Here is a 55523-nt window from a genome sequence, read left to right as displayed (position 1 = left end):
CGGACAGCGACAGACGCAGATCGCCGCCATTCCAGCCGGTGCTCTGGCTGGCATAGAAGTCGTTGATGCCGCGCTGGCCGCGTGTCAGCTTCAGCCGCGTGCCGTGGCTGTCCGCCGGGTTGCGGGTGATGATGTTGACCACCGCCATCAGCGCATTGGCGCCGTAGCTGACGGTGTTCGGGCCGCGAAAGACTTCGATCCGCTCGATGTCTTCCATGGCCACCGGAATGTCGCTCCAGTCCACGGTCGCGAGTCCGGCGCGGTACACCGAGCGGCCGTCGATCAGCACCTGCATGCGGCGGGCTTCAGTGGCGTTGGTTCCGTGATAATTCACCACGGCCTGATTGCCGCTGATGCTGCCGACCATCATCCCCGGCACCAGGCGCAGCAGTTCGCTGATGTCCCGGGCGCCGCTGGCGCTGATCAGTTCGCTGTCGAGCACCGTCATGCTGCCCGGGACTTCCGCCGGCGACTGCTTCAGGCGGGTGGCGGTCAGGATCTGTGGCAAGGCCTCACTGTCGACAAACAGGTCATCCGCCAACAGCACCGGGCTGAACAGCAGCGCCAGCAGCAGGGACGAACGCGGTGAAGGGGGGCCAGAAAACACGACGCAGCCTTGATAGCAGAGAATTGGCGCGCATGTTAACCGAGGGCGACGACTTTTCCAGTCACGTTGCAGGCATTTTCCTCGGTTTTATTGGTCTTCTTCCTATAAGTGCGGGTAATTGACGCCGGGGCTGTCCGAGAGGGGGACGCTCCGTATAATGCCGGCATCGCCACTGGTATGGATTAACGGATTACATATGACTGAACAGCGCCCGATTGCGGTCCTGGGAGGCGGAAGTTTCGGTACCGCCGTGGCCAATCTGTTGGCCGAGAACGGCCATCAAGTCCGGCAGTGGATGCGTGACCCCGAGCAGGCCGAGGCCATCCGGGTCAATCGCGAGAACCCGCGTTACCTCAAAGGCATCAAGATTCTGCCCGGCGTGACCCCGGTCACCGACCTGCAGGAAACCCTCGACGCCTGCGATTTGTGTTTCGTGGCATTGCCGTCCAGCGCGCTGCGCACAGTGTTGGCGCCGCATGCCGAACGCCTGAGCGGCAAGATGCTGGTCAGCCTGACCAAAGGCATTGAAGCCCACACCTTCAAACTGATGAGCCAGATTCTCGAAGAGATCGCCCCGAAGGCGCGCATCGGCGTGCTGTCCGGGCCGAACCTGGCACGGGAAATCGCCGAGCACGCGCTGACCGCCACTGTGGTCGCCAGTGAAGACGAAGAACTGTGCAAAGCCGTGCAGGCCGCGTTGCATGGCCGTACTTTCCGCGTCTACGCCAGCGCCGACCGATTCGGCGTGGAACTGGGCGGGGCACTGAAAAACGTCTACGCGATCATCGCCGGCATGGCGGTGGCGCTGCAGATGGGCGAGAACACCAAGAGCATGCTGATCACCCGCGCCCTGGCCGAGATGACCCGGTTTGCAGTGAATCAAGGCGCCAACCCGATGACCTTCCTCGGTCTGGCCGGGGTCGGCGATCTGATCGTCACTTGCTCGTCGCCGAAAAGCCGCAACTATCAGGTCGGTTTCGCTCTCGGTCAGGGCTTGAGCCTCGACGAAGCGGTGTCGCGTCTCGGTGAAGTGGCCGAAGGGGTCAACACCCTGAAAGTGCTCAAGGCCAAGGCCCAGGAGGTTGGCGTGTACATGCCGCTGGTCGCCGGACTGCATGCAATCCTGTTCGAAGGGCGCACGCTTGAGCAGGTGATCGGTCTTCTGATGCGAGGCGAGCCGAAAACCGACGTCGACTTTATTTCCACCAGTGGTTTCAACTGATTCAGCAGGGAGCAGGGCATGAACGATCCGAAAACCGAAGCCAAATATGAATCCATCCTCCTGCGGGCGTTGTGGATGATCATCTACGTGCTGGTCTGGCAGGTAGCGCAGTTCATCCTCGGCGCGGTGGTGCTGGTGCAGTTGATCTATCGTTTGATCTATGGCGCCCCGAGCGCCAGCCTGATGAATTTCGGCGACAGCCTGAGCCAGTTTCTGGCGCAGATCGGTCGTTTCGGCAGCTTCCACAGCGACCAGAAACCCTGGCCGTTCGCCGACTGGCCGGCGCCGCGTACTCCGGAAGGTGAGGCGCCACACGTTGTCGCGCCGGCACCGCATCCGGCCCGGGATGAGGAACCCAAGCTATGAAACTCTGGGTATTGCGTCACGGTGAGGCCGAGCCCTACGGCTCACGCCCCGACTCCGAGCGGGAACTGACCGCCCACGGTCGCAAGGAAGTGTTGAGCAGCGCAGCCCGCTTGATGGGCCAGCCGCTGACCGCCATCTATGCCAGCCCGTACCTGCGGGCACAGCAGACGGCGCAACTGGTGCGCGAAGCCCTGGGCTTTGAGCCGGAGATCCGCACCGTCGAGTGGTTGACCCCGGAAGTTGACCCGGACCGCGTGGCCGAGCAACTGGTTTCGGTGAGCAACGTTTTGTTGGTCAGCCACAATCCGCTGGTGGGAAATCTGCTCAGCTACCTGCAACACGGTGCCGGCTATCCGCCGGAAAAAGTCAGCACCGCCGGGCTGGCCGAGCTCGAACACAGCGAGTTGCTGATCGGTTCGATGAAGCTGAACAGTCTTAAACATCCCTGAAATTTTTTGTACGAAATAGTCAACCAAGCACTTGCTTGGTTGACTACGCTTGCTCCAGACCAAAAAACAGGAGCGAGTCGAATGTCTTCTGCCTTCCGTTTGCCGCTGGACGTGTTTTATGAACGCGAGGCCCGGCACCCGCGTCAGCGTTTTCTGGTGCAGCCGATCGGCGGCGGGCAGGTCGAAACCCTGACCTGGGCCGACGTTGGCCATCAGGCCCGCTGCGCCGCGCACTGGTTGCGATCCCGGGAGTTGCCGCCAGGCAGCCATATCGCCCTGATCTCGAAAAACTGCGCGCACTGGATCATCGCCGACCTGGCGATCTGGATGGCCGGGCATGTCTCGGTACCGCTCTATCCGAACCTCACCGCCGAATCCGTGAATCAGGTGCTCACCCACTCGGAAAGCGTGCTTGCGTTCATCGGCAAGCTTGATGACTGGCCGGGCATGTCAGCGGGTGTACCGGCCGGTCTGACAACAGTCAGCCTGCCGCTGCATCCGCCGGGCACGTTCGATTTCAACTGGGACGATGTGCAGCGCAGCTCGCCGATCCAAGACGATCCGCGTCCCGCCGCCGAGCAATTGGCGACGATCATTTACACCTCCGGCACCACCGGCCTGCCCAAGGGTGTGATGCACAGCTTTGCCAACCTCGGGTTCGCGACGACGCGCGGCACGCAGCTGTTCGGTCTCAATGAGAACGACCGGCTGCTGTCGTATCTGCCGCTGTGTCATGTTGCCGAGCGGATGTTCGTCGAACTGGCGTCGATCTATACCGGGCAGACGGTGTTTTTCGCCGAGAGCCTCGATACCTTCCTCGCCGATCTCAAGCGGGCGCGGCCGACGGCGATGTTCGGTGTGCCGCGGATCTGGACCAAATTCCAGATGGGCGTCTACAGCAAGATCCCGGCGAAACGCCTGGACTTCCTGCTCGACCTGCCCTTGATCGGCAAGCGGGTCGGCCACAAGGTGTTGGCGGGGTTGGGGCTGGATGCGTTGCGCGTGGCGTTGTCCGGTGCGGCGCCGGTGCCGCTGACCTTGTTGCGCTGGTATCAGAAACTCGGGCTCGACGTGCTGGAGGTCTACGGTATGACCGAAAGCTGCGGTTATTCGCACATCTGCCTGCCGGGGCAATACAAGGAAGGCTGGATCGGTCGGCCGTGTCCTGACGTGGAAGTGCGTATCGATGAGTCCGGCGAAGTGCAGGTGCGCAGCCAGGCGAACATGCTCGGCTATTTCAGGGAGCCGCAGAAAACCGCCGAAACCCTCACCGAAGGCGGTTTCCTGCGCACCGGCGACAAAGGCGAACAGGACGCCGAAGGGCGTTTGCGCCTGACCGGGCGGCTCAAGGAAATCTTCAAGACCAGCAAGGGCAAATACGTCGCTCCGGCGCCGATCGAAAATCGGCTGGCGGTGCATTCGCGGATCGAACAGGTCTGCGTGGTCGGCGATGGCCTGAGTGCGCCGCTGGGGTTGTGCGTACTCTCGGCCGTGGGCCGGCAAGAGCCCCGCGCACCGCTGCATTCGAGCCTGGAAAAACTGCTGGAGGAAGTCAACGCCGTACTCGACAAGCACGAGCGCCTGCGCCGGCTGGTGGTGGTCAAGGACAGTTGGGCGGTGGAGAACGGCTTTCTCACGCCGACCCTGAAAATCAAACGCAACATCATCGAAGACACCTACGGAGCACGTTTCGAAGAATGGAGCGAGCGCAGTGAGACGGTGCTGTGGCAGGATTGAGCGTCGATCAAAACAACAAAGGAAGCCTGCGATGACCTTGTGGCGCACCACTCCGAACATCGAGCAGTTGAACGCAATCCAGAAAAACACCATCGGCGAAGTGCTGGACATTCGCTTCGAGTCCTTCGACGAGGAGTCGCTGACGGCCAGCATGGTCATCGACCATCGCACCCATCAGCCTTACGGCCTGCTGCACGGTGGCGCCTCGGTGGTGCTGGCCGAGACCGTCGGCTCGATGGCCAGCTACCTGTGCATCGATGCCAGCAAGTTCTATTGCGTGGGGCTGGAAATCAACGCCAACCACTTGCGTGGCCTGCGCAGCGGTCGGGTGACGGCGGTGGCCAGACCGATTCACATTGGCCGCACCACCCATGTCTGGGACATCCGCCTGACCAGCGATGAAGGCAAGGCCAGTTGTGTGTCGCGTCTGACCATGGCGGTGGTGCCGCTGGGAGAACAACCGCCGGCGCGTTGATGGCTCAAGCGTCATAGCCCTGACCGGACTGTCATCATTCCTGGCAGTTACGGTCATTGCTGTAGGACGTGGTCTTACGGACAATCAACGCCTGTTTTCCGCTCATGGATTTGCCGGTATGTCGCAACCGATCTTCTTCGCCCACGCCAACGGTTTCCCTTCGGGTACCTACGGCAAACTGTTCGCGGCGCTGGCGCCCGAGTACCGGGTCGCGCATCTGGAACAACACGCCCATGACCCGCGTTTCCCGGCGGGTGACAACTGGTACCACCTGGTCGACGAACTCATCCATCATCTTCAACAGCAAGATGAACCGGTGTGGGGCGTGGGCCATTCCTTCGGCGGCATGCTGCATTTGCACGCCGCACTGCGTTGCCCGGAACTGTATCGGGGTGTGGTGATGCTCGACTCGCCGGTGCTGACCCGCACCGATCAATGGGTGATCCGCGCCGCCAAACGCTTTGGTTTCATCGACAAACTGACCCCGGCCGGCCGCACGTTGGGGCGCCGCGAAGAGTTTGCCGATCTGGACAGCGCCCGTGGTTATTTCGCCGGCAAGACCTTGTTCCGCAGCTTTGATCCGGAATGCTTCGATGCTTATCTGCAGCACGGTCTGCACAAGGTCGGCGACAAGCTGCGCCTGCGCTTCGATCCTGCGACCGAGATCAGCATTTATCGCGGCGTGCCGCACACCAGTCCTGCTCATACCCGGCAATTGAAGGTGCCGCTGGCAGTGGTGCGTGGACACAAGAGCCGGGTGGTGATGAACCATCACACCCGGTTTGTCGGGCGTCTGCCTCAGGGCGAGGCGCTGACCGTGCCCGGTGGGCACATGTTTCCCCTTGAACGCCCGCAGGATACGGCGTTGCTGCTGAAAAGCCTGTTCACCCGATGGGAAGGTCGCCAGCAAAAGGATTGCGCATGAACCCCGCCGTCGAAGAAGTGCGCCTGAGCCTGCCGCATATCGAACTGGCGGCGCACCTGTTCGGCCCGGAAGACGGGTTGCCGGTGATCGCCCTGCACGGCTGGCTGGACAACGCCAACAGCTTCGCGCGCCTGGCGCCCAAGCTTAAAGGCCTGCGCATCGTGGCACTGGACATGGCCGGTCACGGGCACTCCGGGCATCGCCCGATTGGTGCCGGTTACGCACTTTGGGATTACGCCCATGACGTGCTGCAGGTGGCCGAGCAACTGGGCTGGAAACGTTTCGGCCTGCTCGGGCATTCCATGGGCGCGATCGTTTCGCTGGTGCTGGCCGGCTCGTTGCCCGAACGCATCACCCATCTGGCGCTGATCGACGGGGTGATTCCTCCTACCGACAAAGGCGAAAATGCCGCCGAGCGCATGGGCATGGCCTTACAGGCACAGCTCGATCTTCGGGAAAAGCGCAAACCGGTCTACAACACCCTCGACCGGGCCATCGAAGCACGGATGAAAGGGCTGGTGGCGGTCAGTCGCGAAGCCGCCGAACTGCTGGCGCAACGCGGCCTGATGCCGGTGCCCGGCGGTTACACCTGGCGCACCGACAACCGCCTGACCTTGCCGTCGCCGTTGCGTCTGACCCAGGAACAGGCGATGGCGTTCGTGCAGCGCATTGCCTGTCCCGCGCAATTGGTGGTCGCCGCCGACGGCATGCTGGCCCGACATCCGGAGCTGCTGGAGCGTCTACCCTTTGACCGGGAGCAGCTGCCGGGCGGGCATCACCTGCACCTGAACGATGAGGCCGGGGCCGAGCTTGTCGCAGACTGTTTCAATCGGTTCTTCGCCATTCCTTGACTTGCTCCCGGCAACTGTCGAGGCTGGGCGGGTTGAAATGGGAGACAACCAAGATGGATTTCTACACCGCTGCGACTTCGAACTGCCCTCAAGGCACCCAGGCCATGTCCCTGCGATGAGCCTGTCCATGCGATCTATCAGTCTGCTGGCGCTGTGCTGTTTCAGTCCCTTTCCATTCGCTGCCGACCTGCCGGGCAGTCAGGATCTGCCGATCGTGCCGCGTGTGGCCGATGCGCAGATCGTCGACTATCGCCCTGCCGCAGAGCTGGAGCGGATCTACCCGCTCGGCTCGATCCGCAAGATCAGCGGCCAGTTGCGTTTCGACGGTCAGGTCAGCGCCCGGGGGCAAACCACCTCGGTGACCTACGAGTTGCCGCCGGAACATTCCGCCACCGAAGCTTTCACTCTCGCTCGCGAAGCCCTGCAAAAGCAGGATGCCCAACTGTTGTTCTGGTGCCAGGCCCGGGATTGCGGCGAGAGCAGCCTGTGGGCCAACGAGGTGTTCGGCAACGCCAAACTGTACGGTGCCGACGAGCAGCAGGCCTATCTGCTGCTGAGGCTCGCGGCGCCGCGCGACAACACGCTGGTGGCGCTTTACAGCATCACTCGCGGCAATCGCAAAGCCTATCTGCACGTTGAACAGTTCCAGGCGCTGGCACCGCTCGGTGACCTGCTGCCGACCTCGGCCACGCTGCTGCGGGAGTTGAAAAGCACTGGCGAACTGGATTTTCCGAAGCTGGTTGGCGATCCGGATGATACCTGGCTGCGTTTGCTGTCCCGTGGTCTGAACCTCGACACCACCTTGCGGGTCACGGTGTCCGGGCCGAAAGCCGAGGCCTGGCGGCAGGCGTTGATCGGGCAGGGCGTGCGTGCCGCGCGAATGGAAACCGGCAGTGTCGATGGCGAAGGTCTGCGCATCGATCTGTTGCGGTAGGTGTATCGGGCGGGCACGCGCCGCGTGTTCGCCTACTCTTTGGATGAATGTTTTTTTCGAGACCTCGCATGCTCAATAACGATCGCCTGTTGGTGCAGATCCTGTTGCTGGTGCTGTTCGGCGCCAGCCTGTGGGTGATGGCGCCGTTCTGGTCGGCGCTGTTCTGGGGCGCGGTGCTGGCGTTTGCCAGTTGGCCGCTGATGCGTCTGCTGACCCGCTGGCTCAGTGGCCGGGAATCCCTCGCGGCCCTGTTGCTGACCATGGGCTGGATGTTGCTGGTGGCGGGGCCGCTGGTGTGGCTCGGCTTTAACCTGGCCGATCACGTGCGTGATGCCACGGCGTTCATCAAGGATGTGCAGGTCGATGGATTGCCCGAGGCACCGAGCTGGCTGGGCGGCGTGCCGCTGGTGGGTGAACGGCTGGTGGGAATCTGGAACAGCATCGATCAGCAGGGCGCGGCCCTGATGGTGACGGTCAAACCTTATCTGGGGCAGGTCGGCAACTGGTTGCTGGCGCGCAGTGCGCAGATCGGCAGCGGAATTCTCGAGCTGACCCTGAGCATTGTTTTCGTGTTCTTTTTCTACCGTGACGGACCGCGATTGGCGGCGTTCGTGCACAGTCTGCTGCAGCGCCTTATCGGTGATCGGGCCGGTTACTACATCGATCTGGTGGCCGGTACGGTGCAGCGGGTGGTCAACGGGGTGATCGGTACGGCGGCGGCACAAGCGATACTGGCGCTGATCGGGTTCCTGATTGCCGGGGTGCCGGGGGCGCTGGTGCTGGGGATCGTGACGTTCCTGCTCAGTCTGATTCCGATGGGGCCGCCGCTGGTATGGATTCCGGCCACGGCGTGGCTGGCCTGGAAGGGTGAGTACGGAATGGCGGTGTTTCTCGGGATCTGGGGGACGTTCGTCATCAGTGGCGTGGATAACGTGCTCAAACCGTATCTGATCAGCCGTGGCGGGAATCTGCCGTTGGTGATTGTGTTGCTTGGGGTGTTTGGCGGGTTGATTGCATTTGGCTTTATCGGCTTGTTTATCGGGCCTACGCTTTTGGCGGTCGCTTATAGTTTGTTGACGGATTGGAGCAAGAGTCAGGCTCGGGTCGACGATCGGCGTTGATGGTGAGCCTTGGCGGCCGTTCACTCGCCCCGGCGTTCGGCCCTCGCTGGCTCGGGTTCCTTCGCTCCGACGTCCCTCCGGGGGGCATCGACGTTGTCGATGAGTCCGGCTTCGCCAAACGGCACTGCGTGCCAATCCCCGGATGAACACCTCCACTCAGCCTTCCGAAGGGGCGGGCGGATCAAGATCAAGAGCGCTGTCGAGCTGACGCTCATCCTGTTTTTTGGATTACCTCACGTCGCCACATTCAAATACTTGCCCACCGATGCGGTGTTTTCGAGCGAGTACTGCTTGCTCAGGTTGGCGATCATGCGGTTCAGCGCTTCGGTAGTGGTTTGGTTACTGCTGGCGGTTTCTTCGTCGCTTGGGTGTTCGCGAGCTGCATGCAGTGCAGCTTTCAGTTCGTCGCTGCTGACGCCACCGCTGCTGTCGCTGTCCAGCACCTTGAGCAGGGCGGCAGCGGTGTCGGTGTTGTTCGAGGCGGTGCTGTCGCTGACCTGCAACGCGCTGTTCAGTTCGGTGGCGGTCACCGTGCCGTCGCCGTCAGCATCGAGTTGGCTGAACAGTTCGTCGCTGGAGGCTTGAGGGGGCGGTGGTGGCGGTGGGGCCATGGCGGTCATTTCTTCGGCGCTGAGGCTGCCGCTGGCGTCGCTGTCCAGATCGCCGAATTGTTGGTTCAGGCTGACCAGCAGGCCGTCGTTGGACTGTTGCGACAGGGCGCTGCCCAGTTCGTCCTGATCCACCGCGCCGTCGCCGTTGCTGTCGAGTTTGGCGAACAGTTCCTTTTGCAGTTGCTGGCTGCGGGCGTTTTGCGTGGAGGTGCTGCTGGTGCTGGTATAGCTCGTGTAGTTGCTGACGCTACCGATCATCGGGCTCACTCCTTGGACTGGAAAACCGGTGGGTGTACCGGCTTATGCAGCCTCCAGTCGCAACGTGTCGTGGGTATGTGAGGTTTGTACCGGTCGGTACACAGTCAGGCGCAGTGGCGAGGCAGTTGGATCACGGCGGTCAGGCCGCCGCCGGGTGTTTCTGCCAGGGTCAGTTGTCCGCCCTGGCGCTGCGCCGCTTCCCGGGCGATGGTCATGCCCAGGCCGACGCCGCCGGAGTTGCGGTTGCGTGAGCCTTCGAGGCGGAAGAACGGTTCGAATACGGCTTCACGCTTGTCCGCCGCGATGCCCGGGCCATGGTCGATGACGTGGATCAGCAATTGTTCGCGCTGGTCTTGCAGTTCGATGAGCGCGTGGCCGGCATAGCGCAGGGCGTTGTCCATCAGGTTGTTGATGCATGAGCGCAGTGCCATCGGCTGCACCTGCAAGGGTGCGCAATGGCCGCTGACCTGCACGTCCGCGCCTTGATCCTGGGCGTTTTCGCAGAGGGATTCGACCAGCGCCTGCACGTCCATCAGTTGCAAGGCTTCGCTGGTGCGCTGTTCGTGCAGGTAGGTGAGGGTGGCGTCGAGCATGCCGATCATGTCGTCCAGGTCCTGGCGCATCTGGCCTTGCAGTTTGTCGTCGTTGATGTTTTCCAGGCGCAGTTTCAGCCGCGACAGCGGGGTGCGCAGGTCGTGAGAGACGGCGCCGAGCATCCGCGCCCGCTGCTGCACCTGTTCGCGGATGCGCTGCTGCATCAAGTTGAACGTGTGCGCAGCCTGCCGTGCTTCCCGGGGGCCGGTTTCGTCCAGCGGCGGGCTGTCGAGGTCTTCACTCAGGCGTTCGGCTGCATCGCTCAGGCGCTGGATAGGCCGGGTCAGCAGTTTGGCGCCGTACCAGGCGGCGATGATCAGCGAGATGAACTGAAAAGTCAGCGGCACGATCGGCCCGCCGAACCAGGGGCGCGGCGGGCGGGGCGGGTAGCGCGGATCCTGTGGCGGCTGTTTGCTGTCGAGGCTTTCCGAGAACTCCGGCGGCGGTGGCGGTGGTGGCGGGCCGTAGAGGCGGAACCAGGCGAAGGCCAGCAAATGCGCCAGGACGATCGCCACCAACAGCACGCCGAACAGGCGGCCGAACAGCGTGTCGAAGCGCGCCCGCATCAGCCGATGTCTCGTGCGTCGAACAGGTAGCCTTCACCGCGTACGGTCTTGATCAGTTGCGGGGCTTTGGGGTCATCGCCGAGTTTTTGCCGCAGACGCGAGACCAGCAGGTCGATACTGCGGTCGAAGGCTTCGATCGAGCGACCTCGGGCAGCGTCCAGCAACTGTTCGCGGCTGAGGACCCGGCGCGGACGTTCGATGAACACCCAGAGCAGGCGGAATTCGGCGTTGGACAGCGGCACCACCAGACCATCGTCAGCGATGAGCTGGCGCAGGACGCTGTTCAGGCGCCAGTTGTCGAAGCGGATGTTCGCACGCTGTTCGGTGCGGTCGTCGCGTACCCGACGCAGAATCGTCTGGATCCGCGCCACCAGTTCCCGAGGTTCGAACGGCTTGGCCATGTAGTCATCGGCACCCAGTTCCAGGCCGATGATCCGGTCGGTGGGTTCGCAGCGGGCGGTGAGCATCAGGATCGGGATGTCCGACTCCGCGCGCAGCCAGCGGCACAGCGACAAACCGTCTTCGCCGGGCAGCATCAGGTCGAGCACCACCACGTCGAAGTGTTCGGCCTGCATCGCCTGGCGCATCGCCGCTCCGTCGGTGACGCCGCTGGCGTGAATGTTGAAGCGGGCCAGGTAGTCGATCATCAGTTCGCGGATCGGCACGTCATCGTCGACGATCAGGGCACGAATGTTCCAGCGCTTGTCGTCTTTCTGCTCGTCGTTAACGGAGACTTGGGAGTTGTGCATGAGGCTGTTCATCTGCCAGTAGGCCGCCAACCACAAAGATAGGCTGCGAGGTTGTGGTTTCAGCATAGGCGTCCGGCCGTGAGGCGGGAAGGGCTGCTGTAAGGACTTGTTGCGGCTGGCGAGGCTAGCGCGGGCGCATGTTGCCGGCGTGTCGGTTGTGTATCGGCTTCGACACAATATCCTGCAGGGCTATGCTGATCACGGTTGGCGCGACGATTTACCGATCATCGGGTGCCGCGCCGTCGCCGGTTCCGCTACAATGCGCGCCGATTTCGACTTGCCTGAGAGCCCACCCATGTCCGCCTGCCAGACTCCTATCATCGTCGCCCTGGATTTCCCCACCCGTGACGCCGCACTGAAGCTGGCCGACCAGTTGGACCCGAAGCTGTGCCGGGTCAAAGTGGGCAAGGAATTGTTCACCAGTTGCGCGGCGGAAATCGTCGGCACCCTGCGTGACAAGGGTTTTGAAGTATTCCTGGACCTGAAATTCCACGACATTCCCAACACCACGGCGATGGCGGTCAAGGCCGCTGCCGAGATGGGCGTGTGGATGGTCAACGTTCACTGCTCCGGTGGCCTGCGCATGATGGCGGCCTGCCGTGAAGAGCTGGACAAGCGCAGCGGCCCGCAGCCATTGCTGATCGGCGTGACCGTGCTGACCAGCATGGAACGTGAGGATCTGGCCGGTATCGGTCTGGACATCGAGCCGCAGGAGCAGGTGCTGCGTCTGGCGGCACTGGCCGAGAAGGCCGGGATGGACGGTCTGGTGTGCTCGGCGCTGGAAGCCACTGCGCTGAAAACCGCGCACCCGTCGCTGCAACTGGTGACCCCGGGGATTCGCCCGGCGGGCAGCGCCCAGGACGATCAGCGTCGCATCCTGACTCCACGTCAGGCCCTGGATGCGGGTTCCGACTATCTGGTTATCGGCCGTCCGATCAGCCAGGCGGCAGATCCGGCCAAGGCACTGGCCTCGGTGGTTGCGCAACTGGCCTGAGCGAACAGCTGAAGCATCAAGAAGGGAGCCCAATGGCTCCCTTCCTTGTTTTCAGACCTTCAACACCAGCTTGCCGAAGTTCTCACCGCTGAACAGTTTGCCCAGGGTTTCCGGGAAGGTTTCCAGGCCTTCGACAATGTCTTCCTTGCTCTTGAGCTGACCCTTGGCCATCCAGCCGGCCATCTCCTGGGCGGCGCTGGCGTATTGTGCGGCGTAGTCCATCACCACGAAGCCTTCCATCCGCGCGCGATTGACCAGCAGCGACAGGTAGTTGGCCGGGCCTTTGACCGCTTCCTTGTTGTTGTACTGGCTGATGGCGCCGCAGATCACCACGCGTGCTTTCAGGTTGATACGGCTGAGCACGGCGTCGAGGATGTCGCCGCCGACATTGTCGAAATACACGTCCACGCCTTTCGGGCATTCGCGTTTAAGGCCGGCCAACACGTCTTCGCTCTTGTAGTCGATGGCGCCGTCGAAGCCCAGTTCATCGACCAGAAACTTGCACTTGTCGGCGCCGCCGGCAATCCCGACCACCCGGCAACCCTTGATCTTGGCAATCTGCCCGGCAATGCTGCCGACCGCGCCCGCTGCGCCGGACAACACCACGGTGTCGCCGGCCTTCGGTGCGCCGACATCGAGCAGGGCGAAGTAGGCGGTCATGCCGGTCATGCCCAATGCGGACAGGTAAACCGGCAGCGGTGCCAGTTTCGGATCGACCTTGTAGAAACCTCTTGGCTCGCCGAGGAAATAATCCTGCACGCCAATGGCACCGTTGACGTAGTCGCCAACGGCAAACCCCGGATTGTTTGACGCGATGACTTTGCCTACGCCCAAGGCGCGCATGACTTCGCCCAGACCCACCGGCGGAATGTAGGACTTGCCTTCATTCATCCAGCCGCGCATGGCCGGGTCGAGGGACAGGTATTCGTTCTTGACCAGAATCTGCCCCGCCGCCGGTTCGCCGACCGGTACTTCCTGATAGGTGAAGGTCTCGCGGGTGGCGGCGCCCACCGGGCGTTTGGCGAGCAGGAACTGGCGATTGGTCTGGTTGGTCATGACAGGCACTCGAAATGAATGAAGCCTTGTTGATAGACCTTCATGCGCGATGTCGCAAGGTTGGCTCACGGGGCGAATGCAGGCCGATCCAGTACGGTGATAGTCCCCGGCGGGGTTTCATCACTGCGATTCATGCAAGCCTAACCGGCCTTTTGATAGTGCTGACGTCACTCAGGCCCCTGTGGCTATGCTGCCTTCATCAATCCCCCGCATTCGAGGACATAACAATGAGCATGACGTTTTCCGGTCAGGTAGCCGTGGTCACCGGCGCGGCCAACGGCATCGGCCGCGCGACGGCCCAGGCATTCGCCGCCGAAGGTCTGAAAGTGGTGGTGGCCGATCTGGATGCGGCCGGGGGCGAGGGCACCGTGGCGCTGATTCGTACAGCCGGCGGCGAAGCGACTTTCGTGCGCTGCAACGTGACCGTCGAAAGCGAAGTGAAAAATCTGATGGACGAGGTGATCAATACCTACGGCCGTCTCGACTATGCCTTCAACAACGCCGGGATCGAGATCGAGAAGGGCAAACTGGCCGAAGGCTCGATGGATGAGTTCGATGCGATCATGGGCGTCAACGTCAAGGGCGTCTGGCTGTGCATGAAGTATCAGCTGCCGTTGCTGCTGGCCCAGGGCGGCGGGGCGATCGTTAACACTGCGTCGGTGGCTGGGCTGGGCGCTGCGCCGAAGATGAGCATCTACGCGGCTTCCAAGCATGCGGTGATCGGCCTGACCAAGTCCGCCGCCATCGAGTACGCCAAGAAGAAAATCCGCGTCAACGCCGTTTGCCCGGCGGTGATCGATACCGACATGTTCCGCCGCGCCTATGAGGCAGATCCGAAGAAAGGCGAATTCGCCAACGCGATGCACCCGGTCGGGCGCATCGGCAAGGTCGAGGAAATTGCCAGCGCCGTGCTGTACCTGTGCAGCGATGGTGCGGCCTTTACCACCGGCCATTCGCTGGCCGTGGATGGCGGCGTGACCGCCTTCTAAGGCGACATTGACTGATGCTTGAAAGAATCCGCCCTTCGGCGGATTTTTTTTACTTGGGGAGCGGTTCCGTGAATCCGCTAAACAATGTGTATCAAATGGTGAGAACGGAGGCTTTTGGCGGTTTTGTCGCACAGCCTGAAGGGCGCGGCTGTGATTAACTGCCGCCAGCAAAATGGACAGGAGTTTGCGTGCTCATGGAATTGAGAATTGACCGACTGGCAATGGTGCCGGTCGTACAGCAGATTGTTGACGGATTGATCGAGTGGATCATGCAGGGGCAGCTGCCGCCGATGACGCGTCTGCCCTCCGTGCGAGAGATCGCGCGGTGCAATCTGCTCAGCCAGTCCTGTGTCATGGAGGCTTGCGAGCGGCTGGTGGCGCAAGGGGTTCTGGCCTCGCGTCAGGGCTCGGGTTTCATGGTGGCGGCTTCGTTGCCCGGTTGCTGCAAGGCAATCGATGGCTCAGGGTGCGAGAGGGAGCGCAACGGGGGCGATCCGGCCTCCGGCTGGCGCAGCGGTTTGACGCTGGGAAGTGGCGTGCTGCCGGAGAGTTGGCGCGAGCCCGACGATCTCGGTTATGCGATCCGCGAGGTAACACGGGCCGACATGGCCAGCCTGTTCAACTACAGCACGCCACTGGGCCTGCCGGCGTTGCGCGAGCAGATCGTCAAGCGCCTGGGATTGCTGAGTATCGAGGCTGTCGAGGGGCAGGTGATGACCACCGCTGGCGCCAGCCACGGGCTGGATCTGATCGTGCGCACGTTGTTCAAGGCCGGCGATTGTGTCGTGGTCGAAACTCCCGGTTATGCGCCACTGTTCGATCTCCTGCGCTTGCATGGCGTGCGCATGCTGGAGGTTCGCCGCACGCCGGTCGGTCCGGATGTCGAGGCGCTCGAGGCGTTGCTGCGGCAGTTTCGGCCCACCGCGATGTTCATCAACAGTCATCACCACAATCCTACGGGCAGTTGCCTGTTGCCGGCGGTCGCTCGACGCATCCTCGAATTGAGCAGAATCCATGACCTGCGGCTGATAGAAGATGATGTCTACGCCGACCTGCACAATGGCAGTGGCACTCGCCTGGCTGCGCTGGATGACGAGGGGCGAGTGATTTACCTCGGCAGCTTTTCCAAGACCCTGAGCAGCTCGCTGCGAGTGGGTTTCGTGCTGGCCGATGGTGAGCTGATCGAGCGGATGGCGCGGGTCAAGATGATCAGTTGCATGGGCACCTCGAGGTTCTCTGAGGCGGTGCTGGCCGGGATGCTGGCCAGCGGCGCCTATCGCAAACTGGTGCAGCGCCAGCGTCAGCGCCTCAATACCGATCGTGTGGCGGCCTTGCAGGCCCTGGAAGATGCTGACTGGGAAGTGTTCGGCAAACCCTCGGGCGGGCTGTTCATCTGGGCGCGCGCGCCACGGGCTGGTGAGCAGCATTTGCGCAGGCAAGCGTCGCGCTGCGGGGTGCAGTTGTCTTGTGCAACCTCGTTCAGCCCCAGTGGCGAAGCCTGCGACTGGCAGCGCATCAATGTGGCTTACGCCTGTGATCCACGGGCGCGACAGTTTTTTCGAAGCACGACCGTGGATCGACCTCAAGCGTTCTGAAAACGACGCGTGCGTAGCTTTTTGCCATTATTCCGACGCCAGAGACTTGTGCTGCTTCAAGGCCGTTGCGAATCTTCGGTAACAGACTATGGCAGGGGACTACGCGCAATGATTTCGGCCGTGCAAGGACGTTTTGCCAACCTCGGTATGGCGAAAAAACTGGGTATCGGGTTTGTGCTGGTGTTGTTGCTGACTGCTCTGGTGGCGGCCATTGGCGTCTGGTCACTGCAAACCATCAGTCATCGCTTCGACGGGCTCAAGCAGATGTCATCGCTCAACAGTGGCCTGCTCAAGGTGCGGCTGCTGGAGCAGGATTACGCCTTGCACGGCAATCCGAAAACCGTCGATGCCTTGCACGAGGGTGTCGATGGCCTGATCGCCATGGCCGACCAACTCAAGATTTTGTCGCCGGGCAACGAGTCGGTCATGAGCGACGTTCAACAGTCATTGGGCGCATACCGCAAGGCGTTCGATGAATTCGTCTCGTTGTCCCAGGCCAAGGACCTGGCGCTGGAAATGGCCAGTTGGTCGGTGTCCAGCGTCGCCAACAATCTTGATGTGTTGCAGGCCGGTCTGGCCGACGACGGTGCGTACACGCTGAAAGACAGCGAGGGCAAGGACGGGGCGCAGTTCATCGAGCAGGCTGGGCAGGTCAGCCAGGTCTCACGCTTGATGTTGCAGGCGATGAACGAAGCGCGGGTACGCCTGGATCAAAGCCGCAAGGGTGATGACAGTGCCGGCCAGGGCAATATCGAACAGGCCGCGCAGGCTCAGGCCCAGGCTGAACAGCTCAAAACCACGGTCAAGGACGAAGGCTATCTGACGGTGCTCAATGAGGTCTCCGGACACATTGCCGGTTTCAGTGAAAAGCTTGCCGAGTACACCGGGTTGCTGGCCCAGGAAAAGACCGTCTATCAGCAGTTGCATCAGCGGGCCGACGAAGTCGTGGCGCGGGTCGATCAGGCGTATGTCGCGCAAGACAGCGCGATGCAGGGCGAACTGAAAAAGAATTCGGTGCTGATCATTGGCTCATCGGCGCTGGCGTTGCTGGTCGGGCTGATCGCGGCGTGGGTGATCACCCGCCTGATCGTGGCGCCGTTGCGCAGCGTGATTCACGTGGCGCAACAGATTGCTGCCGGTGATCTGAGTGCAACGATCGAGGTCTCCCGCCGCGACGAAATCGGCCAGTTGATGCTGGCCATGCAGCAGATGGGCGCGGGTTTGAGCACGATTGTCAGCGGATTGCAGGCGGGGATCGAGCAACTGGCCAGTTCGGCACAATCGCTGTCTGCGGTGACCGAACAGACCAACCTTGAGGTCAGCAGCCAGAAAGAGGAAACCGAACAGGTCGCCACGGCGATGAATCAGATGACCGCCACCGTACACGATGTGGCGCGCAATGCAGAAGAGGCGGCGCTTGCGGCGCAGACTGCTGACGGCAAGGTCGAAAGTGGCCAGCAGGTGGTGCGCCAGAGCATGGCGCGGATTGAGCAGTTGGCGGATTCGGCGACGTCGGCCAGTTCGAGCATCGAAAGCCTCAGTGCGGAAATCCAGAATATCGGCACGGTGCTTGAGGTGATCAAGAGTGTTGCCGAGCAGACTAACCTGCTGGCGCTCAACGCGGCGATCGAGGCAGCGCGGGCGGGTGAGCAGGGCAGGGGCTTTGCGGTGGTCGCCGATGAAGTGCGGGCGCTGGCTCGGCGCACTCAGCAGTCGACCGAGGAGATCGAGCGGCTGGTCAGTGCCTTGCGTTCGGCGGCGCATTCATCGGTGCAGCAGATTCAGAGCAGCGGCGAGCTGGTGAAGCTGGCGGTGAGTGATGCGTTGCAGACCGAGAGTGCGTTGGGGAGTATTGCGGCGGCGGTTTCGTTGATTCAGCAGATGAACCAGCAGATTGCGGCGGCGGCCGAGGAGCAGAGTTCGGTGGCGGAGGAGATCAATCGCAGTGTGACGAGTATTCGGGCGAGTGCGGATCAGTCTTCGATTGCCATGCGGGGGAATGCGGCTTCGAGTGTTGAGCTGGCGCAGTTGGGGAGTGAGCTCAAGGGGATGGTGGGGCATTTTCGGCTTTGACCTTGGCGGCCTTCGGGCCGACCAGGTTCCCGTTTTATTGCGTTTATATCCGTTTCTGCGGGTGCTGCTGCTGGCGGTTTCGCCCTTACGGCGAGTCACTTTTTTCAAACGCCAAAAAAGTAACCAAAAACGCTGGGCCCCGGCGTTCGGCACCTCGCTTTGGCTCGGTGTTCCTTCGTTACGGGATTCATCCGGGGGCATCGCCTACGGTTTGCTTCGCTGCACCTCCTCTCGATGCATGCGGCTTCGCCGCACGGTCGCTGCGCTCCCACCCCCGGATAAATCCCTCCACTCAGCCGGCCGATGGGGCCGGTACGTCAAAAGCCTTACTCGAGCTAACGCTCATCGTGGTGAGGAGTGGGTGCGGCTGCTTTTGCTTTCTGTGGGAATGAGCTTGCTCGCGAATGCTGTTTGCCAGTCGGCTGAGGGCTTTCTGGTTTACTCCTGAACTTAAGCCAACAAAAAAGCCACCTCTCGGTGGCTTCTCTCTTTGACTGGACTCAGTCGTAGATCACTTTCTTCTTCCAGTCCGCGTCAGCCTCGACATCTTTGAGGCCGGCGGTCAGTTGGTTTTCTTCGCCTTCGACCGGGGCGATTTTGTCCATGACCTGGGCGTTGGCGCGGGCCAGGAGTTTTTCCAGGTATTGGAGTTGTTCGGCGTAGATTTGCGGGTCCTGCTGTTTGCGCAGGTATTGCACGCCGCGTTCGAAGGCGAGGCGGGCCTGGCCTGGCTGGTTTTGCTGGAGGGCGTGCTGGCCGAGGTTGTTGAAGAACTCGATGTGCAGCAGGACGAGGATGTGGCGTACTTCGCGGATCCAGTGTTTGGCTTCGTTCGGTGGCAGGAAGCCGTCCTGGGCGGCGCGGGTGATCTGACCGTGGAGGGCTTCGAGGAGGAAGCGAACGTCTTTGGCCTTGGCTTCGGTCTGGATCGGGGCCGGCGGGTTGTTGACCGGGATCGATTCGCCCTGGGCGACGAGGGCGCTCAGTTCGGTGATGCGGGCCTTGGTGGTGGCGCTGGTTTTTTCCAGGTTCAGCAGGCGCTGGCAGACATTCAGCTCAAGGCGGGTCAGCAGCAGCTTGAGGGCCGGGGTCATGAACTGGCCGGGGAAGGTTTCGGTCAGTTCGCCGCAGCGGCGCAGGCGGTCGTTGAGTTCGACCTTGGTGCGGGCCTTCTCCAGTTTGGTGTTTTCCACCACATGGTTCATGTAGCCAATGGCGATCAAGATTGCGATCCCGGCTATGACTAGCAGGGTGATCATGAGTGGTGTCACCGGTAAGACCTCTTTATAGGGTTCGCGTGCGAGTGTAGTGGCTTGGCATGGAGGAGCCTAGCGCCGCTCGACGGGTTTGGATCGGCGAAGCTGTTATCTGTATCGGCCAGGGAGCCGCTTATATAAATGCTGGCCCTTGGGGTGCAGATTGCCATCACCTTTGCGGTGGACTATAACGCCTTGGCGAGTGTCGGAATATAGGCGTCAATCGTCGGGCGACGCAAAAGCCGGAAACGGCCGGTAAAGCAGGTCGAAGTCATTGATTTAAATAAATTTATATCTGGGGGTTGACGACCTTTCAATCCATCCATAGAATGCGCGCCACTTGCAGCGTAAAGCACACAGCGAAACGCAGCAGGGAGTGAATGTTGTAGTGTGTCCCCTTCGTCTAGTGGCCTAGGACACCGCCCTTTCACGGCGGTAACAGGGGTTCGAGTCCCCTAGGGGACGCCAATGCGGGAATAGCTCAGTTGGTAGAGCACGACCTTGCCAAGGTCGGGGTCGCGAGTTCGAGTCTCGTTTCCCGCTCCAATTTTAAACAGCGACGCTTAACGGCGGTGCTGAGTGAAACCAGAACCCAATCTTCGGAGGCGGATCTGGACACCGAAACACACACCATGTGTTCCGGGTAGCGTGTCCCCTTCGTCTAGTGGCCTAGGACACCGCCCTTTCACGGCGGTAACAGGGGTTCGAGTCCCCTAGGGGACGCCATTTGCGGGAATAGCTCAGTTGGTAGAGCACGACCTTGCCAAGGTCGGGGTCGCGAGTTCGAGTCTCGTTTCCCGCTCCAAATTCAAAAAGCGCCGCTTTGCAAAGAGCGGCGTTTTTATTAGTGAAAGTTGTAGCCTGTCCCCTTCGTCTAGTGGCCTAGGACACCGCCCTTTCACGGCGGTAACAGGGGTTCGAGTCCCCTAGGGGACGCCATTGCGGGAATAGCTCAGTTGGTAGAGCACGACCTTGCCAAGGTCGGGGTCGCGAGTTCGAGTCTCGTTTCCCGCTCCAAATTCACAAAAACGCCGCTCAGTGATGAGCGGCGTTTTTGTTTGTGCGTTTTTTGTCACGCAGTAAAAAAGACCGCGAGGTCTTTTTGTGGGCCTGCCAACGGGGCAGGCCCGAAACGCCATCAGAGCTTCGGCAGTTGCCCGATACGCCCCATCATCTCCGTGACGATCTGCAGGTCCAGCAAGAACTGGTCAACGGTCTTGAATTCGCCATCGGTGTGACCGGTGTACTTGACCTCCGGTCGTGCCAGGCCGAATTGCACGCCGTTCGGCAGTTCATGCACCGAGGTGGCGCCGGCCGAGGTGCCGAACTCGTGTTTCATGCCCAGGTTTTCGGTGGCCACGGCCAACAGTGCCTTGACCCACTCGCCTTCAGGGTTGCGGTACATCGGTTCGGCGATCGAATAGTCGAAGTTCACCGCGACATGGTTTTTCTTGCTCCAGGCTGCCAGTTTGTCGGCGATTTCGGTCTTGAGCACTTCCGGCGACTTGCCCTTCGGCACGCGCAGGTTGACCGCGAGTTTGAAGGTTTTGTCGTCCATGCCGACGTAGGTCAGCGACGTGGTCAACGGGCCCATGAAGTCATCGGCGAAACCGACGCCCAACTTGCCACCCTTGTAATCCAGACCCCAATTGTCAGCGGCGTAGTGCGCAGCGTCGGTGATGTGGTTGTGCTTGAACGCAATCTTGCCGTCCACGCTGTGAATGAAGTCGAGCATACGGGCAACCGGGTTGACCCCGGATTCCGGTTCGGATGAGTGCGCGGAAACACCGGTGACGGTGAGTTTGACGTCTTTGCCATCGACCTTGGCGTTCACTTCGAAATCGCCGCCATTTTGCTTGGCATATTCAGTGCCGGCCTTTTGCAGGCTGGCCGCCAGTTCGGCGGGTTTGTCGGTCACCAGCGTGACGGCGGAAACAGACGGAATCTGGTTGGTTGCCATGCCTCCGGTCATCGAGACCAGCTCCGCGCCTTTGCCCTCGGCTTTGCGCTTGGCGAACTTGGCCATGACCGTGCCGTAACCTTTCTCGGCAATCACCACCGGGTAGCCACCGTCCAGTGCCAGGTTGTACTCCGGCGTCGGGTTGCGTTCGAAGTAGTAGGGAATCGCGTCGCCGGTGGTTTCTTCGGTGGTGTCCACCAGCAGTTTGAAATTGCGCGCCAGCGGCAGCTTTTCTTCCTTGATCACCTTCATGGCATACAGCGTCACGACGATGCCGTTTTTATCGTCCTCGGTGCCACGGCCGTACATGCGGTCGCCGATCAGCGTGACCTTGAACGGATCAAGTTTGGTGCCGTCCTTAAGCACCCAGTTCTCCGGTGTTACCGGCACCACGTCGGCGTGCGCATGAATGCCCACGACTTCCTTGCCGCTGCCGTCGAGGGAGATTTCGTAAACGCGGTTGTCGATGTTGCGATAGTTCAGGCCGAAAGACTCCGCCAGATCCTTGATCTTGCCGGCGATCTTGATGAATTCGGGGTTGTCGTGCTGATCGACACCGTCCTTGCGGAAGGTCGGGATTTCCACCAGTTCGCGCAGGGTTTCCAGAGCGGCTTTGCCGTACTTTACGCGGGTGTAGAGGCCGAGCAGGCGATGGATCTCATTCTGTTGTTCGGCGGTCAGCGTCTTGTTGTCGAGGAAGGCGCTGATGGCGGGACGCAGATCGTCGGTCTTGCTCAGGTCGTTCTTGGCCAGATCGCCGAGAAACGCTCTGAAATCACTGACTTTTGCCTCATTGAATGTCTTGAGGATGGTCGCGCTCTGCTGCTCGGTCAGGTTGGCGTGGGCTGGCAGTGTGACGGACGAAAGGCTGGCCAGAATCAGCGTCGAGGCGGCCAGTTGCTTGAGTGAAAAGTCCATTGCTAAGGGCATTCCTTTGCAGGCGGTGAGTAGGAAGTGTCTGATCGATGCGTCAGACGGTTTCGCAAACTAACACCACCCGCGAGTGATAGGGGAGCCCCCGAAGTGGGACGCGTCGCACAGAAATGCAAAAGCGGCGCAGAATCGAAAAAGCCCGCCCAATCTGTCTGGGTCGGGCTTCTCCGATCAATGTGCTTACATCGACAGCACCAGACGCCCGGCAAACAGGATCAGAATCACCCCCATGCTGCGCTCGAACCAGTGGCCCATGCGCATGAACAGCACGCGCACTTTGCTGCTGGAAAAGAACAGCGCGACGATCACGAACCACAACGCATTCACCCCGCACATCCACAACCCGTACAGGGCCTGGATTTGCAGCGGCGTGCTGGCGCTGATGATCGTGGTGAAGATCGCCAGGAAAAACAGCGTGGCCTTGGGGTTGGTGGCGTTGGTCAGGAAACCGGTGGAGAACGCCTTGAACAGCGATTGCTCGACCAGCGGTTCGTCGCTGGCTTTTTCGCCTTCCATTGTCGTCTTGGGTTTGCTGCGGATCAGGCTGATGCCCAAGTAAAGAATGTAAGCGCCGCCGACCACTTTGGCGACGGTCAGCAGCCAGGGCGTGGTGTGCATCAAGGCGCCGACGCCCAGCAGGGTGTACAGAACGTGCACGGAAATTCCCGCGCCGATGCCCAATGCCGTGCAGATGCCGACCAGTCGGCCGAAACGCACACTCTGGCGGATGGTCACGGCGAAGTCCGGGCCGGGAGCGACCACGGCCAGAAAGTGGATGGTGGCCAGTGCCAGAAACTCGCCCAGGTAATTCGATGTCATTTCAGCTCCAGAAAGTCAGGGGTGATGCATTGCCGCGATAGCCGACAAAAAACGATAGGCTCAGGCGCGGATCGTCTACGCCCGGCGTCACCGAGTGCATGCGACGCGAATTGAACATGATGAAATCCCCCGGTTCCGGGCGTACTTCGAGGGCGGGCGGGCCGAGCAGCGCAGGGTCGATGCCGTAGCTGTCGCCGCGCATTTCGTCGAAACGGTCTGGCGAGATGTCGTCTTCCCACATCTGCAATGCGCCGCCTTCAGTCGGCATGTTGAGGTAGACGTTGCAGGCGAACTGCGCCTCCAGACTGCGAGCCTGGAAACTCTCCGGCGCATCCTTGGCGAATATGTCGTGGTGGGCGAGGAAGCACACGCCCGGTTTCACTACCCGGGACAGGCCAACGTACATCTTGCGCCCATAGAGGTTCTCCAGATGGGCGCCTGCGGGCCAGGATTCATCGAGCATGCAGCGCAGGGTGTCGACCGGCGACGAGTAGGGCGCGCAACGGTTACGCAGTTCGGCGATGTTGCTGGTGGCGCGCTCGAAATAATCTTCGATCAGCAGCGGCTGGTTTTCCGCCTCGTAGAACGCCATGCCGATCCGGCCGATGCTGGGCGCGTTGATGTAACCCTCGAAGCCAGGGGCGAGGATCTTGTCACCAATCTGGATCGCCTGCGCGTGGGGCAGAAAGCCTTTGACGCGGATGGCGAGGACTTCTTCGTTGGCCAGTTTTTTTATGCACGTCTCATCGAGACGCTCGACGTCAAGCATCATGGTTTCAGGTCCATCTATCGAATAGTCAACGGAACCGGCGAACGCGGTTCCCCCGGCGCCGGACGCTGCATCTGGCAGCGCCCGAAATCCTCAATCCACGCTGTAGTGGACGGACAACGTGCCTTTCTTCTGCGAAAGGGACGCGATCGTGACTGTGCCCAGATCCTTCAGGCTGCGTACATGGGTGCCGCCGCAGCCATAGGCTGGCAGTTCACCGAAACCGATTTCCCGCGCGCCTTCGCGCAGGGATGTCAGGCGTGGCAGATCGTGTTCGATCCACTGGCCGATGCCGAACTGAACAATTTGTGCATCGACTTCCTGGGCCGAATCTCCAGGTTTGAATTGCACCCGGCCCTCGTCCGGCCAGTGGTGGGCCTTGACCGGCATCCAGCCCAGGGCCTGGACAAAGTGGCCGATCAGATGCCCGGCAGAGTGCATGCGGGTATTAAAGCGGCGGCGTTCTTCGTCGACACGAATCTGGGTCATGCCCAGCGGCACCGGTTGATTGATGAAATGAATGATTCGGTCCGCTTCCTGGACGACCCGCAGCACTTGGCTGTCGCCAATCCAGCCGGTATCACAGGGTTGGCCACCACCCTGAGGATGAAAAAGCGTGGCGCGCAACACAACGGCGAATTCGTTCTCGTGGGGCGTGCAGTCGAGGACTTCCACATTGGCCTTGAGGTCATCACTATGGAAAAAGAGGCGAAGCGTCATATTCCATGCCCTTATTAAAGTTTCTTTTTTAATTATATGAATCGTGCAATAACGTGATAATCCGTTCAAACATCAAAGGACTGTTGCGCTGTGAGCATAAATCTTCCCCTGCCGCTGCTCGGTGAAATGGCGATTTTCGTCAAGGTCGTCGAGACCGGCAGCTTCTCCGAAGCCGCTCGCCAATTGGGCTCATCGCCGTCGGCGGTCAGCCGCAGTATTTCCCGGCTGGAGAAGGCACTGGCCACGCGGCTGCTCCAACGCACCACGCGCAAACTGCGCTTGAGTGATGGCGGGGAAGAGGTGTTCAAGCGCTGTCAGGAAATGGTCAGTGCAGCGAAGTCGGTGATGGAGATCAGCGGCCAGTTCAACCACGAAGCCGAAGGGCTGGTGCGGGTCAGCGTGCCGAAAGCGGTGGGGCGTTTCGTGATTCATCCGCACATGCCGGAGTTTTTGCGGCGCTATCCGAAAGTCGATGTGGAGTTGTTGCTCGAAGACCGCCAGGTGGATCTGATCGACGACCATGTCGATCTGGCCATTCGCATCACGGATCGTCCACCGGCCGGACTGGTCGGACGACAACTGCTGACCATCGATCATTTGCTCTGCGCGACACCGCAATACCTGGCTGAACGCGGGACGCCGACTCATCCCCACGACTTGCTCAACCACAGTTGCATCTATCTGGGCGAAACTCCGAGCGATGCGCGCTGGAAATTCAAGAAATGCACGAAAGCCGTCACCGTCGGCGTGCGCGGCCGGTATGCCGCCAATCACACTGGCGTGCGCCTGGGCGCGGTGTTGCAGCACATCGGTATTGGCAGCCTGCCGTATTTCACTGCGCGTTATGCACTGGAGCAGGGGCTGATCGTACAGGTGTTGCCGGATTGGACATTCCTGGCGTCCTACCACGGCGGATTGTGGTTGCTGCACTCGCCGACGCGCTATTTGCCGCCGAAGCTGCGGGTGTTCATCGACTATCTGGTGGAGTGCCTGGGGAAAGAGCCGACCCTGAGCAAACCGGGAAAGTCTGGCGGAACAAAACCTTTGGCCGAGTACGAATTGCCCGAGAGTGAAGGGTTGCTTTGACCCCATGAAAAAGGCCCGCATGGATCACCATGCGGGCCTTTTTTTATCAGGCAAAAATCAGTGCTTGCTGTCCTGGGCGGACATCGCCAGCAGCTGTTTTTCCTGGTTCCAGTCGAACGGTTCGTCGTTCTGTTCGGCTTCGTAGCGGCGTTCTTCCAGCGCCTGATACATGTCGATTTCTTCGTCGGACAGGTAGTGCAGGCAGTCGCCGGCGAAGAACCACAGCAGATCCCGCGGGATCAGGTGGGCAATTTGCGGGTAACGGGTAATCACCTGAGTCAGGATGTCCTGGCCCAGGTATTGGCTTTCGATCGGCTCGATCGGCAGTGAAGCCAGCAGTTCGTCGAAACGCTCCAGGAACAGGGCATGGCTTTCTTCGGGAACCTGATCGGCCTCACCTACGGCGACCAGGATGCTGCGCAGGTGGTCGAGCAAAACCAGATGATCGGCAACGACGTTGGACACGAGATAAGTCCTCAAGAGCAAAACGGGCGCGGGAGTATAAAGCCCCTGCGCCCGTTTTTCACTGATTGAAGGGATCAGCGGATTTTGCCTTCCGCGGGTTTCAGCTCCTCTTTGTCGAAATCATCGACATCGATCACCTTGCGCCGCGCCGCTTCGGCATCACGCAGGGACTGGGCTTCCACGGCCTGCAACACCCCGGCCTCCAGTGCTGCATCGATGACGTGTTCGCCGGCTACCGGTTTGACCTGACCGCTCTTGAGTGAAGTGTGCAATTTTTTGTGCAGTGGTTGCGCAGCGTTCAACTGATCGAAGGCGTGTTGCAGCGCACCGACCGCATCGTCTGCCGATTGCGGGCGATAGCAGCCGGCAAGCAGTTCTTCCAGCGCCGGATCGCCCTTGGCCCGGCCGATGACCGCAGCGACTTCTGCACCGAGTCTGTCCGACGGCCCTTTGTGACGGCGACCGAACGGGAACACGATCACCCGCAGCAGGCAGCCGAAGACCCGGTTCGGGAAGTTGGTCAGCAATTCGTCCAGCGCCTTTTCCGACTGGCCGAGGCTTTCTTCCATGGCCCATCTGAACAACGGTTCCATGTACGCCGGGGAGTCGAGATCGTGATAACGCTTGAGCGCTGCCGAGGCCAGATAGAGGTTGCTCAGCACATCACCCAGTCGTGCCGACAGACGTTCGCGGCGTTTCAGCTCGCCACCCAACAGCATCATGCTCAGGTCGGCAAGCATGGCAAACGCGGCGGCCTGTCGGTTGAGGGCGCGGAAGTAACCCTGGCTGAGTCTGTCTCCCGGCGCATGTTCGAAATGGCCGAAACCAAGGTTCAGCACCAGTGTGCTGGCGGCGTTGCTTACGGCAAACCCGATGTGCTTGAGCAACAGGCCATCGAATTCCTTGAGCGCCTGATCCTTGTCCTCGCGTCCGGCGAGGGCCATTTCCTTGAGCACGAACGGATGGCAGCGGATCGCGCCCTGGCCGAAGATCATCAGGTTGCGCGAAAGAATGTTCGCGCCTTCCACGGTGATGAAGATCGGTGCGCCGTTCCAGCTGCGGCCCAGATAATTGTTCGGGCCCATGATGATCGCTTTACCGCCGTGCACGTCCATGGCGTGGCTGATGCACTCGCGACCGCGTTCGGTGAGGTGGTACTTGAGAATCGCCGACAGCACCGACGGCTTCTCGCCCAGATCCACCGCATTGGCAGTCAGCATCCGCGCAGCATCCATCATCCACGCGTTGCCGCCGATCCGCGCCATGGCCTCCTGAATGCCTTCGAACGCTGACAGCGGCACGTTGAACTGCTCGCGAATCTGCGCGTATTGCCCGGTCACCAGACTGGTGAACTTGGCCGCGCCGGTGCCGACTGCCGGCAGCGAGATCGAACGCCCGACCGACAGGCAGTTCATCAGCATCATCCAGCCTTTGCCGAGCATTTCCTGGCCGCCGATGAGGAACTCCAGCGGGATGAACACGTCCTTGCCGGAGTTCGGTCCGTTCATGAACGCAGCGCCCAGAGGCAGGTGGCGACGGCCGATTTCCACGCCGGGGGTGTCGGTCGGGATCAGCGCGAGACTGATGCCCAGGTCTTCCTTGTCGCCGAGCAGGTGATCCGGGTCATAGGCCTTGAAGGCCAGGCCGAGCAAGGTCGCGACCGGGCCGAGGGTGATGTAGCGTTTTTCCCAGTTCAGGCGCAGGCCGAGGGTTTCCTGGCCCTCCCATTCGCCCTTGCAGACGATCCCGGTGTCGGGCATGGCGCCGGCGTCGGAGCCGGCGAGCGGGCCGGTCAGCGCAAAGCACGGGATGTCGTCGCCTCGGGCCAGTCGTGGCAAGTAATGATTGCGCTGTTCGTCGGTGCCGTAGTGCAGCAGCAGTTCGGCCGGGCCGAGGGAGTTGGGCACCATCACGGTGGAGGCAAGGTCGCCGCTGCGGGTCGCCAGTTTCATCGCCACCTGGGAGTGAGCGTAGGCGGAGAAACCCTTGCCGCCGAACTCCTTGGGAATGATCAGGGCGAAGAATCCGTGTTCCTTGATGTGCGTCCAGGCTTCTGGCGGCAGGTCCATCGACTGGCCGATCTGCCAGTCGGTGACCATGGCGCAAAGCTCTTCGGTCGGGCCGTCGATGAACGCTTGTTCTTCGTCGCTCAGTTGCGCTTTTGGATAGGACAGCAGCTTGTCCCAGTCCGGGCGCCCGCTGAACAGTTCGCCGTCCCACCACACCGTGCCGGCATCGATCGCGTCGCGTTCGGTCTGCGACATCGGGGGCAGGGTTTTCTGGAACCAGCTGAACAGCGGCGCGGTGAAGTGTTTGCGGCGCAGGTCAGGTAACAGCAGCGGGGCAGCAACCAGGGCCAGCACGATCCAGAAAATCAGCAACAGCCAGCCCGGCGCGTGGCTGAAAATCCCCATCGCCAACAGGTAAGCGGCAACGATGCCCAGTGCAGGCAGCGGGGCGATGCGCCGGTGGGCCAGATACGCCACGCCGACGATCAGAACCAGTATCCACAACAACAGCATATTTAATCCTCCGTGAACCAGGGCGAACCGACCCTCCAGAGCTTAGACGGCATCTGCAAAACGGGGCGGTCAGAGCAAGGTGATTGAAATCGTGGGAAACCCCGGATGTCTTTTGTAGGTTCGGTGGGCAACACGCGTGGGAAATCGTTCGCAGCTTCCGCGTCTTTGCGTGCATGTTTGGCCGAAACGTCGTTATCTCTGTGCTGAACCTCTCGCTAGACTCGAGGCTCAATCAGGAGAGTGTCGTCATGCACGAGTATCTGAGCCCCGGCCGCTTCATCGATAGTGACCACCCCTCGGTGGTGGAGTTCGCCGAGCAGCACCGTGGTACCAGCCGCGATCCGCTCGCGCAGGCGATCAGTCTTTATTACGCCGTGCGCGAGGCGGTGCGTTACAACATGTACACCTTCAGCCGCGACCCGCAAACCTTGCGTGGCAGTTACGCGCTGGCGGCGGGTGAGAGCTATTGCGTGCCCAAGGCCACGCTGCTCGCCGGTTGCGCGCGCCATTGCGGGATCCCCGCACGGATTGGTCTGGCGGATGTGAAAAATCATCTGTCGACGCCGCGTCTGCTTGAGCTGCTGAGAAGCGAGGTGTTCGCCATGCATGGTTATACCGAGCTGTTTCTCAATGGTCGCTGGGTGAAAGCCACACCCGCGTTCAACCAGAAGCTCTGCGAAATGTTCAACGTGGCCCCGCTGGAATTCGACGGCATGAACGACAGCGTTTTTCACCCTTACAACAGTGATGGCGCGCTGTTGATGGAGTACCTGGTCGATCACGGCCAGTTCGCCGATGTACCGGAATCCTTTTTCTTCGAACATCTGCAGAAATGTTATCCCCACCTGTTCAACGATCAGCAGAAACCATTGTCCAGTGACATGCGCGGTGATGTCGGCAGCCTCTGATCCGGCGTATGCTGCCTGCCCATTCACTGGAAAAGAGGCGGTCATGCTGAAGATCTGGGGTCGCAAGAATTCGTCGAATGTCAGAAAACCGTTGTGGGCTGCCGAAGAACTCGGGCTGGCCTACGAGGCCATCGATGCCGGTGGCGCGTTTGGTGTGGTCGACACACCGGAGTACCGGGCAATGAACCCGAACGGGCGGGTGCCGGTGATACAGGACGACGGTTTTGTGCTGTGGGAATCCAATGCCATCGTGCGTTACCTGCTGGCAAAACATGCAGCCGATACCGCGTGGTACCCGGCGGATCCGCAGACCCGTGCCACCGCTGACAAGTGGATGGACTGGACGACTTCCAGTTTTGCAGGGCCGTTTCGCACGGTGTTCTGGGGCGTACTGCGTACCCCGGCAGACAAGCAGGACTGGCCGGCGATCCATGCGGCGATCAAGGAGTGCGACGGCTTGCTGGCGATGGCCGATCAGGCGCTGAAGCATCAGCCGTATCTGTCCGGCAACGAAATCGGCATGGGCGATATCCCGCTCGGCAGTTTCATTTATGCCTGGTTCGAGATGCCGATCGAGCGCGCGCCGATGCCGCATCTGGAGGCCTGGTACGCGCGACTGAAGCAGCGTCCGGCGTATCGCAAAGCCGTCATGACCGCGTTGACTTAATACCTACTATCGACACACTTGACTGTACTTGTGCGGCGGCGGCAAGCACCATTGCGCTTGTGCGCCGCGGTTGTCTCCCTCGCCGCCCGCCGTCATTCAGTCCTTTTTCTCTTCTTGGTGCGTAATCCGATATGAGTTCCGCTCTGTCCATCCGGCAGCTAACCAAAACCTACGGCAACGGGTTCCAGGCCTTGAGTGGTATCGATCTGGACGTCGCTGAAGGTGACTTCTTCGCCTTGCTCGGCCCCAACGGCGCCGGCAAATCCACGACCATCGGCATTCTCTCGACCCTGGTCAACAAGACCAGCGGCACCGTGAATATCTTTGGCAACGACCTGGACAAGAACCCGGCGGCGCTCAAGCGCTCCATCGGCGTGGTACCCCAGGAATTCAACTTCAACCAGTTCGAAAAGACCTTCGACATCGTCGTGACGCAGGCCGGCTATTACGGCATTCCGGCGAAGATCGCCAAGGAACGCGCCGAGCAGTATCTGACTCAGCTCGGTCTGTGGGACAAGCGCGATGTGCCGTCGCGTTCGCTGTCCGGCGGCATGAAGCGCCGTCTGATGATCGCCCGGGCGCTGGTGCATGAACCGCGTCTGCTGATCCTCGACGAACCGACCGCCGGGGTGGATATCGAGCTGCGCCGCTCGATGTGGACGTTCCTCACCGAACTGAACCAGAAAGGCATCACCATCATCCTCACCACCCATTACCTGGAAGAGGCTGAGCAGCTGTGCCGCAACATCGGCATCATCGACCACGGCACCATTGTCGAGAACACCAGCATGCGTCAGTTGCTCGGGCAACTGCATGTGGAAACCTTCCTGCTCGACCTGAAGAACGATCTGGCGGTCGCGCCGCAACTGGCCGGCTACCCGGCCCGTCTGGTGGATGCGCATACGCTGGAAGTCCAGGTCGACAAGTCCATGGGCATCACTGCGCTGTTCGGCCAACTGGCCCTGCAGAACATAGAAGTGCTGAGCCTGCGCAATAAAACCAATCGCCTCGAGGAGCTGTTCGTGTCCCTGGTGGAGAAAAATCTGTCGAAGGTGGCGGTATGAGTTCCGAGCTGCGCCCCAACCTCATTGCCCTCAACACCATCGTTTACCGCGAAGTCAGACGTTTTACCCGGATCTGGCCGCAGACCCTGCTGCCCCCGGCGATCACCATGGTTCTGTACTTCGTGATCTTCGGTAACCTGATCGGCCGGCAGATCGGCGACATGGGTGGCTTCACCTACATGGAATACATCGTGCCGGGTCTGATCATGATGTCGGTGATCACCAACTCATACGGCAACGTGGTGTCGAGCTTCTTCGGCAGCAAGTTCCAGCGCTCCATCGAAGAATTGATGGTGTCGCCAGTGTCGCCGCACACGATTCTGATCGGTTACACCATTGGTGGCGTCCTGCGAGGCCTTATGGTGGGCGTGATCGTGACGATTCTGTCGTTGTTCTTCACCAGCCTGCAGGTGCATCACCTGGGCGTGACCGTTCTGGTGGTGGTGCTGACGGCGACGATTTTCTCGCTGCTGGGCTTTATCAACGCGGTGTTTGCGCGCAACTTCGATGACATCTCGATCATCCCGACCTTCGTGCTGACCCCGCTGACCTACCTCGGTGGCGTGTTCTATTCGATCACCTTGCTGCCGCCGTTCTGGCAGACCGTGTCGCTGGCCAACCCGGTGCTGCACATGGTCAACGCCTTCCGTTACGGCATCCTCGGAGTGTCGGATATCCGCATCGGTATCGCGATCACTTTCATGCTTGTGGCGACGGTGGTGCTGTATTTCGGTTGCGCGCGGCTGCTGGTGAGCGGGCGCGGAATGCGTACCTGATTTCTTCGATGTTGCAATGAAAAACGGCCTCCCACAGTGGAGGCCGTTTTGCATTCACGCCTGACGACTTTTTTTGCGCCGCGCCCATTGCCGCGCCACCCACCAGCGCCAGTACATCATCACCAGGCAATAGGCGAGGGCACCCAGTACCAGCCCGACCACCACCGACCCCAGCAGGAACGGTTGCCACAAGGTCGAGAGCTCTCCGCTGATCCATTCCCAGGTCAATTCATCGGGGAGGGTGCGGGCGGGCACATCCATCAGCCAGGCCCCGGCCTGATACGTGCAGAAAAACACCGCCGGCATGGTGATCGGATTGGTTAGCCAGACCAGGCTGACAGCAATCGGCATGTTGCCGCGCACCATGATCGCGAGGACGGCGGCCACCAGCATTTGTGCGGGAATCGGCAGGAACGCGGCAAACAGGCCCACGGCCATGGCGCGGGCCACCGAGTGTCGGTTGAGGTGCCAGAGGTTCGGGTCATGCAGCAACGTGCCGAGAAAGCGTAAGGATTTGTGTTCCCTGATGCTCGTCGGATCGGGCATGTAACGTTTGAATAAGCGCCGGGGCATAAGGCTTCTCGGTCGGTTAAGGCGGCAAGTATGTCTGGATTCTACGAACCGCCCATTCAGACTTTGTGACAATTGATAACGACGCCCGTGTCCCGCAACCGCTATGCCTGAGGGTGGGACTCTCAAGGACGGGCTTATGCGCACAGGGATGATGGCGCTGGCAGCCGGTCTGCTGGCTGCGGTTTTTTTACCGGCCTTGCCGCCGGTCGGGGTATTGGTGGTGTTGCCGTGGGTGGCGCTGATGCTGCTGCCGTTTCGCAGCTATCCACTGGCGTTTTTGCTGCTTGGATTCACATGGGCGGGTTTCAACGCGCAGATGGCGCTTAATGATCGACTGCCTCACCGGCTGGATGGCGAAACGCGCTGGGTGGAAGGGCGGGTCGTCGGCTTGCCGCAGAATGTGGAGAGCGTCGTGCGCTTTGAACTGGCCGATGCGCACTCACGTCACGAGAAGCTGCCATCACTGATGCGTCTGGCCTGGTATGCCGGGCCTGAGGTCAAAAGTGGCGAACGCTGGCGAGTGGCGGTCAAGCTCAAGCGCCCCGGTGGGCTGCTCAATCCAGATGCGTTCGATTATGAAGCCTGGCTGTTGGCGCAGCGCATCGGCGCCACCGGGACGGTGAAGGATGGCCAGCGTCTGGCGCCGGCGCAGTGGGCCTGGCGCGACAGCATTCGTCAGCGCTTGCTTGCGGTGGATGCTCAGGGACGCAACGGAGCCTTGGCCGCGTTGGTGCTGGGCGATGGCTCGGGACTCAGTCGCGAAGACTGGCAGTCCTTGCAGGATACCGGCACCGTGCACCTGCTGGTGATTTCCGGGCAGCACATTGGGCTGTTGGCGGCGTTGATGTATGCGCTGGTCGCCGGGCTGGCAAGGGTCGGGATTTGGCCGTTGCGTTGGCCCTGGCTGCCTTGGGCGTGTGGTCTGGCGTTCACGGCGGCGCTGGGTTACGGCCTGCTGGCCGGGTTCGACGTGCCGGTGCGGCGGGCGTGCGTAATGGTTGCACTGGTGTTGTTGTGGCGTTTGCGTTTTCGCCATCTCGGTGCGTGGTGGCCGTTGCTGCTGGCGTTCGACGGCGTGTTGTTGATGGATCCGCTGGCCAGCCTGCGTCCCGGGTTGTGGCTGTCATTCGCGGCAGTGGGTGTTTTGATCTTTACCTTCGGCGGCCGACTGGGGCCGTGGCGCTGGTGGCAGACCTGGACGCGCGCGCAATGGCTGATCGCGATCGGCTTGTGCCCGGTGTTGGTGGCGTTGAGCCTGCCGATCAGCCTCAGTGGGCCACTGGCCAATCTGCTGGCGGTGCCGTGGGTCAGTTTTGCGGTGCTGCCGCCGGCGCTGCTGGGCACTTTGTTGCTGCCAATCCCTCATGTCGGGGAAGGGTTGCTGTGGCTGGCCGGCGGGCTGATCGATGGCTTGTTCAGCACGCTGGCCCTGATTGCCGGGCGTTGGCCGGCGTGGGTGCCGCCGACGATGCAAGGGTGGGTCTGGGTGCTGGGAGGTCTTGGTGCCGTGTTGTTATTGCTGCCCCGGGGCGTTCCTTTGCGTCCATTGGGTTGGCCGTTGCTGCTGGTGCTGGCATTTCCGCCGCGAGAGCTTCTGGCCGAAGGCGTGGCCGATGTCTGGCAACTCGACGTCGGTCAGGGCCTGGCGATCCTGATCCGCACCCGCCATCACACCTTGCTGTACGACAGCGGCCCGCGTTTCGGTGACTTCGACCTCGGCGAGCGAGTGGTGCTGCCGGCATTGCGCAAACTTGGGGTGGAACACCTCGATCTGATGCTGCTCAGCCATGCCGATGCCGACCACGCAGGTGGCGCGCTCGCCGTGGCGAAAGGGATGACTGTCAGGCGGATCATCAGCGGCGATCCGCCGGGGCTGCCCGAAGCGCTGACCGCCGAGGCCTGCGAAAGCGGCCGGCAATGGCAGTGGGACGGCGTTGCCTTTCAGCTATGGCAGTGGGCCGACGCCCATGACAGCAACCAGCGGTCCTGCGTCCTGCAGATCGAAGCCAATGGCGAACGCTTGCTGTTGACCGGCGACATCGACAGCGCTGCCGAGCGGGACCTGCTCGACAGCGTGCTGGCAGTTCATACCCAATGGCTGCAAGCCCCGCATCACGGCAGCCGCAGTTCCTCTTCGATGGCCTTGCTCAAGGCTTTGCAGCCCCGGGCCGTGCTGATTTCCCGAGGGCAAGGCAATTCATTCGGCCATCCGCACCCGACCGTCATTGCCCGCTACCGCAAACAGGGAGTGCATATCCACGACAGCGCCGAGCAGGGTGCCATTCATCTGCAACTGGGGCGGTTTCAGCCGGCCCGGTCGATGCGTCAACAACGCCGGTTCTGGCGCGACCCGCCGTTGTCGGAGGCAGAGTACCGTTGAGCACGGTCGTCGGGGCGACGGGTCTTTATCGCGAACCGGTATGGTAAAGTGGCGCACTTTTTCGAGGGGGCTGTCACTGTGTGGGAATTGGTCAAATCCGGCGGCTGGATGATGTTGCCGATCATTCTGAGTTCCATCGCCGCCATGGCGATTGTCGCCGAGCGCCTGTGGACCCTGCGCGCCAGTCGCGTCACCCCTGAGCATTTGCTGGGTCAGGTCTGGGTCTGGATCAAGGACAAGCAGCTCAACACGGAAAAACTCAAGGAATTGCGCGCCAACTCGCCGCTGGGGGAAATCCTCGCCGCGGGTCTGGCCAACTCCAAGCATGGTCGCGAGATCATGAAGGAGTGCATCGAAGAGGCCGCCGCCCGGGTCATCCACGAGCTGGAACGCTACGTCAGCGCGCTGGGCACCATCGCTGCGATGTCGCCGTTGCTGGGGCTGCTGGGTACGGTGCTGGGCATGATCGACATTTTCAGCGCTTTCACCGGTTCCGGCATGACCACCAACGCTGCGGTGCTGGCCGGCGGTATTTCCAAGGCGCTGATCACCACCGCCGCGGGCCTGATGGTCGGTATTCCGGCGGTGTTCTTCCACCGTTTCCTGCAACGCCGCATCGATGAGCTGGTGGTGGGCATGGAACAGGAAGCGATCAAACTGGTGGAAGTGGTGCAGGGCGACCGTGACGTCGATCTGGCCGGGGGCAAAGCGTGAAATTCCGTCGCAAACCCCGGGAAACGATCGACATCAACCTCGCGTCGCTGATCGACGTGGTGTTCATCCTGTTGCTGTTTTTCGTCGTGACCACCACTTTCACCCGCGAAACCCAGCTGCGCGTCGATCTGCCCGAAGCGGTCAGCGGTTCACCGGCCGAGGATCAGCAGGTCAAGCAACTGGACGTCGCCATCAGCGCCGAAGGTGTGTTCTCGGTGAACAACAAGATTCTGCCGAAGAACGACCTGGCGACTCTGATGGAAGCCATGCAGAAGGAAGCCAATGGCGACACCAGCATGCCGTTGTCGATCAGTGCTGACGGCAAGACTCAGCACCAATCCGTGATCACCGCCATGGACGCGGCCGGCAAGCTCGGTTTCAGCCATCTGCGCATGACCACGGTCGAGGCGGCGCCAAAATCCTGATGGCCATGTCCGATCGTCTGCTCGCCGCGTGGTATCAGGGGCACCCGGCCCTGACGCTGTTGCGGCCGCTGGAGTGGCTGTACCGTCGCGTCGTGGCCGGCAAGCGTCAGCGTTTTCTCGACGGCGAAGGCGAGATTTATCAGTCGCCGGTGCCGGTGATCGTGGTCGGCAATATCACCGTTGGCGGCACCGGCAAGACCCCGATGATCCTGTGGCTGATCGAGCACTGCCGACGCCACGGACTGCGGGTCGGTGTGGTCAGCCGTGGTTACGGCGCCAAACCGGCGCAACTGCCATGGCGGGTCGAAGCCGATCAGACTGCCGACATCGCCGGCGACGAACCCTTGCTGATTGTGCAGCGCACCGGCGTGCCGCTGATGATTGATCCCGATCGCAGCGCCGCCGTCAGAGCCCTGCTGGACAGCGAGCCGCTGGACCTGATCCTGTCCGATGACGGCATGCAGCATTACCGTCTGGCGCGCGATCTTGAGCTGGTGCTGATCGACGCCGCCCGAGGGCTTGGCAATCAGCGTTGCCTGCCCGCCGGCCCACTGCGCGAACCGATCGAGCGTCTGCAAAGCGTCGACGGCGTGTTGTTCAACGGCGCCCTCGACGATCGCGATGGCGGTTTCGCTTTCCGCCTCAAGCCTTCGGCGCTGGTCAATCTGCGCAGCGGCGAACGCCGGTCGCTCGATCATTTTTCGCCCGGTCAGGCCGTGCACGCGGTGGCCGGGATCGGCAACCCGCAACGTTTCTTCAATACCCTCGAAGCGCTAGACTGGCGGCCTGTGCCCCACGCGTTTGCCGACCACGCCGAATACAGCGTGCAGGCCTTGAGTTTCACGCCGTCATTGCCAGTGGTGATGACTGAAAAGGATGCGGTGAAGTGCCGTGCCTTCGCTGCTGCCGACTGGTGGTACCTGGCGGTCGATGCCGTGCCGTCTCCGGCCTTCGTGGCCTGGTTCGATACGCAGTTGATGCGCCTGTTGCCGGATCGTCTTTTGCCTTAATCCGTTTTTATCCAGGGAATGTTCATGGACACCAAATTGCTCGACATCCTCGCCTGCCCGGTCTGCAAAGGCCCGCTCAAGCTCAGCGCCGACAAGACCGAACTGATCAGCAAGGGCGCCGGCCTGGCGTACCCGATCCGCGATGGCATTCCGGTGATGCTGGAAAGCGAAGCCCGCACCCTGACCACCGACGAGCGTCTGGATAAATGACCACAGCCTTCACCGTTGTCATCCCGTCGCGTTTCGCCTCGACCCGTCTTCCGGGCAAGCCGCTGCTGGACATCGCCGGCAAGCCGATGATCCAGCACGTCTGGGAGCAGGCCAGCAAAAGCAGCGCCAGCCGTGTGGTCGTGGCGACCGACGATGCGCGCATCGTCGAAGCCTGCAAGGCCTTCGGCGCCGAAGTGGTGCTGACCCGTGAAGATCACAACTCCGGCACCGATCGTCTGGCCGAAGTGGCCGCGAAGCTGGGCCTGGAGCCGGATGCCATCGTGGTCAACGTGCAGGGTGACGAACCGCTGATCCCGCCGAGCGTGATCGATCAGGTCGCCGCCAACCTCGCGGCCCACACCGAAGCAGGCATGGCCACTCTGGCCGAGCCGATCGAAGATGTCGAAACGCTGTTCAACCCGAACGTGGTCAAGGTTGTCAGTGACCTCAACGGTCTGGCGCTGACCTTCAGTCGCGCGACTCTGCCATGGGCTCGCGATGCCTTCGCCAAGAGTCGCGACGTGCTGCCGGAAGGCGTGCCGTATCGTCGCCACATCGGCATTTATGCGTACCGCGCAGGCTTCCTTCAGGACTTCGTGAGCTGGGGCCCTTGCTGGCTGGAGAACACCGAATCCCTTGAACAGCTGCGTGCCCTGTGGCACGGCGTGCGGATTCATGTGGCTGACGCCTTGATCGCGCCGCCAACCGGAGTCGACACCGCCGAAGACCTTGAGCGCGTCCGTCGCCTGCTGGAGGCCTGATGCGCGTTTTGTTCGTGTGCCTGGGCAACATCTGCCGTTCGCCCACTGCCGAAGGTGTGCTGCGCCACAAGTTGCGCGAAGCGGGGCTGGCGGATCAGGTCGAAGTGGCCTCCGCCGGCACTGGCGACTGGCACGTCGGCAATCCGCCGGACAAGCGCAGTCAGGCCGCGGCCAAGCTGCGTGGTTATGACCTGTCGGCGCAGCGCGCTCAGCAGGTCAGCCGCGCCGATTTCGCCAGCTACGACCTGATCCTCGCCATGGACAACAGCAACCTGCGTAACCTCAAGGCCCTGCAGCCGTCCACCGGCAAGGCCGAGCTGGACCTGTTCCTGCGCCGCTATGCAGGTGTGGTCGACGAAGTGCCGGATCCTTATTACGACGGCGATCAGGGCTTCGAGCAGGTGCTGGATCTGATCGAGCGTGCCTGCGATCAGCTGTTGATCGAAGTGAAGGGGCGGTTATGAGTTTGCAGGTGCAACCGCAGGTTTCCCTGAAACCCTTCAATACCTTTGGCGTTGACGTTCGCGCGCAGCTGTTTGCCGAAGCCCACAGTGATGCTGATGTGCGCGAAGCCCTGGCTTACGCGACCTCCCACGACGTGCCGTTGCTGGTGATCGGCGGCGGCAGCAATCTGTTGCTCACGGCGGATATCCCGGCTTTGGTGCTGCGCATGGCCAGCCGTGGCATCCGCGTCATCAGTGACGACGGCAACCGCGTGGTGATTGAAGCCGAAGCCGGTGAGCCGTGGCATCCGTTTGTCCAGCACACGCTGGCGCTGGGCTTTTCCGGGCTGGAAAACCTCAGCCTGATCCCCGGCACGGTCGGTGCCGCGCCGATGCAGAACATCGGTGCCTATGGTGTCGAGATCAAGGACGTCTTCGCCGGCCTGACGGCGCTGGATCGCCAGACCGGCGAGCTGCGTGACTTCAGTCTGGAAGAGTGCAACTTCGCCTACCGTGACAGCGTGTTCAAACAGCAGCCGGGTCGCTGGTTGATCCTGCGGGTGCGCTTCGCACTGGATCGAGTCGCCCATCTGCACCTGGAATACGGCCCGGTACGTCAGCGCCTGATCGAGCAGGGTATCGAGCAGCCGACACCGACGGACGTCAGTCGAGCGATTTGCAGCATCCGCAGCGAAAAGCTGCCGGATCCAGCAGTGCTCGGTAATGCTGGCAGTTTCTTCAAGAACCCGCTGGTGTCGGCGGCCGTAGTCGCACAGATCAAGGCGCGGCATCCGGATCTGGTGGCCTACGCGCAACCGGACGGGCAGATGAAACTGGCGGCCGGCTGGTTGATCGAGCGTGCCGGTTGGAAAGGTTTTCGTGAGGCCGATGCCGGCGTGCATAAATTGCAGGCGCTGGTGCTGGTCAACTACGGCGCGGCGACCGGGCTGCAATTGCTCGATCTGGCCCAGCGCATCCAGAAAGACATTTCAGAGCGTTTCAATGTCGAGTTGGAAATGGAGCCCAATCGCTATTGAGGCTACGCTTTCAAGGCTGAACAAAAAGCCCTGCACTTTTTAAAAAAGTACAGGGCTTTTTTGTTAATCGCGGGTTAACGTAGCCAGCTAACGATACCGGTCATTTACTCCACTATTTGTTTCACCAAAGGCCCGGTGCAGACGTTCCCGTCGGCACAAGAGAGCCTGATTAGCCTGAGCCGATCTGCGCGAACCACCACTGTCCCTGCGGTGGCAGATGGCTCGACCCCATAACCTCCATGAATATGCGGGCGTGCCCATGATTACCCTGAAACTCAATGGTCAAGACCATCCACTCGATGTCACCGAGGACATGCCGCTGTTGTGGGCGATCCGTGACGTCGCCGGTTACAACGGCACCAAGTTCGGCTGCGGCATGGGCCTGTGCGGTGCATGCACCATTCATATCGACGGCGCGCCGGCGCGCAGTTGCATCACGCCGATCGGTTCGGTGGTCGGGCAGAACGTGACCACCATCGACAACCTGCATGCCGACCCGGTTGGCCAGATCGTCCAGCAAGCCTGGCTCGACACGGCTGTAGCCCAATGTGGTTACTGCCAGGGCGGGCAGATCATGTCCGCCACTGCGTTACTCAAGACCAACCCGAACCCGAGCGACGAACAGATCGAAGAAGCGATGGTCGGCAACATCTGCCGCTGCGGCACCTACAACCGGATCAAGACTGCGATCCGTCAGGCCTCCACTCATCTGAAGGAGGCCAAGGCATGAGCCGTTTACCGAACGATTTCGCCCTGAGCAATCTGAGTCGCCGGGGCTTCCTGAAGGGCGTCGGCGCCACCGGTGCACTGGTACTGGCGGCGAGCTGGGGCTGGCAGGATGCGCTGGCCGAAGACAAACCGAAGCAGTTCGGCGCCGACGGCATGCCCAACGGCTGGATCGACGATCCGAAGGTTTACGTCAGCATTGCCGCCGATGGCACGGTGACTGTGGTCTGCAACCGCTCGGAAATGGGCCAGGGCGTGCGCACCAGCCTGACCATGGTGGTGGCCGATGAACTGGAAGCCGACTGGGCGCACGTCAAGGTTCAGCAGGCGCCGGGGGATGAAGTGCGCTTCGGCAACCAGGACACCGACGGCTCGCGCAGCATGCGTCACTGGTACGAGCCGATGCGCCGTTGCGGCGCTGCCGCCCGGACTATGCTGGAGCAGGCCGCCGCCGCGCAGTGGAAGGTGCCGGTCGGCGAATGCCGCGCGCAACTGCATAAAGTCATTCACACACCGTCCGGGCGCGAGCTGGGGTACGGTGAGCTGGCTGCTGCGGCCAGTGCACTGACGGTGCCGGCCCGTGACAGCCTGCGGCTCAAGCAACCGGCGGAATTCCGCTACATCGGCAAGGAAGGCACCAAAGCCATCGACGGTGCCGACATCGTCAATGGCCGCGCGGTGTACGGGGCCGATGTGCATTTCGACGGCATGCTGTTCGCGGTCATTGCGCGTCCGGCGGTATACGGCGGCAAGGTCAAGTCGGTGGACGACAGCGCCGCGCTGAAAGTGCCGGGCGTACTCAAAGTCATCCAGATCGAACCCCGGCCATTGCCTTCGGAATTCCAGCCATTGGGTGGCGTGGCCGTGGTGGCCAGCAACACCTGGGCCGCATTGAAGGGCCGCGAGGCACTGAAGATCGAGTGGGACGATGGCCCGAACGCCAGTTACGACTCGGTCGCCTATCGCAAGGAGATCGAAGCCGCTTCGCAGAAGCCGGGCAAAGTCGTGCGCAACACCGGTGACACCGACAAAGCCATCGGCAGTGCTGCCAGCACGCTGGAAGCCTCTTATTATTTGCCGCATCTGGCCCAGGCACCCATGGAGCCGATGGTTGCCATTGCCCGTTACAAGGATGGCACCTGCGAGGCATGGGCACCGAGCCAGGCGCCGCAGGTCACCCGCGAGCGGATCGCCGAACGTCTGGGGCTGCCATTCGATAACGTGACCTTCAATGTCACGCTGTTGGGCGGTGGTTTCGGGCGCAAGTCCAAACCGGACTTCGTCGTTGAAGCGGCCGTGCTCGCCAAGGAATTTCCTGGCAAGGCAGTGCGCGTGCAATGGACCCGCGAAGATGACATCCACAATTCGTATTTCCACACGGTGTCCGCCGAATACCTCAAGGCCGGCGTGGGCAAGGATGGCTTGCCGTCCGCCTGGCTGCACCGCACGGTAGCGCCGAGCATCACTGCGCTGTTTGCACCGGGCATGAATCACGAAGCCGCGTTCGAGTTGGGCATGGGCTTTACCAACATGGCCTACGCGATTCCCAACGTGCGCCTGGAAAACCCCGAGGCCACGGTGCATACACGGGTTGGCTGGTACCGTTCGGTGTCGAACATTCCCCATGGTTTTGCGATTCAGAGTTTCGTCGACGAACTGGCGCACAAGGCCAAGGAAGATCCGCTCAAGTACCAGATCAAATTGCTCGGCCCGGACCGGCAGATCGACCCGCGTACGCTCAGTGAAGAGTGGAACTACGGCGAGTCCCCCGAGCGTTATCCGATCGACACCGGGCGCATGCGCACCGTGCTGGAAACGGCGGCCAAGGCGGCGGGTTGGGGGCGTCAGTTGCCCAAGGGCCGTGGTCTCGGATTGGCGGTGCATTACAGCTTCGTTACCTATGTGGCGGCGGTGATCGAAGTCGAGGTCAAGGACGACGGCACGCTGATCGTGCACAAGGCCGATATCGCCGTCGATTGCGGCCCGCAGATCAACCCCGAGCGGATCCGTTCGCAATTCGAAGGCGCGTGCGTGATGGGCCTGGGCAATGCCGTATGGGGCGAAATCAGCTTCAAGGACGGCAAGGTGCAGCAGGACAACTTCCATATGTATGAAGTGGCGCGCATGTCGCTGGCGCCGAAGGAAGTCGCGGTGCACCTGGTGACGCCGCCGGGCGAGGTGCCATTGGGCGGTGTTGGTGAGCCGGGCGTGCCGCCGATTGCGCCGGCGCTGTGCAACGCAATCTTTGCCGCGACCGGCCAGCGCATCCGCAGCCTGCCGGTGCGTTACCAGTTGCAGGGCTGGCAAAAGGCGCAAGCGTAATGGACAGCGCCGATCTAAATGTCCTGCGCAGCGTGCTCGAATGGCGCCGCGCCGGGCAACGGGTAGTGTTGTTTTCGGTGGTGCAGACCTGGGGCACCGCACCTCGGGCGCCTGGCGCGATGCTGGCGTTGCGCGAGGACGGCGTGGTGATCGGTTCGGTGTCCGGCGGTTGCGTCGAGGACGATCTGATCGCCCGGTTGCACGATGGGCGGATTCCCGCCAACGGGCCGCCGGTGCAGTTGATCACCTACGGCGTGACGCAGGAGGAAGCCGCGCGTTTCGGCCTGCCCTGCGGCGGCACTCTGCGCCTGACCGAGGAGCGGGTCGGCGATCCGGCGTGGGTTGCCGAGTTGCTGGATCGCTGCGAGGCCCATGAAATCGTCGCGCGCGAGTTGAACATCGGCACTGGCGAAGTGGTGTTGCGACCCGCCGGCAAGACCGACACCTTGAGCTTCGACGGCCAGACCCTGCGTGCCATTTACGGTCCGCGCTGGCGCTTGCTGTTGATCGGTGCCGGGCAGTTGTCACGGTATGTGGCCGAGATGGCGCGACTGCTGGATTTCGAAGTGCTGATCTGTGATCCGCGTACCGAATTCGTCTATGGCTGGGAAGAGCAGCATGGACGGTTTGTCCCCGGCATGCCCGACGAAGCGGTGCTGAATATCCAGACCGATGAGCGCACGGCGATCGTCGCGCTGACTCACGATCCACGGCTGGACGACATGGCGCTGCTCACGGCGCTCGACTCCAAAGCGTTCTATGTCGGTGCGCTGGGCTCTCGGGTCAACAGCCGCAAGCGTCGGGAAAATCTCGCTGAACTAGGCTTGTCAGAAGCGGCCATCGCCCGTTTGCACGGGCCGATCGGTTTGCATATTGGCAGCCATTCACCGGCGGAAATCGCCTTGTCGCTGTTGGCGGAGATCGTCGCGATCAAGAATGGTGTCGAGCTCAAGCAGAAGAAAACCGTTGAGAGTGTATGAGCCGAACCATAGGAGTGATTGTGCTGGCGGCGGGCGAGGGTAGCCGTTTTCGCGAAGTGGCGGGCGCAGACAAGGACAAGCTGCTGGCCGATTGCACCGGGCGCGATGGCGCGGTGCGTTCGGTGATCGAGCAGGTGTTGGTGAACCTGCCGGCGAGTCTCGATCAGCGAGTGCTGGTGACGACCGAGGCGCGACCACAGGCAATGCGCATGGCGCAGGCTTATGGGTGTGACATTGTCTCGATCGAGTCCACCGGGATGGGTGACAGCATTGCGGCGGGCGTGGCAGCTTGCCCGGATGCCGATGGCTGGCTGATTGTCCTGGGGGATATGCCGTTCATCCTGCCGTCGAGTTTTGAACGGGTTGTGGCGGCGATTGCCGAGGATGCGGTCAGCGTGCCGACGTTCAATGGTGACTATGGGCATCCGGTCGGGTTTGGGCGTTCGTTCGCAGCGGGGCTGATGGGCTTGTCCGGTGACCGGGGCGCGCGACCGCTGTTTGCCCAAGGGCGGGTGGTTGAAGTCGCGGTGGATGATCCGGGCGTGTTGTGGGATATCGACGTGCCGGATGCGCTGGTTTTCCCGCCGTCCTGATAAAACCTTGAGATATAAAAAAGCCCCGCCTGGATTACCAGGCGGGGCTTTTTAGTGGCGTTTGGAATCAGACGAGGGGTTTAGGCTCGTGTTCTTTTTCCTGGGCCTCTTCGTGTTGCTCGACCGCTTCCTGAACGGAGCGTGGAGCTTCGGCAATCACGGCTTCAACGGCAACTTCTTCAGCGACCGGGGCAGGCGCTGCCTCGATCACTTCGGCAGTTGGAGCAGCGGCGGCAGCGGCAGCCAGTTCCGCTTCCTTCTGCAGACGCTCTTCTTCACGCTTGCGACGACGCACTTCACGCGGGTCGTTAGGTGCGCGGCCGCTTGGGGTCAGGGCGCTGACCGGGGCGACGACTGGAGCCGCTTCAACTACCGGGGCAGGTGCTTCGGCGACCACTGGCGCTTCAACCGCTGGGGCTTCAACGACCGGTGCCGGTTCGGCAACCACTGCTGGCTCGACAGCCTTGGCTTCTTCAACAACAGGCGCTTGGACCACTGGCGCTGGTGTTTCAGCGACAGCCGGCTCGGCGACCCAGTTGAAAGCGGTCTGTTCTTCGCGAACTTCACGAACGGTTTCGGTCACGGTTTCAGCGACGGTCTCGACAACCGACTCTTCGACTGCGGCTGGTGCTTCGAAGGTCACCGCTGGTTCAGCGGCCGCTTCAACCAGGGGCTGAGCTTCGCGAGCCGGAGCCACTTCGACTTCCGGAGCGGCAACGACTTCTACCGGAGTGGTTGCTTCAACGACCGGCGCTTCTGCTGGAGCAGTTTCCAGAGTGGCAGCGGTGGCGCGTTCAGCTTGTTCATGGGCCTGAGCTTCAGCCGGAGCGCTGATCACGGTGCTGGCAACAGCAGCGGTAACAGCCAGACCAGCGGCCAGATCGGCAGTGCTTGGCGCTTGAGCGTTTTCGCCGGACTCGGATTCTTCCGAACCTTCGATCACGTTGCCATTGGCATCACGCTGACGTTCGCGACGGTTGCTGCGACGACGCTGACCACGGGAGCGGCGGCGTGGACGATCGCCTTCGGCGTTCTCCGAACCGTCTTCCGGCAGTTGCTCTTCGTTAATGTTGGTCTCTTCTTCGGCGACAGCGGCAGCGGCCTGTTCGGCGCGCGGCTGACGCTCTTCACGCGCAGGACGTGGCGCACGTTCTTCACGCGGCTGACGGGCCGGACGCTCTTCAGCGGTGGCGGCGGCAGCAACGGCGGGAGCGGCATCCAGAGGCTCGCGCAGTTCGCGTACGCGTTCTTCACGCTCGCCACGTGGCTTGCGATCTTCACGCGGGGCACGTGGTGCACGTTCTTCACGAGGCGCGCGCGGTGCGCGTTCTGCGCGGGCTGTCGGTGCTTCGTCACGGGATTCGCGTGGCTCGCGGACTTCGCGTGGTTGACGCTCTTCACGCGGCTCACGTGGGGCGCGTTCTTCACGCGGTGCACGTTCTTCGCGCGGCTTGCGTTCTTCATCGCGGCGACCGTTACGGTTGCGGCTCTGCTGACGACCGTTGCGACGCTCTTCGTTGCGGGCCGGACGCTCGGTGGCAGGTTTTTCAACCACAACCGGCGCAACAGGCTCTTCCTTGGTGGCGAACAGGCTGACCAGCGACTTCACCAGGCCTTTGAACAGGCTTGGTTCTGGCGCGGCAACCGGAGCAGGTGCCGGGGCCGGCGCGGCGACTTCGGTCGGAACCGGAGCGTTGGCGCGGGCCGGAGCGGTCTTGACCGCGGCTTCCTGGCGAACCAGGGTGCGGGTCGCGGCGGCTGGCTGGACGTCTTCGACATCGGCGGCAGCGGCAGCGATTTCGTAGCTGGACTGGTTGGTCGCGGCTTCCGGGCTGTCGTCACGCAGGCGCTGAACTTCGAAATGCGGGGTTTCGAGGTGATCGTTCGGCAGGATGACGATGCGGGCGCGGGTGCGCAATTCGATCTTGGTGATCGAGTTGCGTTTTTCGTTGAGCAGGAACGCGGCCACCGGGATCGGCACTTGAGCGCGAACTTCGGCGGTGCGGTCTTTCAGGGCTTCTTCTTCGATCAAGCGCAGGATCGCCAGAGAGAGCGATTCGACGTCACGGATGATGCCGGTGCCGCTGCAGCGCGGGCAGACGATGCCGCTGCTTTCGCCGAGCGAAGGACGCAGGCGCTGACGGGACATTTCCAGCAGGCCGAAGCGCGAGATGCGGCCGATCTGCACACGGGCGCGGTCGGCTTCCAGGCATTCGCGGACTTTCTCTTCCACGGCGCGCTGGTTCTTGGCAGGGGTCATGTCGATGAAGTCGATGACGATCAGGCCGCCGATGTCGCGCAGGCGCAACTGACGGGCGATTTCTTCGGCCGCTTCCAGGTTGGTCTGCAGGGCGGTTTCTTCGATGTCGCTGCCTTTGGTGGCGCGTGCCGAGTTGATGTCGATGGACACCAGGGCTTCGGTCGGATCGATGACGATAGAGCCGCCGGACGGCAGTTCGACGACGCGCTGGAAAGCGGTCTCGATCTGGCTTTCGATCTGGAAGCGGTTGAACAGCGGAACGCTGTCTTCGTACAGCTTGATCTTGCTGGCGTACTGCGGCATCACCTGGCGGATGAAGGTCAGGGCTTCGTCCTGGGCTTCAACGCTGTCGATCAGCACTTCGCCGATGTCCTGGCGCAGGTAGTCGCGGATGGCGCGGATGATGACGTTGCTTTCCTGGTAGATCAGGAACGGCGCGGAACGATCCAGCGAGGCTTCCTTGATGGCGGTCCAGAGTTGCAGCAGGTAATCGAGGTCCCACTGCATTTCTTCGCTGCTGCGGCCAAGGCCAGCAGTGCGCACGATCAGGCCCATGTCGGCTGGAGCGACCAGACCGTTCAGGGCTTCACGCAGTTCGTTGCGCTCTTCGCCTTCGATGCGGCGGGAGATGCCGCCGGCACGCGGGTTGTTCGGCATCAGAACGAGGTAACGACCGGCCAGGCTGATGAAGGTGGTCAGGGCTGCGCCCTTGTTGCCACGTTCTTCTTTTTCGACCTGGACGATGACTTCCTGGCCTTCGCTCAGGACGTCCTTGATGTTGACGCGGCCTTCAGGGGCTTTCTTGAAGTATTCGCGGGAGATTTCTTTGAGGGGCAGGAAGCCGTGGCGCTCGGAGCCGAAATCGACAAAGGCAGCCTCAAGGCTTGGTTCGATGCGAGTGATGCGGCCCTTATAGATGTTGGCCTTTTTCTGCTCGCGTGCACCGGATTCGATGTCCAGGTCGTAGAGGCGCTGGCCATCTACCAGTGCAACACGCAACTCTTCGGGTTGAGTTGCGTTAATCAGCATTCTTTTCATGTAGTACCGTCGGTTTCCGGGCTGCCGGAAACGGCGTTCGGCACACACGACTTCTCACGGTCGGTGTCAGGTGCGTCGGGAGTGGTTGGCCATTCCCGTGTCCAGCGATGTCCGGCCAATTGGGCCGTTATCGCGACGTACGCGTCCTGCTTGCTGTGGCTACTTAAGCACTCAGTCAGGAGGAGGAATCAACCGGTGGCTGTGGACGAGATGAAGCGTCTTGATAAAGCCTGTTGCTACACAGTCCAGCGGTTGTGCATCTCCACCCTACACGTATCCCTGATAATTCGGGTGCTGCCGCGCGCAGAATCCGCAGCGGGTTGGCATTTACCGTGAGCTCCGAAAGGGGAGGTCACGCATCATGGCTAATTCAGGCGGTGTTTCCGGAGCCTTCGCTCGGGGTCATCCGCGGCTGACTGCACTTTGTGAACTGGCCGTGAATATGGCTCGCGTGGCGAGTGAAAACTCTGCTTTGCGGCGTGATTCAGGCCTCATGTCACCTGCGCTTGTTACAGCTGCAAACTCCACCGTTACGTAGCAAAAGCCCCGTAGGACGGCCTCGCGTCCTGGTGAATTGCGTTGGTCAGGGCCGGTTTTTGACCGTGGTTCCGCTGTCCAGGCCGCTTTTGGCGGCGTTCGCGACTATAGCAGCAATGATTAAGTGCTTCAATTCCATAAAAAATTGTTATTATCCGCGCCATGACGACTACTGCCCCTACGACTCCAGGCGTTCAACTGCTTGAGGTCTCGCCGGAATATGCCGGCCAACGAATCGACAATTTTCTCCTCGCCAGGCTCAAAGGCGTGCCCAAGACCTTGATTTATCGCATTTTGCGCAAAGGCGAAGTGCGGGTGAACAAAGGTCGGATCAAGCCCGAATACAAGCTGCAGGCCGGCGATATCGTGCGCGTGCCGCCGGTTCGCGTGCCTGAGCGTGACGAACCGGTGCCTTTGGCTCAAGGCCTGCTGCAGCGCCTGGAAGCCTCGATTGTCTACGAAGACAAGGCTCTGATCGTGATCAACAAGCCCGCCGGCATTGCGGTTCACGGTGGCAGCGGCCTGAATTACGGCGTTATCGAAGCCTTTCGTCAGTTGCGCCCCGATGCCAAGGAGCTCGAGCTGGTTCACCGTCTCGATCGCGACACCTCCGGCCTGCTGATGATCGCCAAAAAGCGCAGCATGTTGCGCCACTTGCATGCCGCGTTGCGCGGTGACGGTGTCGACAAGCGCTACATGGCACTGGTTCGCGGCAACTGGGCGACCTCGATCAAGCAAGTCCGGGCCGCGCTCGGCAAGAGCAATCTGCGCTCCGGGGAGCGCATGGTCGAGGTCGATGAGGAGGAGGGCAAGGAGTCTGTGACCGTGTTCAAGGTCCTGCGTCGCTTTGGCGATTTTGCCACTTTGATCGAAGCCAAGCCGATTACTGGCCGCACGCACCAGATCCGCGTCCACACGTTGCACGCCGGGCACTGCATTGCCGGTGACACCAAATACGGCGATGACAGTTTCAGTAAGGAAATCCGTGATCTGGGCGGCAAGCGCCTGTTCCTGCACGCTTACATGCTGACCGTGCCGCTGCCCGATGGTGGTGAACTCAAGTTGCAGGCCCCGGTCGATGAAATGTGGGCCAAGACTGTGGAGCGATTGAGTGCGCCCATCTGATTACAAACTGCTGATTTTCGATTGGGACGGCACGCTGGCCGATTCCATTCATCGGATTGTCGAGGCAATGCACTCGGCGTCCGGGCGTTCAGGTTTCGAGTTGCGTGATGACCTTGCCGTCAAAGGCATCATCGGTCTGGGTTTGCCCGAGGCGATTCGTACCTTGTATCCGGAAATCAGCGATGCGGAAATGACCTTGTTCCGCGAGTATTACGCCGATCACTACATCGCTGCAGAAGCCGTGCCTTCGCCGTTGTTCGAAGGTGTAGTCGAGTCGATGGCGTCGTTTCGCGAGCAGGGCTATCACCTGGCTGTCGCGACTGGCAAGAACCGTCGCGGGCTGGATCGGGTACTCAAGGCCAATGGTTGGGAAGATTATTTCGATATCACCCGCGCTGCCGATGAAACTGCGAGCAAGCCGCACCCTCTGATGCTGGAGCAGATCCTTGCGCATTGCGGTGTGCGTGCCGGGCAGGCGCTGATGGTCGGCGATTCGTCCTTCGATCTGTTGATGGCGCGCAATGCGGGGATGGATTCGGTGGCGGTCAGTTATGGCGCGCAATCGATCGAATCGCTGCAGCAGTTTGCGCCGCGACTGTCGATCGACCATTTTTCCGAATTGCACGCCTGGCTGGAGAAGCAGGCCTAATACGTTTTTGCTGGGGTGGATGGCATGACCGACGAATGGAAAGCACCGGCCAAGGCAACTGCCGACGACGGTGATGCGAAAAGCTGGAAGCTGCTGGAGAAGACACTGCTGGCTGGCGTGCAGGAGCAGCGTCGGTCGCGGCGCTGGGGCATCTTCTTCAAGTTGCTGACCTTTGTTTATCTGTTTGTTGCGTTGATTCTGTTCACGCCGTTGATGGACATGGAAAAAAGCGCCACTCGCGGTCCGAACTACACCGCACTGATCGACGTCACCGGCATGATTGCCGATAAAGAGTCTGCCAGCGCCGACAATATTGTCGGTAGTCTGCGCGCGGCGTTCGAGGACAAGAAGGTCAAGGGCGTGATCCTGCGCATCAACAGTCCGGGCGGAAGTCCGGTGCAGTCGGGTTATGTGTATGACGAGATCAAGCGCCTGCGCGGTCTGCATCCGGATACCAAGCTGTACGCGGTGATTTCCGACCTGGGCGCTTCCGGTGCCTATTACATCGCCAGCGCGGCGGATCAGATCTATGCCGACAAGGCCAGTCTGGTGGGTTCCATTGGCGTGACGGCGGCCGGTTATGGGTTTGTCGGCACCATGGAGAAGCTTGGCGTCGAGCGTCGCACCTATACCTCCGGCGAACACAAGGCGTTCCTCGACCCGTTCCAGCCGCAGAAGCCGGAAGAAACGGCGTTCTGGCAGAGCGTGCTGGATACCACGCACAAGCAGTTCATCAACAGCGTCAAGCAAGGGCGTGGCGATCGCTTGAAAGACAAGGATCATCCGGAGTTGTTCTCCGGGCTGGTCTGGTCTGGCGAACAGGCGCTGCCGCTGGGGTTGATCGATGGGCTGGGTAATGCCAGTTCGGTGGCGCGCGACGTGATTGGCGAAAAGGAACTGGTGGACTTCACCGTTCAGGAATCGCCGTTCGACCGCTTCTCGAAGAAGCTGGGTGCCAGCGTTGCCGAGAAACTGGCAATGTGGATGGGTTTCAGCGGCCCGTCGTTACGCTGATCGAATGCTGCAAGAAAAACCGGCCTGAGAGCCGGTTTTTTTGTGGGTCAGGGAATCTGTACGCCTTCGGCCAGCAGCATGTCGATCAGGCGAATCAGTGGCAGGCCGATCAGGCTGGTTGCGTCCGGTCCTTCGGTGGATTGAAACAGGCTCACGCCCAGTCCTTCGGCTTTGAAGCTGCCGGCGCAGTCGTAGGGTTGCTCGGCGTGCAGATAGCGCTCGACGCGGGCCTGATCCAGTACGCGCATATGCACGGTAAAAGGCACGCAGTCGACCTGGCAGTGGCCGGTCTGGCTGTTGAGCAGGGCAAGGCCGGTGAGAAAGGTCACGCTGGCGCCGCTGGCGGCCATCAGTTGTTCGCGGGCGTTTTCGAAGGTGTGGGGCTTGCCGATGATGCGCTCGCCGAGTACGGCAACCTGGTCGGAGCCGATGATCAGGTGAGTGGGGTGGCTGGCGGCCAGGGCTCGGGCTTTTTGTTCGGCGAGGCGCTTGACCAGTTCGAGGGCTGACTCGTCCGGGCGACGGCTTTCATCGATATCCGGCGAGCTGCAGACGAACGGCAGGTGCAGACGGCTGAGCAATTCCCGACGATAGGTCGAGCTTGAAGCGAGTAATAAAGGCAGCATTCGCATCTCCTGAGGCAGGCGACAGATTCTAGCGGAGCCGCGCAAGTGACGGACAGGGCACAATTTCCTTTGACATGGGTGGGTGCATCCCTATAATGCTGCGCCTATGTTGAATGACCCGATTCCACCTCACGTTGACCCGCGCAAATTGGCTGACCGTGGCACCACCCTTCAAGGTGAACTGCTGCTGGCCGATTTGAAGAGACTCTGCGACCCGCTTTCCGACGATGTCGGTACGGTGCAGGCAAAATTCGTTTTTGAACGAGATGAACGTAAATCTGTGGTGATCCACAGCTTTATCGACACCGAAGTCAAAATGGTTTGCCAGCGTTGTCTTGAGCTGGTCACCCTGCCGATCCACAGCGAATGCAGTTACGCTGTAGTGAAGGAGGGTGCGAATACCCAGTCGTTACCGAAAGGTTATGACGTGCTGGAACTGGGCGAAGATCCATTGGATCTGCAGTCACTGATCGAGGAGGAGCTTCTGCTCGCCTTGCCCATTGTGCCTGCTCATCATCCGGAAGAATGCCAGCAGCCGGCGGGAGCAGATGAGCCCGAACCGAGCGAGGACGAGGTAACGCGGTCCAACCCGTTCAGTGTATTGGCGCAGTTAAAGCGTGACCCAAACGTTTAGGAGTTAATCAATTATGGCTGTTCAGCAGAACAAAAAATCCCGCTCTGCCCGTGACATGCGCCGTTCGCACGACGCTCTCGAGGCTAGCACTCTGTCTGTAGAAAAAACCACTGGTGAAGTTCACCTGCGTCACCACGTATCGCCAGAAGGCGTATACCGTGGCCGTAAAGTGATCGACAAGGGCGCTGACGAGTAATCACTTGTCCGCTCAAGTCATCGCGATTGACGCAATGGGCGGGGACTTCGGTCCCCGCAGCATTGTTCAGGCCAGCCTTGCTTGCCTTTCTGCTACGCCCTCGCTGCACCTGACCCTCGTCGGTCAACCCTCCCTTCTTGAAGAATTGATCACCGGCCAATCGGCTGCCGATCGCGCGCGCCTGACGATTGTTCCGGCGTCCGAAGTCATCACCATGGACGAAAAACCTGCCCAGGCCCTGCGTGGCAAGCCGGACTCGTCGATGCGTGTCGCCCTCGAGTTGCTGCGTGATGGCAAGGTCCAGGCTTGTGTCAGCGCCGGCAATACCGGTGCGTTGATGGCTCTGTCGCGATTTGTGCTCAAGACCCTGCCCGGAATCGACCGTCCAGCCATGGTCGCGGCGATCCCTACTCAGAAGGGCTACTGTCAGTTGCTCGATCTGGGCGCCAACGTCGATTGCAGCGCCGAGCATCTTTTGCAGTTCGCCGTGATGGGGTCCGTGGCGGCGCAAACGCTGGGCATTGCCCGCCCTCGCGTCGCATTGCTGAATATCGGCACCGAAGACATCAAGGGCAATCAGCAAGTCAAGCTGGCCGCGACGTTGCTGCAGGCTGCCCGGGGCGTCAATTACATCGGTTTCATCGAGGGCGACGGTTTGTATCGCGGCGAGGCGGATGTGGTGGTTTGCGACGGTTTTGTCGGCAATATCCTGCTCAAGTCCAGCGAAGGCCTGGCGACCATGATTGCTGCGCGCATCGAGGCGTTGTTCAAGAAAAACCTGGCATCGCGCGTCGTCGGTGCACTGGCGCTGCCATTGATGAAACGTCTGCAGGCTGATCTGGCGCCGGCGCGACATAACGGCGCAAGCTTCCTCGGTTTGCAGGGTATTGTCGTTAAAAGTCACGGTTCGGCCGGGGTTCAGGGATTTCAGAGTGCCATTCAGCGGGCGCTTATCGAGATTCAGGAGAATCTTCCCGAGCGCCTGCACGGCCGTCTGGAGGATTTGTTGTCTTAGGCGTTTTCGTCGGACAATGCTTAAATGTGACCGCCCGGTTCAAAGGGCCATCCAACTGTCAGTTTCTTGCGTCCCACTAGCGGGATGCCATTTTTCCGACGACAAGATCATTAGGGGCTTGTTACATGTCTGCTTCCCTCGCATTCGTCTTTCCAGGACAGGGTTCGCAGTCCCTCGGCATGCTGGCCGAGCTGGGCGCGCAATATCCACTGATCCTCGAAACTTTCAAAGAAGCATCCGATGCTCTGGGCTACGACCTGTGGGCGCTGACCCAGCAGGGCCCGGAAGAGCTGCTTAATCAAACCGACAAAACCCAACCGGCCATTCTGACCGCCTCGATCGCCCTGTGGCGTCTGTGGCTGGCGGAAGGTGGTGCGCGTCCGGCCTTTGTTGCCGGTCACAGCCTGGGTGAATACAGCGCGCTGGTTGCCGCCGGCAGCCTGAGCCTGGCGGACGCGGTGAAGCTCGTCGAGCGCCGTGGCCAGTTGATGCAGGAAGCTGTTCCAGCGGGGCAGGGCGGCATGGCTGCCATCCTTGGTCTGGAAGATGCCGACGTTCTCGCTGCCTGCGCTGAAGCGGCGCAGGGCGAAGTGGTCAGCGCGGTGAACTTCAACTCCCCGGGCCAGGTGGTGATCGCCGGTGCCAAGGCGGCAGTAGACCGCGCCATCGAAGGTTGCAAGGCCCGTGGCGCCAAGCGTGCCATGCCGCTGCCGGTCAGCGTGCCGTCGCACTGTGAACTGATGCGTCCGGCTGCCGAGCGCTTCGCGGAATCCATTGCTGCCATCGACTGGCAGGCACCGCAGATCCCTGTGGTACAGAACGTCAGCGCTCAGGTGCCGGCGGATCTGGAAACCCTGAAGCGTGATCTGCTCGAACAGCTCTACAAGCCGGTTCGCTGGGTCGAGTCCGTACAGACCTTGGCCGCCAAAGGCGCGACCAATCTGGTCGAGTGCGGCCCTGGCAAGGTGCTGGCCGGTCTGAACAAACGTTGCGCCGAGGGCGTTTCGACTTCCAACCTCAATACCCCAGACGCTTTCGCTGCCGCCCGTGCAGCGGCTGTCTGAATCAGGAGAAGCTTGCATGAGTCTGCAAGGTAAAGTTGCACTGGTCACCGGCGCAAGCCGTGGCATCGGCCAGGCTATCGCACTGGAACTGGGCCGTCAGGGTGCCATCGTTGTTGGCACCGCGACTTCCGCTTCGGGCGCCGAGCGCATTGCTGCGACCCTGAAGGAAAACGGCATTCAGGGCGCAGGTTTCGAACTGAACGTCACCAGTGATGAATCGGTCAGCGCAGTGCTGGCGAACATTCAGGAGCAGTTCGGGGCGCCGGTGGCGATTCTGGTCAACAATGCCGGCATCACCCGCGATAACCTGATGATGCGTATGAAAGACGACGAGTGGTACGACGTGATCGATACCAACCTGAACAGTCTGTATCGCCTGTCCAAAGGCGTTCTGCGCGGCATGACCAAGGCGCGTTGGGGCCGAATTATCAGTATTGGCTCGGTGGTGGGTGCCATGGGCAACGCTGGCCAAGTAAACTATGCAGCCGCCAAGGCCGGTCTGGAAGGTTTCAGCCGTGCCATGGCGCGCGAAGTCGGTTCGCGATCAATTACGGTCAACTCGGTAACCCCAGGGTTCATCGACACCGATATGACCCGCGAACTGCCTGAAGCACAGCGTGAAGCCTTGCAGACGCAGATTCCGCTGGGCCGTCTGGGACAGGCTCAAGAGATCGCGTCCGTGGTCGCTTTTCTTGCATCCGACGGTGCGGCATACGTGACCGGGGCTACAATCCCGGTTAACGGCGGGATGTACATGTAATTCAAATGTGACGGATTGCTTCAAAAAAATGTCATACGAGCTGTCTAAAATCCGTTATAAAGCTGCAATCTATTTATAGGCAGAGGGCTCCAGGGTTTGAGGAGTGAAGCTTTCAGTTGAAAAGCTGAAAAGTCTTTCTATACACTTACCCACTGGCCAGCTGCCTGAATTTGTCCATTAGGAGTGAAAACAAGGTATGAGCACCATCGAAGAGCGCGTCAAGAAAATCGTTGCCGAGCAACTGGGTGTTAAAGAAGAAGAAGTGAAGAACGAATCTTCTTTCGTTGACGACCTGGGTGCCGACTCCCTTGACA

54 protein-coding genes, 6 tRNA genes and 1 pseudogene (2 of these 61 only partly in view) are annotated in these 55523 nt (G+C 61.2%); 46 read left to right on the top strand and 15 right to left on the bottom strand.

The genetic code is table 11. The features are described from left to right. Nucleotides 1-607: the 5' end (the start) of a TonB-dependent siderophore receptor gene (locus CAF73_RS26185; RefSeq protein ID WP_085704781.1), read on the bottom strand. 1517 nt of this gene lie to the left of the window's left edge; only the first 607 of its 2124 coding nucleotides appear in the window; it begins with the start codon at nucleotides 605-607; its stop codon lies beyond the left edge, outside the window. 196 nt (nucleotides 608-803) lie between these two features. Between CAF73_RS26185 and CAF73_RS26180 the strand changes: the two genes are divergently transcribed. The 9 genes from CAF73_RS26180 (at nucleotide 804) to CAF73_RS26140 (ending at nucleotide 8687) form a co-directional block, all read left to right on the top strand. Beyond that, nucleotides 804-1829 (top strand): NAD(P)H-dependent glycerol-3-phosphate dehydrogenase, encoded by a 1026-nt coding sequence (locus CAF73_RS26180; RefSeq protein WP_085697034.1) that lies wholly within the window; start codon nucleotides 804-806, stop codon nucleotides 1827-1829. Nucleotides 1830-1847: 18 nt separating this feature from the next. Next, on the top strand, nucleotides 1848-2195 hold the full coding sequence (locus tag CAF73_RS26175) for a DUF4389 domain-containing protein (protein ID WP_085697033.1): 348 nt from the start codon (nucleotides 1848-1850) through the stop codon (nucleotides 2193-2195). Continuing rightward, entirely contained in the window at nucleotides 2192-2644 is a 453-nt protein-coding gene (gene sixA, locus CAF73_RS26170) for a phosphohistidine phosphatase SixA (RefSeq protein ID WP_085697032.1), read from the top strand. Before CAF73_RS26175 ends, sixA begins: the two co-directional genes overlap by 4 nt. Before the next feature lie 81 nt (nucleotides 2645-2725). Beyond that, nucleotides 2726-4381 carry an AMP-binding protein gene (locus tag CAF73_RS26165; RefSeq protein WP_085704779.1) on the top strand — a complete coding sequence of 552 codons (1656 nt, stop codon included), beginning with the start codon at nucleotides 2726-2728 and terminating at the stop codon, nucleotides 4379-4381. Nucleotides 4382-4412: 31 nt separating this feature from the next. Next, a complete protein-coding gene (locus CAF73_RS26160) occupies nucleotides 4413-4856 on the top strand; it encodes a hotdog fold thioesterase (RefSeq protein WP_025112971.1) in 444 nt (147 codons plus the stop codon). Nucleotides 4857-4974: 118 nt separating this feature from the next. Then, a complete protein-coding gene (locus CAF73_RS26155) occupies nucleotides 4975-5781 on the top strand; it encodes an alpha/beta fold hydrolase (RefSeq protein WP_085697030.1) in 807 nt (268 codons plus the stop codon). After that, complete coding sequence (locus CAF73_RS26150; RefSeq protein WP_085704777.1) at nucleotides 5778-6632, top strand: alpha/beta hydrolase; 855 nt, start codon at nucleotides 5778-5780, stop codon at nucleotides 6630-6632. The genes CAF73_RS26155 and CAF73_RS26150 overlap by 4 nt, the downstream gene beginning before the upstream one ends. Before the next feature lie 127 nt (nucleotides 6633-6759). Then, nucleotides 6760-7566, top strand: a complete 807-nt coding sequence (locus CAF73_RS26145) for a DUF4892 domain-containing protein (RefSeq protein WP_085697028.1) — start codon at nucleotides 6760-6762, stop codon at nucleotides 7564-7566. Nucleotides 7567-7634: 68 nt separating this feature from the next. Continuing rightward, nucleotides 7635-8687 (top strand): AI-2E family transporter, encoded by a 1053-nt coding sequence (locus CAF73_RS26140; RefSeq protein ID WP_085697027.1) that lies wholly within the window; start codon nucleotides 7635-7637, stop codon nucleotides 8685-8687. 233 nt (nucleotides 8688-8920) lie between these two features. Here the strand turns inward: CAF73_RS26140 and xopAW are convergent, their stop codons facing one another. From xopAW to CAF73_RS26125, 3 genes are all read right to left on the bottom strand, one after another. After that, the gene (gene xopAW, locus CAF73_RS26135; RefSeq protein ID WP_085697026.1) at nucleotides 8921-9556 is read right to left on the bottom strand and encodes an EF-hand domain-containing protein; all 636 of its coding nucleotides are present in this window, start codon (nucleotides 9554-9556) and stop codon (nucleotides 8921-8923) included. Nucleotides 9557-9660: 104 nt separating this feature from the next. Further along, the gene (locus CAF73_RS26130) at nucleotides 9661-10716 is read right to left on the bottom strand and encodes a cell wall metabolism sensor histidine kinase WalK (RefSeq protein ID WP_085697025.1); all 1056 of its coding nucleotides are present in this window, start codon (nucleotides 10714-10716) and stop codon (nucleotides 9661-9663) included. Further along, on the bottom strand, nucleotides 10716-11477 hold the full coding sequence (locus CAF73_RS26125) for a response regulator (protein WP_371917913.1): 762 nt from the start codon (nucleotides 11475-11477) through the stop codon (nucleotides 10716-10718). The genes CAF73_RS26130 and CAF73_RS26125 overlap by 1 nt, the downstream gene beginning before the upstream one ends. 283 nt (nucleotides 11478-11760) lie before the next feature. On the opposite strand from CAF73_RS26125, the gene pyrF reads away from it, so the two are divergent. Beyond that, nucleotides 11761-12459 (top strand): orotidine-5'-phosphate decarboxylase, encoded by a 699-nt coding sequence (gene pyrF / locus CAF73_RS26120; protein WP_170929700.1) that lies wholly within the window; start codon nucleotides 11761-11763, stop codon nucleotides 12457-12459. Between the two features lie 51 nt (nucleotides 12460-12510). Here the strand turns inward: pyrF and CAF73_RS26115 are convergent, their stop codons facing one another. Continuing rightward, nucleotides 12511-13515 (bottom strand): NADP-dependent oxidoreductase, encoded by a 1005-nt coding sequence (locus tag CAF73_RS26115; protein WP_085704775.1) that lies wholly within the window; start codon nucleotides 13513-13515, stop codon nucleotides 12511-12513. 227 nt (nucleotides 13516-13742) lie between these two features. Here CAF73_RS26115 and CAF73_RS26110 point away from each other — a divergent pair, with 227 nt between their 5' ends. The 4 genes and pseudogenes from CAF73_RS26110 to CAF73_RS30860 all read left to right on the top strand — a co-directional run bounded on the left by CAF73_RS26110 (nucleotide 13743) and on the right by CAF73_RS30860 (nucleotide 18172). Next, a complete protein-coding gene (locus tag CAF73_RS26110) occupies nucleotides 13743-14504 on the top strand; it encodes an SDR family oxidoreductase (protein WP_007917441.1) in 762 nt (253 codons plus the stop codon). A 194-nt stretch (nucleotides 14505-14698) separates the two neighbouring features. Continuing rightward, nucleotides 14699-16099 carry a PLP-dependent aminotransferase family protein gene (locus tag CAF73_RS26105; protein ID WP_085704773.1) on the top strand — a complete coding sequence of 467 codons (1401 nt, stop codon included), beginning with the start codon at nucleotides 14699-14701 and terminating at the stop codon, nucleotides 16097-16099. 108 nt (nucleotides 16100-16207) lie between these two features. Then, nucleotides 16208-17311 (top strand): annotated as a pseudogene (locus tag CAF73_RS30865) (HAMP domain-containing protein); the annotation flags it as partial. Next, nucleotides 17291-18172, top strand: coding sequence for a methyl-accepting chemotaxis protein (locus CAF73_RS30860; RefSeq protein ID WP_371807389.1), 882 nt, complete (start codon nucleotides 17291-17293; stop codon nucleotides 18170-18172). The pseudogene CAF73_RS30865 and the gene CAF73_RS30860, both read left to right, overlap by 21 nt. 500 nt (nucleotides 18173-18672) lie before the next feature. Here the strand turns inward: CAF73_RS30860 and CAF73_RS26095 are convergent, their stop codons facing one another. Then, complete coding sequence (locus CAF73_RS26095) at nucleotides 18673-19431, bottom strand: hypothetical protein (protein WP_011335462.1); 759 nt, start codon at nucleotides 19429-19431, stop codon at nucleotides 18673-18675. Between the two features lie 389 nt (nucleotides 19432-19820). On the opposite strand from CAF73_RS26095, the gene CAF73_RS26090 reads away from it, so the two are divergent. The 6 genes from CAF73_RS26090 (at nucleotide 19821) to CAF73_RS26065 (ending at nucleotide 20445) form a co-directional block, all read left to right on the top strand. Then, a tRNA-Glu gene (locus CAF73_RS26090) sits at nucleotides 19821-19896 on the top strand. Nucleotides 19897-19898: 2 nt separating this feature from the next. Continuing rightward, nucleotides 19899-19974: transfer RNA gene (locus tag CAF73_RS26085), tRNA-Gly, on the top strand. Between the two features lie 104 nt (nucleotides 19975-20078). Beyond that, nucleotides 20079-20154 (top strand) — tRNA-Glu (locus CAF73_RS26080). Between the two features lie 3 nt (nucleotides 20155-20157). Continuing rightward, nucleotides 20158-20233 (top strand) — tRNA-Gly (locus tag CAF73_RS26075). Nucleotides 20234-20291: 58 nt separating this feature from the next. Next, nucleotides 20292-20367, top strand: a tRNA-Glu gene (locus tag CAF73_RS26070). A 2-nt stretch (nucleotides 20368-20369) separates the two neighbouring features. Then, nucleotides 20370-20445: transfer RNA gene (locus tag CAF73_RS26065), tRNA-Gly, on the top strand. 121 nt (nucleotides 20446-20566) lie between these two features. Here CAF73_RS26065 and CAF73_RS26060 read toward each other — a convergent pair. The 4 genes from CAF73_RS26060 to CAF73_RS26045 form a co-directional block, all read right to left on the bottom strand. After that, complete coding sequence (locus CAF73_RS26060) at nucleotides 20567-22306, bottom strand: dipeptidase (protein ID WP_085704771.1); 1740 nt, start codon at nucleotides 22304-22306, stop codon at nucleotides 20567-20569. Nucleotides 22307-22501: 195 nt separating this feature from the next. After that, entirely contained in the window at nucleotides 22502-23140 is a 639-nt protein-coding gene (locus CAF73_RS26055; protein WP_085697017.1) for a LysE family translocator, read from the bottom strand. Nucleotide 23141: 1 nt separating this feature from the next. After that, complete coding sequence (locus CAF73_RS26050) at nucleotides 23142-23912, bottom strand: 2OG-Fe(II) oxygenase (RefSeq protein WP_085704769.1); 771 nt, start codon at nucleotides 23910-23912, stop codon at nucleotides 23142-23144. 90 nt (nucleotides 23913-24002) lie between these two features. Next, entirely contained in the window at nucleotides 24003-24629 is a 627-nt protein-coding gene (locus tag CAF73_RS26045; RefSeq protein WP_085704767.1) for a hypothetical protein, read from the bottom strand. A gap of 90 nt (nucleotides 24630-24719) precedes the next feature. Here CAF73_RS26045 and CAF73_RS26040 point away from each other — a divergent pair, with 90 nt between their 5' ends. Further along, nucleotides 24720-25715, top strand: a complete 996-nt coding sequence (locus tag CAF73_RS26040; protein ID WP_085704765.1) for a LysR family transcriptional regulator — start codon at nucleotides 24720-24722, stop codon at nucleotides 25713-25715. Between the two features lie 57 nt (nucleotides 25716-25772). On the opposite strand, the gene CAF73_RS26035 is transcribed toward CAF73_RS26040, so the two are convergent. Beyond that, nucleotides 25773-26180 carry a PA2817 family protein gene (locus CAF73_RS26035; protein ID WP_007950758.1) on the bottom strand — a complete coding sequence of 136 codons (408 nt, stop codon included), beginning with the start codon at nucleotides 26178-26180 and terminating at the stop codon, nucleotides 25773-25775. Between the two features lie 74 nt (nucleotides 26181-26254). After that, on the bottom strand, nucleotides 26255-28702 hold the full coding sequence (locus CAF73_RS26030) for an acyl-CoA dehydrogenase (RefSeq protein WP_085704763.1): 2448 nt from the start codon (nucleotides 28700-28702) through the stop codon (nucleotides 26255-26257). A gap of 248 nt (nucleotides 28703-28950) precedes the next feature. Here CAF73_RS26030 and CAF73_RS26025 point away from each other — a divergent pair, with 248 nt between their 5' ends. The 4 genes from CAF73_RS26025 to CAF73_RS26010 all read left to right on the top strand — a co-directional run bounded on the left by CAF73_RS26025 (nucleotide 28951) and on the right by CAF73_RS26010 (nucleotide 32117). Beyond that, nucleotides 28951-29610 (top strand): transglutaminase family protein, encoded by a 660-nt coding sequence (locus CAF73_RS26025; RefSeq protein WP_085704761.1) that lies wholly within the window; start codon nucleotides 28951-28953, stop codon nucleotides 29608-29610. A gap of 43 nt (nucleotides 29611-29653) precedes the next feature. Then, nucleotides 29654-30277: a glutathione S-transferase family protein gene (locus CAF73_RS26020; protein WP_085704759.1), complete on the top strand. Its 624-nt coding sequence runs from the start codon at nucleotides 29654-29656 to the stop codon at nucleotides 30275-30277. A 131-nt stretch (nucleotides 30278-30408) separates the two neighbouring features. Next, on the top strand, nucleotides 30409-31341 hold the full coding sequence (locus CAF73_RS26015; protein ID WP_085697010.1) for an ABC transporter ATP-binding protein: 933 nt from the start codon (nucleotides 30409-30411) through the stop codon (nucleotides 31339-31341). Continuing rightward, on the top strand, nucleotides 31338-32117 hold the full coding sequence (locus CAF73_RS26010; RefSeq protein WP_085697009.1) for an ABC transporter permease: 780 nt from the start codon (nucleotides 31338-31340) through the stop codon (nucleotides 32115-32117). Before CAF73_RS26015 ends, CAF73_RS26010 begins: the two co-directional genes overlap by 4 nt. Before the next feature lie 54 nt (nucleotides 32118-32171). Here the strand turns inward: CAF73_RS26010 and CAF73_RS26005 are convergent, their stop codons facing one another. Continuing rightward, complete coding sequence (locus CAF73_RS26005; RefSeq protein ID WP_085697008.1) at nucleotides 32172-32690, bottom strand: DUF2062 domain-containing protein; 519 nt, start codon at nucleotides 32688-32690, stop codon at nucleotides 32172-32174. 136 nt (nucleotides 32691-32826) lie between these two features. Here CAF73_RS26005 and CAF73_RS26000 point away from each other — a divergent pair, with 136 nt between their 5' ends. From CAF73_RS26000 to CAF73_RS25945, 12 genes are all read left to right on the top strand, one after another. Then, entirely contained in the window at nucleotides 32827-35070 is a 2244-nt protein-coding gene (locus CAF73_RS26000) for a DNA internalization-related competence protein ComEC/Rec2 (RefSeq protein ID WP_085704758.1), read from the top strand. 78 nt (nucleotides 35071-35148) lie between these two features. Beyond that, nucleotides 35149-35784, top strand: coding sequence for a MotA/TolQ/ExbB proton channel family protein (locus tag CAF73_RS25995; RefSeq protein WP_085704813.1), 636 nt, complete (start codon nucleotides 35149-35151; stop codon nucleotides 35782-35784). Next, on the top strand, nucleotides 35781-36209 hold the full coding sequence (locus CAF73_RS25990) for a biopolymer transporter ExbD (protein ID WP_085697005.1): 429 nt from the start codon (nucleotides 35781-35783) through the stop codon (nucleotides 36207-36209). Before CAF73_RS25995 ends, CAF73_RS25990 begins: the two co-directional genes overlap by 4 nt. Beyond that, nucleotides 36209-37219 carry a tetraacyldisaccharide 4'-kinase gene (gene lpxK, locus CAF73_RS25985; RefSeq protein ID WP_085697004.1) on the top strand — a complete coding sequence of 337 codons (1011 nt, stop codon included), beginning with the start codon at nucleotides 36209-36211 and terminating at the stop codon, nucleotides 37217-37219. The genes CAF73_RS25990 and lpxK overlap by 1 nt, the downstream gene beginning before the upstream one ends. Nucleotides 37220-37243: 24 nt before the next feature. Then, nucleotides 37244-37429: a Trm112 family protein gene (locus CAF73_RS25980; protein ID WP_003179363.1), complete on the top strand. Its 186-nt coding sequence runs from the start codon at nucleotides 37244-37246 to the stop codon at nucleotides 37427-37429. Then, a complete protein-coding gene (kdsB, locus tag CAF73_RS25975; protein WP_085704756.1) occupies nucleotides 37426-38190 on the top strand; it encodes a 3-deoxy-manno-octulosonate cytidylyltransferase in 765 nt (254 codons plus the stop codon). The genes CAF73_RS25980 and kdsB overlap by 4 nt, the downstream gene beginning before the upstream one ends. Then, complete coding sequence (locus CAF73_RS25970) at nucleotides 38190-38654, top strand: low molecular weight protein-tyrosine-phosphatase (RefSeq protein ID WP_007950772.1); 465 nt, start codon at nucleotides 38190-38192, stop codon at nucleotides 38652-38654. Before kdsB ends, CAF73_RS25970 begins: the two co-directional genes overlap by 1 nt. Next, a complete protein-coding gene (murB, locus tag CAF73_RS25965) occupies nucleotides 38651-39670 on the top strand; it encodes a UDP-N-acetylmuramate dehydrogenase (protein ID WP_085704754.1) in 1020 nt (339 codons plus the stop codon). Before CAF73_RS25970 ends, murB begins: the two co-directional genes overlap by 4 nt. 259 nt (nucleotides 39671-39929) lie before the next feature. Beyond that, nucleotides 39930-40400: a (2Fe-2S)-binding protein gene (locus CAF73_RS25960; protein WP_039770687.1), complete on the top strand. Its 471-nt coding sequence runs from the start codon at nucleotides 39930-39932 to the stop codon at nucleotides 40398-40400. After that, nucleotides 40397-42718 (top strand): xanthine dehydrogenase family protein molybdopterin-binding subunit, encoded by a 2322-nt coding sequence (locus tag CAF73_RS25955; protein WP_085704752.1) that lies wholly within the window; start codon nucleotides 40397-40399, stop codon nucleotides 42716-42718. Before CAF73_RS25960 ends, CAF73_RS25955 begins: the two co-directional genes overlap by 4 nt. Further along, entirely contained in the window at nucleotides 42718-43698 is a 981-nt protein-coding gene (locus tag CAF73_RS25950; RefSeq protein ID WP_085704750.1) for an XdhC family protein, read from the top strand. Before CAF73_RS25955 ends, CAF73_RS25950 begins: the two co-directional genes overlap by 1 nt. After that, on the top strand, nucleotides 43695-44291 hold the full coding sequence (locus CAF73_RS25945; protein ID WP_085704748.1) for a nucleotidyltransferase family protein: 597 nt from the start codon (nucleotides 43695-43697) through the stop codon (nucleotides 44289-44291). Before CAF73_RS25950 ends, CAF73_RS25945 begins: the two co-directional genes overlap by 4 nt. Nucleotides 44292-44358: 67 nt before the next feature. Here the strand turns inward: CAF73_RS25945 and rne are convergent, their stop codons facing one another. Then, nucleotides 44359-47589, bottom strand: a complete 3231-nt coding sequence (gene rne / locus CAF73_RS25940; RefSeq protein WP_085704746.1) for a ribonuclease E — start codon at nucleotides 47587-47589, stop codon at nucleotides 44359-44361. Nucleotides 47590-48288: 699 nt separating this feature from the next. On the opposite strand from rne, the gene rluC reads away from it, so the two are divergent. From rluC to sppA, 3 genes are read left to right on the top strand one after another with little or no spacing between them, the layout of a single operon-like run. After that, complete coding sequence (rluC, locus tag CAF73_RS25935) at nucleotides 48289-49251, top strand: 23S rRNA pseudouridine(955/2504/2580) synthase RluC (RefSeq protein WP_085696997.1); 963 nt, start codon at nucleotides 48289-48291, stop codon at nucleotides 49249-49251. Further along, entirely contained in the window at nucleotides 49238-49900 is a 663-nt protein-coding gene (locus CAF73_RS25930) for an HAD-IA family hydrolase (protein WP_085696996.1), read from the top strand. Before rluC ends, CAF73_RS25930 begins: the two co-directional genes overlap by 14 nt. Nucleotides 49901-49924: 24 nt before the next feature. Beyond that, nucleotides 49925-50914 (top strand): signal peptide peptidase SppA, encoded by a 990-nt coding sequence (gene sppA, locus CAF73_RS25925; protein ID WP_085704811.1) that lies wholly within the window; start codon nucleotides 49925-49927, stop codon nucleotides 50912-50914. Between the two features lie 47 nt (nucleotides 50915-50961). Here the strand turns inward: sppA and CAF73_RS25920 are convergent, their stop codons facing one another. Continuing rightward, nucleotides 50962-51540 (bottom strand): nucleoside triphosphate pyrophosphatase, encoded by a 579-nt coding sequence (locus CAF73_RS25920; protein ID WP_085704744.1) that lies wholly within the window; start codon nucleotides 51538-51540, stop codon nucleotides 50962-50964. Between the two features lie 106 nt (nucleotides 51541-51646). Between CAF73_RS25920 and CAF73_RS25915 the strand changes: the two genes are divergently transcribed. The 6 genes from CAF73_RS25915 to acpP form a co-directional block, all read left to right on the top strand. Beyond that, entirely contained in the window at nucleotides 51647-52174 is a 528-nt protein-coding gene (locus tag CAF73_RS25915; RefSeq protein WP_003204262.1) for a YceD family protein, read from the top strand. Between the two features lie 13 nt (nucleotides 52175-52187). Then, nucleotides 52188-52370 carry a 50S ribosomal protein L32 gene (gene rpmF, locus CAF73_RS25910; protein WP_003179396.1) on the top strand — a complete coding sequence of 61 codons (183 nt, stop codon included), beginning with the start codon at nucleotides 52188-52190 and terminating at the stop codon, nucleotides 52368-52370. A gap of 4 nt (nucleotides 52371-52374) precedes the next feature. Further along, a complete protein-coding gene (gene plsX, locus CAF73_RS25905; protein WP_085704742.1) occupies nucleotides 52375-53385 on the top strand; it encodes a phosphate acyltransferase PlsX in 1011 nt (336 codons plus the stop codon). 125 nt (nucleotides 53386-53510) lie between these two features. Further along, the gene (fabD, locus tag CAF73_RS25900) at nucleotides 53511-54449 is read left to right on the top strand and encodes an ACP S-malonyltransferase (protein WP_085704740.1); all 939 of its coding nucleotides are present in this window, start codon (nucleotides 53511-53513) and stop codon (nucleotides 54447-54449) included. A gap of 16 nt (nucleotides 54450-54465) precedes the next feature. After that, a complete protein-coding gene (gene fabG / locus CAF73_RS25895) occupies nucleotides 54466-55209 on the top strand; it encodes a 3-oxoacyl-ACP reductase FabG (RefSeq protein WP_085696992.1) in 744 nt (247 codons plus the stop codon). 196 nt (nucleotides 55210-55405) lie between these two features. Continuing rightward, nucleotides 55406-55523, top strand: the 5' end (the start) of a protein-coding gene (gene acpP, locus CAF73_RS25890; RefSeq protein ID WP_085696991.1) for an acyl carrier protein. The gene runs 119 nt beyond the window's last position; the window shows 118 of its 237 coding nt (coding positions 1-118); its start codon is at nucleotides 55406-55408; its stop codon lies beyond the right edge, outside the window.

The sequence above is a fragment of the Pseudomonas sp. B15(2017) genome (genome assembly GCF_002113215.1).
In the GTDB taxonomy this organism is placed as follows: Bacteria; Pseudomonadota; Gammaproteobacteria; order Pseudomonadales; family Pseudomonadaceae; genus Aquipseudomonas.
This window is presented reverse-complemented; position numbering and strand designations above follow the sequence as displayed.

Bases quoted from the DNA above. Each gene is read 5' to 3' on its own strand.
- CAF73_RS26180 (WP_085697034.1), top strand. From the start codon at position 804: ATGACTGAACAGCGCCCGATTGCGGTCCTGGGAGGCGGAAGTTTCGGT.
- CAF73_RS26175 (WP_085697033.1), top strand. From the start codon at position 1,848: ATGAACGATCCGAAAACCGAAGCCAAATATGAATCCATCCTCCTGCGG.
- sixA (WP_085697032.1), top strand. From the start codon at position 2,192: ATGAAACTCTGGGTATTGCGTCACGGTGAGGCCGAGCCCTACGGCTCA.
- CAF73_RS26165 (WP_085704779.1), top strand. From the start codon at position 2,726: ATGTCTTCTGCCTTCCGTTTGCCGCTGGACGTGTTTTATGAACGCGAG.
- CAF73_RS26160 (WP_025112971.1), top strand. From the start codon at position 4,413: ATGACCTTGTGGCGCACCACTCCGAACATCGAGCAGTTGAACGCAATC.
- CAF73_RS26155 (WP_085697030.1), top strand. From the start codon at position 4,975: ATGTCGCAACCGATCTTCTTCGCCCACGCCAACGGTTTCCCTTCGGGT.
- CAF73_RS26150 (WP_085704777.1), top strand. From the start codon at position 5,778: ATGAACCCCGCCGTCGAAGAAGTGCGCCTGAGCCTGCCGCATATCGAA.
- CAF73_RS26145 (WP_085697028.1), top strand. From the start codon at position 6,760: ATGCGATCTATCAGTCTGCTGGCGCTGTGCTGTTTCAGTCCCTTTCCA.
- CAF73_RS26140 (WP_085697027.1), top strand. From the start codon at position 7,635: ATGCTCAATAACGATCGCCTGTTGGTGCAGATCCTGTTGCTGGTGCTG.
- xopAW (WP_085697026.1), bottom strand. From the start codon at position 9,556: ATGATCGGTAGCGTCAGCAACTACACGAGCTATACCAGCACCAGCAGC.
- CAF73_RS26130 (WP_085697025.1), bottom strand. From the start codon at position 10,716: ATGCGGGCGCGCTTCGACACGCTGTTCGGCCGCCTGTTCGGCGTGCTG.
- CAF73_RS26125 (WP_371917913.1), bottom strand. From the start codon at position 11,477: ATGAACAGCCTCATGCACAACTCCCAAGTCTCCGTTAACGACGAGCAG.
- pyrF (WP_170929700.1), top strand. From the start codon at position 11,761: ATGTCCGCCTGCCAGACTCCTATCATCGTCGCCCTGGATTTCCCCACC.
- CAF73_RS26115 (WP_085704775.1), bottom strand. From the start codon at position 13,515: ATGACCAACCAGACCAATCGCCAGTTCCTGCTCGCCAAACGCCCGGTG.
- CAF73_RS26110 (WP_007917441.1), top strand. From the start codon at position 13,743: ATGAGCATGACGTTTTCCGGTCAGGTAGCCGTGGTCACCGGCGCGGCC.
- CAF73_RS26105 (WP_085704773.1), top strand. From the start codon at position 14,699: ATGGAATTGAGAATTGACCGACTGGCAATGGTGCCGGTCGTACAGCAG.
- CAF73_RS30860 (WP_371807389.1), top strand. From the start codon at position 17,291: ATGCTGGCCATGCAGCAGATGGGCGCGGGTTTGAGCACGATTGTCAGC.
- CAF73_RS26095 (WP_011335462.1), bottom strand. From the start codon at position 19,431: ATGATCACCCTGCTAGTCATAGCCGGGATCGCAATCTTGATCGCCATT.
- CAF73_RS26060 (WP_085704771.1), bottom strand. From the start codon at position 22,306: ATGGACTTTTCACTCAAGCAACTGGCCGCCTCGACGCTGATTCTGGCC.
- CAF73_RS26055 (WP_085697017.1), bottom strand. From the start codon at position 23,140: ATGACATCGAATTACCTGGGCGAGTTTCTGGCACTGGCCACCATCCAC.
- CAF73_RS26050 (WP_085704769.1), bottom strand. From the start codon at position 23,912: ATGATGCTTGACGTCGAGCGTCTCGATGAGACGTGCATAAAAAAACTG.
- CAF73_RS26045 (WP_085704767.1), bottom strand. From the start codon at position 24,629: ATGACGCTTCGCCTCTTTTTCCATAGTGATGACCTCAAGGCCAATGTG.
- CAF73_RS26030 (WP_085704763.1), bottom strand. From the start codon at position 28,702: ATGCTGTTGTTGTGGATACTGGTTCTGATCGTCGGCGTGGCGTATCTG.
- CAF73_RS26025 (WP_085704761.1), top strand. From the start codon at position 28,951: ATGCACGAGTATCTGAGCCCCGGCCGCTTCATCGATAGTGACCACCCC.
- CAF73_RS26020 (WP_085704759.1), top strand. From the start codon at position 29,654: ATGCTGAAGATCTGGGGTCGCAAGAATTCGTCGAATGTCAGAAAACCG.
- CAF73_RS26015 (WP_085697010.1), top strand. From the start codon at position 30,409: ATGAGTTCCGCTCTGTCCATCCGGCAGCTAACCAAAACCTACGGCAAC.
- CAF73_RS26010 (WP_085697009.1), top strand. From the start codon at position 31,338: ATGAGTTCCGAGCTGCGCCCCAACCTCATTGCCCTCAACACCATCGTT.
- CAF73_RS26005 (WP_085697008.1), bottom strand. From the start codon at position 32,690: ATGCCCCGGCGCTTATTCAAACGTTACATGCCCGATCCGACGAGCATC.
- CAF73_RS26000 (WP_085704758.1), top strand. From the start codon at position 32,827: ATGCGCACAGGGATGATGGCGCTGGCAGCCGGTCTGCTGGCTGCGGTT.
- lpxK (WP_085697004.1), top strand. From the start codon at position 36,209: ATGGCCATGTCCGATCGTCTGCTCGCCGCGTGGTATCAGGGGCACCCG.
- CAF73_RS25980 (WP_003179363.1), top strand. From the start codon at position 37,244: ATGGACACCAAATTGCTCGACATCCTCGCCTGCCCGGTCTGCAAAGGC.
- kdsB (WP_085704756.1), top strand. From the start codon at position 37,426: ATGACCACAGCCTTCACCGTTGTCATCCCGTCGCGTTTCGCCTCGACC.
- CAF73_RS25970 (WP_007950772.1), top strand. From the start codon at position 38,190: ATGCGCGTTTTGTTCGTGTGCCTGGGCAACATCTGCCGTTCGCCCACT.
- murB (WP_085704754.1), top strand. From the start codon at position 38,651: ATGAGTTTGCAGGTGCAACCGCAGGTTTCCCTGAAACCCTTCAATACC.
- CAF73_RS25960 (WP_039770687.1), top strand. From the start codon at position 39,930: ATGATTACCCTGAAACTCAATGGTCAAGACCATCCACTCGATGTCACC.
- CAF73_RS25955 (WP_085704752.1), top strand. From the start codon at position 40,397: ATGAGCCGTTTACCGAACGATTTCGCCCTGAGCAATCTGAGTCGCCGG.
- CAF73_RS25950 (WP_085704750.1), top strand. From the start codon at position 42,718: ATGGACAGCGCCGATCTAAATGTCCTGCGCAGCGTGCTCGAATGGCGC.
- CAF73_RS25945 (WP_085704748.1), top strand. From the start codon at position 43,695: ATGAGCCGAACCATAGGAGTGATTGTGCTGGCGGCGGGCGAGGGTAGC.
- rne (WP_085704746.1), bottom strand. From the start codon at position 47,589: ATGAAAAGAATGCTGATTAACGCAACTCAACCCGAAGAGTTGCGTGTT.
- rluC (WP_085696997.1), top strand. From the start codon at position 48,289: ATGACGACTACTGCCCCTACGACTCCAGGCGTTCAACTGCTTGAGGTC.
- sppA (WP_085704811.1), top strand. From the start codon at position 49,925: ATGACCGACGAATGGAAAGCACCGGCCAAGGCAACTGCCGACGACGGT.
- CAF73_RS25920 (WP_085704744.1), bottom strand. From the start codon at position 51,540: ATGCTGCCTTTATTACTCGCTTCAAGCTCGACCTATCGTCGGGAATTG.
- CAF73_RS25915 (WP_003204262.1), top strand. From the start codon at position 51,647: ATGTTGAATGACCCGATTCCACCTCACGTTGACCCGCGCAAATTGGCT.
- rpmF (WP_003179396.1), top strand. From the start codon at position 52,188: ATGGCTGTTCAGCAGAACAAAAAATCCCGCTCTGCCCGTGACATGCGC.
- fabD (WP_085704740.1), top strand. From the start codon at position 53,511: ATGTCTGCTTCCCTCGCATTCGTCTTTCCAGGACAGGGTTCGCAGTCC.
- fabG (WP_085696992.1), top strand. From the start codon at position 54,466: ATGAGTCTGCAAGGTAAAGTTGCACTGGTCACCGGCGCAAGCCGTGGC.